Annotated in this window: 46 protein-coding genes, 3 tRNA genes and 1 other RNA gene (1 of these 50 running past the window's edge); 24 read left to right on the forward strand and 26 right to left on the reverse strand. The window is 63.8% G+C overall.

The window, feature by feature from the left end; all coding sequences use genetic code 11:
• Window positions 1–100: 100 nt before the first annotated feature.
• Together dnaA and dnaN are read left to right on the forward strand one after the other, a co-directional pair.
• Window positions 101–1,432, forward strand: a complete 1,332-nt coding sequence (gene dnaA / locus MIN45_RS00005) for a chromosomal replication initiator protein DnaA (RefSeq protein ID WP_286292577.1) — start codon at window positions 101–103, stop codon at window positions 1,430–1,432.
• Window positions 1,433–1,439: 7 nt separating this feature from the next.
• Window positions 1,440–2,537, forward strand: a complete 1,098-nt coding sequence (gene dnaN, locus MIN45_RS00010) for a DNA polymerase III subunit beta (protein ID WP_286292578.1) — start codon at window positions 1,440–1,442, stop codon at window positions 2,535–2,537.
• Window positions 2,538–2,622: 85 nt separating this feature from the next.
• On the opposite strand, the gene MIN45_RS00015 is transcribed toward dnaN, so the two are convergent.
• From MIN45_RS00015 to MIN45_RS00030, 4 genes are all read right to left on the reverse strand, one after another.
• Window positions 2,623–2,699 (reverse strand) — tRNA-Glu (locus MIN45_RS00015).
• A gap of 19 nt (window positions 2,700–2,718) precedes the next feature.
• Window positions 2,719–2,794, reverse strand: a tRNA-Ala gene (locus MIN45_RS00020).
• Between the two features lie 41 nt (window positions 2,795–2,835).
• Complete coding sequence (gltX, locus tag MIN45_RS00025; protein WP_286292579.1) at window positions 2,836–4,254, reverse strand: glutamate--tRNA ligase; 1,419 nt, start codon at window positions 4,252–4,254, stop codon at window positions 2,836–2,838.
• Window positions 4,255–4,680: 426 nt separating this feature from the next.
• Window positions 4,681–5,559 (reverse strand): hotdog family protein, encoded by an 879-nt coding sequence (locus tag MIN45_RS00030; protein ID WP_286292580.1) that lies wholly within the window; start codon window positions 5,557–5,559, stop codon window positions 4,681–4,683.
• Between the two features lie 73 nt (window positions 5,560–5,632).
• Between MIN45_RS00030 and MIN45_RS00035 the strand changes: the two genes are divergently transcribed.
• Window positions 5,633–6,655: a ribose-phosphate diphosphokinase gene (locus tag MIN45_RS00035; protein ID WP_286292581.1), complete on the forward strand. Its 1,023-nt coding sequence runs from the start codon at window positions 5,633–5,635 to the stop codon at window positions 6,653–6,655.
• Window positions 6,656–6,691: 36 nt separating this feature from the next.
• Here MIN45_RS00035 and MIN45_RS00040 read toward each other — a convergent pair whose 3' ends face one another.
• From MIN45_RS00040 to MIN45_RS00070, 7 genes are all read right to left on the reverse strand, one after another.
• Window positions 6,692–7,729: a hypothetical protein gene (locus tag MIN45_RS00040; protein WP_286292582.1), complete on the reverse strand. Its 1,038-nt coding sequence runs from the start codon at window positions 7,727–7,729 to the stop codon at window positions 6,692–6,694.
• Window positions 7,698–8,144 carry a bis(5'-nucleosyl)-tetraphosphatase gene (locus MIN45_RS00045; protein WP_286292583.1) on the reverse strand — a complete coding sequence of 149 codons (447 nt, stop codon included), beginning with the start codon at window positions 8,142–8,144 and terminating at the stop codon, window positions 7,698–7,700. The genes MIN45_RS00040 and MIN45_RS00045 overlap by 32 nt, the downstream gene beginning before the upstream one ends.
• Before the next feature lie 106 nt (window positions 8,145–8,250).
• The gene (locus tag MIN45_RS00050) at window positions 8,251–9,885 is read right to left on the reverse strand and encodes a DEAD/DEAH box helicase (RefSeq protein ID WP_286292584.1); all 1,635 of its coding nucleotides are present in this window, start codon (window positions 9,883–9,885) and stop codon (window positions 8,251–8,253) included.
• A 241-nt stretch (window positions 9,886–10,126) separates the two neighbouring features.
• Entirely contained in the window at window positions 10,127–10,255 is a 129-nt protein-coding gene (locus tag MIN45_RS00055; RefSeq protein WP_337250376.1) for a sigma factor-like helix-turn-helix DNA-binding protein, read from the reverse strand.
• Between the two features lie 38 nt (window positions 10,256–10,293).
• Window positions 10,294–11,628 carry an IS4 family transposase gene (locus tag MIN45_RS00060; RefSeq protein ID WP_337250361.1) on the reverse strand — a complete coding sequence of 445 codons (1,335 nt, stop codon included), beginning with the start codon at window positions 11,626–11,628 and terminating at the stop codon, window positions 10,294–10,296.
• Between the two features lie 52 nt (window positions 11,629–11,680).
• On the reverse strand, window positions 11,681–12,475 hold the full coding sequence (gene rpoS, locus MIN45_RS00065; protein WP_286294178.1) for an RNA polymerase sigma factor RpoS: 795 nt from the start codon (window positions 12,473–12,475) through the stop codon (window positions 11,681–11,683).
• Between the two features lie 60 nt (window positions 12,476–12,535).
• Complete coding sequence (locus MIN45_RS00070) at window positions 12,536–13,192, reverse strand: peptidoglycan DD-metalloendopeptidase family protein (RefSeq protein WP_286292585.1); 657 nt, start codon at window positions 13,190–13,192, stop codon at window positions 12,536–12,538.
• Between the two features lie 164 nt (window positions 13,193–13,356).
• Between MIN45_RS00070 and gltB the strand changes: the two genes are divergently transcribed.
• Complete coding sequence (gene gltB / locus MIN45_RS00075) at window positions 13,357–17,991, forward strand: glutamate synthase large subunit (protein WP_286292586.1); 4,635 nt, start codon at window positions 13,357–13,359, stop codon at window positions 17,989–17,991.
• A 69-nt stretch (window positions 17,992–18,060) separates the two neighbouring features.
• Window positions 18,061–19,500 (forward strand): glutamate synthase subunit beta, encoded by a 1,440-nt coding sequence (locus MIN45_RS00080; RefSeq protein WP_286292587.1) that lies wholly within the window; start codon window positions 18,061–18,063, stop codon window positions 19,498–19,500.
• Window positions 19,501–19,536: 36 nt separating this feature from the next.
• Here the strand turns inward: MIN45_RS00080 and MIN45_RS00085 are convergent, their stop codons facing one another.
• Window positions 19,537–20,145 (reverse strand): TetR/AcrR family transcriptional regulator, encoded by a 609-nt coding sequence (locus MIN45_RS00085; protein WP_286292588.1) that lies wholly within the window; start codon window positions 20,143–20,145, stop codon window positions 19,537–19,539.
• Between the two features lie 92 nt (window positions 20,146–20,237).
• Between MIN45_RS00085 and MIN45_RS00090 the strand changes: the two genes are divergently transcribed.
• The 3 genes from MIN45_RS00090 (at window position 20,238) to glgP (ending at window position 24,234) form a co-directional block, all read left to right on the forward strand.
• Entirely contained in the window at window positions 20,238–21,335 is a 1,098-nt protein-coding gene (locus tag MIN45_RS00090; RefSeq protein WP_286292589.1) for a YfiM family lipoprotein, read from the forward strand.
• Between the two features lie 154 nt (window positions 21,336–21,489).
• Window positions 21,490–21,663 (forward strand): hypothetical protein, encoded by a 174-nt coding sequence (locus MIN45_RS00095; RefSeq protein WP_286292590.1) that lies wholly within the window; start codon window positions 21,490–21,492, stop codon window positions 21,661–21,663.
• Window positions 21,664–21,708: 45 nt separating this feature from the next.
• The gene (gene glgP, locus MIN45_RS00100) at window positions 21,709–24,234 is read left to right on the forward strand and encodes an alpha-glucan family phosphorylase (RefSeq protein ID WP_286292591.1); all 2,526 of its coding nucleotides are present in this window, start codon (window positions 21,709–21,711) and stop codon (window positions 24,232–24,234) included.
• Window positions 24,235–24,240: 6 nt separating this feature from the next.
• On the opposite strand, the gene MIN45_RS00105 is transcribed toward glgP, so the two are convergent.
• From MIN45_RS00105 to MIN45_RS00130, 6 genes are all read right to left on the reverse strand, one after another.
• Window positions 24,241–25,191 (reverse strand): glycoside hydrolase family 130 protein, encoded by a 951-nt coding sequence (locus tag MIN45_RS00105; RefSeq protein WP_286292592.1) that lies wholly within the window; start codon window positions 25,189–25,191, stop codon window positions 24,241–24,243.
• A 10-nt stretch (window positions 25,192–25,201) separates the two neighbouring features.
• Window positions 25,202–26,335: a glycosyltransferase gene (locus tag MIN45_RS00110; RefSeq protein WP_286292593.1), complete on the reverse strand. Its 1,134-nt coding sequence runs from the start codon at window positions 26,333–26,335 to the stop codon at window positions 25,202–25,204.
• A 307-nt stretch (window positions 26,336–26,642) separates the two neighbouring features.
• A tRNA-Pro gene (locus MIN45_RS00115) sits at window positions 26,643–26,719 on the reverse strand.
• Window positions 26,720–26,814: 95 nt separating this feature from the next.
• Window positions 26,815–28,161, reverse strand: a complete 1,347-nt coding sequence (locus MIN45_RS00120; RefSeq protein ID WP_286292594.1) for an alanine/glycine:cation symporter family protein — start codon at window positions 28,159–28,161, stop codon at window positions 26,815–26,817.
• 96 nt (window positions 28,162–28,257) lie between these two features.
• Complete coding sequence (locus tag MIN45_RS00125; protein WP_286292595.1) at window positions 28,258–28,530, reverse strand: hypothetical protein; 273 nt, start codon at window positions 28,528–28,530, stop codon at window positions 28,258–28,260.
• A gap of 60 nt (window positions 28,531–28,590) precedes the next feature.
• Entirely contained in the window at window positions 28,591–28,875 is a 285-nt protein-coding gene (locus MIN45_RS00130; protein WP_286294179.1) for a cytochrome P460 family protein, read from the reverse strand.
• Between the two features lie 293 nt (window positions 28,876–29,168).
• Here MIN45_RS00130 and MIN45_RS00135 point away from each other — a divergent pair, with 293 nt between their 5' ends.
• From MIN45_RS00135 to MIN45_RS00150, 4 genes are read left to right on the forward strand one after another with little or no spacing between them, the layout of a single operon-like run.
• Window positions 29,169–30,299, forward strand: coding sequence for an HPP family protein (locus MIN45_RS00135; RefSeq protein WP_286292596.1), 1,131 nt, complete (start codon window positions 29,169–29,171; stop codon window positions 30,297–30,299).
• A gap of 60 nt (window positions 30,300–30,359) precedes the next feature.
• The gene (locus MIN45_RS00140; protein ID WP_286292597.1) at window positions 30,360–31,730 is read left to right on the forward strand and encodes a TolC family outer membrane protein; all 1,371 of its coding nucleotides are present in this window, start codon (window positions 30,360–30,362) and stop codon (window positions 31,728–31,730) included.
• Entirely contained in the window at window positions 31,714–32,778 is a 1,065-nt protein-coding gene (locus MIN45_RS00145; protein WP_286292598.1) for an HlyD family secretion protein, read from the forward strand. Before MIN45_RS00140 ends, MIN45_RS00145 begins: the two co-directional genes overlap by 17 nt.
• On the forward strand, window positions 32,759–34,477 hold the full coding sequence (locus MIN45_RS00150) for an ATP-binding cassette domain-containing protein (protein WP_286292599.1): 1,719 nt from the start codon (window positions 32,759–32,761) through the stop codon (window positions 34,475–34,477). The genes MIN45_RS00145 and MIN45_RS00150 overlap by 20 nt, the downstream gene beginning before the upstream one ends.
• On the opposite strand, the gene MIN45_RS00155 is transcribed toward MIN45_RS00150, so the two are convergent.
• Entirely contained in the window at window positions 34,454–34,639 is a 186-nt protein-coding gene (locus tag MIN45_RS00155; RefSeq protein WP_337250348.1) for a type II toxin-antitoxin system HicA family toxin, read from the reverse strand. The two genes, MIN45_RS00150 and MIN45_RS00155, sit on opposite strands and share 24 nt — an antisense overlap.
• Complete coding sequence (locus MIN45_RS00160; protein WP_286292601.1) at window positions 34,632–34,850, reverse strand: type II toxin-antitoxin system HicB family antitoxin; 219 nt, start codon at window positions 34,848–34,850, stop codon at window positions 34,632–34,634. The genes MIN45_RS00155 and MIN45_RS00160 overlap by 8 nt, the downstream gene beginning before the upstream one ends.
• An 86-nt stretch (window positions 34,851–34,936) precedes the next feature.
• Here MIN45_RS00160 and MIN45_RS00165 point away from each other — a divergent pair, with 86 nt between their 5' ends.
• The 3 genes from MIN45_RS00165 (at window position 34,937) to ssrA (ending at window position 37,782) form a co-directional block, all read left to right on the forward strand.
• Window positions 34,937–36,049, forward strand: coding sequence for an ABC transporter permease (locus MIN45_RS00165; protein ID WP_286292602.1), 1,113 nt, complete (start codon window positions 34,937–34,939; stop codon window positions 36,047–36,049).
• Window positions 36,050–36,052: 3 nt separating this feature from the next.
• On the forward strand, window positions 36,053–37,150 hold the full coding sequence (locus MIN45_RS00170; protein WP_286292603.1) for an ABC transporter permease: 1,098 nt from the start codon (window positions 36,053–36,055) through the stop codon (window positions 37,148–37,150).
• Between the two features lie 271 nt (window positions 37,151–37,421).
• Window positions 37,422–37,782, forward strand: a transfer-messenger RNA (tmRNA) gene (gene ssrA / locus MIN45_RS00175).
• A 148-nt stretch (window positions 37,783–37,930) separates the two neighbouring features.
• Here the strand turns inward: ssrA and MIN45_RS00180 are convergent.
• Both MIN45_RS00180 and cas1f read right to left on the reverse strand, forming a co-directional pair.
• Window positions 37,931–39,135 (reverse strand): IS3 family transposase gene (locus MIN45_RS00180; RefSeq protein WP_286292604.1). Its coding sequence is split into 2 segments (ribosomal slippage): window positions 37,931–38,886 and window positions 38,886–39,135, totalling 1,206 coding nucleotides; the frame shifts between segments, so codons are not numbered across the junction.
• 45 nt (window positions 39,136–39,180) lie between these two features.
• Window positions 39,181–39,675 (reverse strand): type I-F CRISPR-associated endonuclease Cas1f, encoded by a 495-nt coding sequence (gene cas1f / locus MIN45_RS00185; protein WP_286292605.1) that lies wholly within the window; start codon window positions 39,673–39,675, stop codon window positions 39,181–39,183.
• 39 nt (window positions 39,676–39,714) lie between these two features.
• On the opposite strand from cas1f, the gene MIN45_RS00190 reads away from it, so the two are divergent.
• Entirely contained in the window at window positions 39,715–39,873 is a 159-nt protein-coding gene (locus MIN45_RS00190) for a hypothetical protein (protein ID WP_286292606.1), read from the forward strand.
• 45 nt (window positions 39,874–39,918) lie between these two features.
• Here the strand turns inward: MIN45_RS00190 and ppsA are convergent, their stop codons facing one another.
• On the reverse strand, window positions 39,919–42,309 hold the full coding sequence (gene ppsA / locus MIN45_RS00195; protein WP_286292607.1) for a phosphoenolpyruvate synthase: 2,391 nt from the start codon (window positions 42,307–42,309) through the stop codon (window positions 39,919–39,921).
• Between the two features lie 169 nt (window positions 42,310–42,478).
• On the opposite strand from ppsA, the gene MIN45_RS00200 reads away from it, so the two are divergent.
• The 7 genes from MIN45_RS00200 (at window position 42,479) to MIN45_RS00230 (ending at window position 53,995) form a co-directional block, all read left to right on the forward strand.
• Window positions 42,479–43,828, forward strand: coding sequence for an MFS transporter (locus MIN45_RS00200; protein WP_286292608.1), 1,350 nt, complete (start codon window positions 42,479–42,481; stop codon window positions 43,826–43,828).
• Between the two features lie 24 nt (window positions 43,829–43,852).
• Complete coding sequence (locus tag MIN45_RS00205) at window positions 43,853–45,454, forward strand: MFS transporter (RefSeq protein ID WP_286292609.1); 1,602 nt, start codon at window positions 43,853–43,855, stop codon at window positions 45,452–45,454.
• A 15-nt stretch (window positions 45,455–45,469) separates the two neighbouring features.
• Entirely contained in the window at window positions 45,470–49,189 is a 3,720-nt protein-coding gene (locus MIN45_RS00210; protein ID WP_286292610.1) for a nitrate reductase subunit alpha, read from the forward strand.
• A gap of 4 nt (window positions 49,190–49,193) precedes the next feature.
• Window positions 49,194–50,675, forward strand: a complete 1,482-nt coding sequence (gene narH, locus MIN45_RS00215; RefSeq protein WP_286292611.1) for a nitrate reductase subunit beta — start codon at window positions 49,194–49,196, stop codon at window positions 50,673–50,675.
• Window positions 50,675–51,337: a nitrate reductase molybdenum cofactor assembly chaperone gene (gene narJ, locus MIN45_RS00220; RefSeq protein WP_286292612.1), complete on the forward strand. Its 663-nt coding sequence runs from the start codon at window positions 50,675–50,677 to the stop codon at window positions 51,335–51,337. The genes narH and narJ overlap by 1 nt, the downstream gene beginning before the upstream one ends.
• A 362-nt stretch (window positions 51,338–51,699) precedes the next feature.
• Window positions 51,700–52,401 (forward strand): respiratory nitrate reductase subunit gamma, encoded by a 702-nt coding sequence (narI, locus tag MIN45_RS00225; RefSeq protein WP_286292613.1) that lies wholly within the window; start codon window positions 51,700–51,702, stop codon window positions 52,399–52,401.
• Window positions 52,402–52,795: 394 nt separating this feature from the next.
• Window positions 52,796–53,995, forward strand: coding sequence for an alginate export family protein (locus tag MIN45_RS00230; RefSeq protein ID WP_286292614.1), 1,200 nt, complete (start codon window positions 52,796–52,798; stop codon window positions 53,993–53,995).
• A 19-nt stretch (window positions 53,996–54,014) separates the two neighbouring features.
• On the opposite strand, the gene MIN45_RS00235 is transcribed toward MIN45_RS00230, so the two are convergent.
• Window positions 54,015–54,578: a CDP-alcohol phosphatidyltransferase family protein gene (locus tag MIN45_RS00235; RefSeq protein WP_286292615.1), complete on the reverse strand. Its 564-nt coding sequence runs from the start codon at window positions 54,576–54,578 to the stop codon at window positions 54,015–54,017.
• A 74-nt stretch (window positions 54,579–54,652) separates the two neighbouring features.
• Between MIN45_RS00235 and purM the strand changes: the two genes are divergently transcribed.
• Window positions 54,653–55,699 carry a phosphoribosylformylglycinamidine cyclo-ligase gene (gene purM / locus MIN45_RS00240; RefSeq protein WP_422732677.1) on the forward strand — a complete coding sequence of 349 codons (1,047 nt, stop codon included), beginning with the start codon at window positions 54,653–54,655 and terminating at the stop codon, window positions 55,697–55,699.
• Here purM and MIN45_RS00245 read toward each other — a convergent pair.
• Window positions 55,696–55,977, reverse strand: coding sequence for an acylphosphatase (locus MIN45_RS00245; protein ID WP_286292617.1), 282 nt, complete (start codon window positions 55,975–55,977; stop codon window positions 55,696–55,698). The two genes, purM and MIN45_RS00245, sit on opposite strands and share 4 nt — an antisense overlap.
• An 83-nt stretch (window positions 55,978–56,060) precedes the next feature.
• A protein-coding gene (groL, locus tag MIN45_RS00250; RefSeq protein ID WP_286292618.1) for a chaperonin GroEL crosses the window boundary here: on the reverse strand, window positions 56,061–57,671 show its 3' portion. The gene runs 27 nt beyond the window's last position; 1,611 of the gene's 1,638 nt are visible here — the last part of the coding sequence; its start codon lies off the right edge, out of view; its stop codon occupies window positions 56,061–56,063.

A 57,671-nucleotide genomic window follows, 5' to 3' on the forward strand; every position in this document is an offset into this window, starting at 1 on the left:
GCGATTCCGGTATAGTATTTTGCCCGGCGCTGTGGCAAGCTCGATTTTTGCCCTCCGGGATCGGCATTTTCTCGACCCACCCGCATCAGGCCCGAACCTTATGAGCGATCTCTGGAATCAGTGCATTCAAAAACTCGAACACGAAATCCCGCCCCAGGATTTCAACACCTGGATCCGTCCCCTGCAGGCAGTGGAAAACGGCGGTGAACTGCATCTGCTCGCCCCCAACCAGTTCGTGCGCGACTGGGTACGCGATCACTTCATCGACCACATCGAGCAGGCTCTGCCCAGAAACGGCAACGGTGCCCCGCGTCTGATCCTGGAAGTCGGCACCCGCCAGGAAGCCGAGGCCGAGGCTGCCCCCGCCCGCCCCGACTTCGGCACCACCGGGGCCAAGCGCAAGAAACCGGCCACCAGCAATCTGAATCCTGCCTTCACCTTCGACACCTTCGTGGAAGGCAAATCCAACCAGTTCGCCAAGGCCGCCGCCATGCAGGTGGCCGAGAACGTGGGCCAGGCCTATAACCCCCTGTTCATTTACGGTGGCGTCGGCCTGGGCAAAACCCATCTGATGCACGCCATCGGCAATCTGATCGTGGCCCGCAACGCCAAGGCCAACGTGGTCTATCTGCACTCGGAACGCTTCGTTTCCGACATGGTCACCGCACTCCAGCACAACGCCATCAACGCCTTCAAGGAATACTACCGCAGCGTGGACGCCCTGCTGGTGGACGATATCCAGTTCTTCGCCGGCAAGGAACGCTCTCAGGAAGAATTCTTCCACACCTTCAACACCCTGCTGGAGAACAAGCACCAGGTGGTGCTGACCTGCGACCGCTACCCCAAGGAGATCGAGGGCTTGGAGGAGCGGCTCAAGTCCCGCTTCGGCTGGGGCCTGCCGGTGGCCATCGAGCCGCCGGACCTGGAAACCCGGGTGGCGATCCTGATGAAGAAAGCCCAGCAGTGGGGGGTCGAGCTGCCGGAGGAGGTCGCTTTCTTCATCGGCAAACGCATCCGTTCCAACGTCCGTGAGTTGGAAGGCGCCCTACGACGGGTCACCGCCCGCGCTCAGTTCACCGGCGAGCCGATCACCCTGGCCTTCGCCAAAGAGGCGTTGCGCGATCTGATTGCGGTCCAGGACAAACTCATCAACGTGGAAAACATTCAGAAGACGGTGGCGGAATACTACAAGATCCGGGTTTCGGATCTGCTCTCCAACAAGCGCACCCGCTCGATCACCCGCCCGCGACAGATTGCCATGGCCCTGGCCAAGGAACTGACCAACCACAGCCTGCCGGAGATCGGCGAATACTTCGGCGGCCGCGATCACACCACCGTGCTGCACGCCTGCCGTAAGGTGGAGGAATTGAAGGAAACCGACAGCAAGATCGCCGAGGACTACGCCACCCTGCTCCATCTGCTCACCAACTGAGGAAGCCATGCGTTTTTCCACCGTCCGCGAGCCCCTGCTCGAAGCCCTGCAGAAAGTCGCCGGCGTCATCGAGCGCCGCTCCACCCTGCCGATTCTGGCCAACGTCCTGCTGCGGGTCGAAGACGGCCGCCTGACCCTGGTGGGCACCGATCTGGAGGTCGAACTGATCACCGCCATCGCGGTGGAGGGCGAAGACGGCGAAACTACGGTCCCAGCCCGCAAGCTTCTCGACATCTGCCGCCTGCTGCCCACCGGCACCCCGGTCCAGTGCCGCCTCAGGGACGGCAGAAATCTGGAGGTGAAGGCCGGCCGCAGCCGTTTTGCGCTTGCCACCCTCGGCAGCGAGAACTTCCCCGAATTCCGCCTCCAGGGAGAGGAAACCCGTACCGAGATCAACAGCGAAACCCTGCAGCGGCTACTGGCCAAGACGACCTACGCCATGGCGCTGCAGGACGTGCGCTACTACCTCAACGGCCTACTGCTGGAGCTGGACGGGGATTCGGTGCGCGCCGTCGCTTCCGACGGCCACCGCTTGGCCTTCAGCGAAGCACGTCTGGAAACGCCCGTCGAAGGCGTGCGGCAGCCGATCCTGCCGCGCAAGGGGGTGCAGGAACTGGCACGACTGCTGGAGGGGGACGACACCATCGTCATTCGCCTGACGCCCAACGCCATCCGCCTCGAACTGCCGGAGGCGATCTTCTCCGCCAAGCTCATCGACGGCCGTTATCCCGACTACCGGCGGGTGTTCCCGAGCGAAGTCAGCCGTGTGCTCACCGCCGACCGACAAACCCTGAAGGAGGCCATCTCCCGGGTGTCGATCCTGTCCAACGAACAGTACCGCGGCATCCGCCTCGACGTCGAACCGGGTCGCCTGAGCCTGTCGGCCCACAACCCGGACCAGGAGGAGGCCGAGGAGGAACTGGAGGTGCACTACGAGGGCAAGCCTTTCAGCGTCGGTTTCAACGCCGCCTACCTGACCGATGCGGTGACCCATCTGGATGCCGATTCCATCCGCCTGTCCTTCGCCGAGCCCAACTTCAGCTGTCTGGCGGAAGACCCGGAAGACCCCAGCACCCGCTTCATCATCATGCCGATGCGGCTATAACGGATTCATAACGGAAGTTTCAGGATGGGCCGGCAGTGACGGTACCCCTGGACGCAAAAAAGCCCGCTTAGCGCGGGCTTTGAATTGGCGTCCCCAACGGGATTCGAACCCGTGTCGCAGCCTTGAAAGGGCTGTGTCCTAGGCCAGCTAGACGATGGGGACAAATTTTCAAGTCTTTTGTTGGTGGAGCCAGCCGGGATCGAACCGGCGACCTCTACAATGCCATTGTAGCGCTCTCCCAGCTGAGCTATGGCCCCTCACAAGAGATAATCATTATATGTCGGTTTTCTCCGCTTGTCTAGCCCTGTTGTGAACTTTTTTCCTCGATCCAGGCGATCGCCTGTTCGATCCGCGCCAGGGACTTCTCCCGCCCCAGAAGATGCAGGGTGACATCGATGGGCGGTGAAATCGCACAGCCTGCCAGGGCGACCCGCAGCGGCTGGGCGACCTTGCCCAGTTTCAGCCCCAGGGTCTCGGCGGTGTCCAGCACGACCTGATGTAACGGTTCGGGCGCCCATTCCGACAGGGCCTGGAAACGCTGGTACAGCGCTTTCAGCACCTCGATAGCTTCGGGCTTGAGGTGCTTCCTGGCCGCCTTTTCGTCATAGGTGTCGAAATCGCGGTAGAAGAAGGCGCTGGCCTCGGCCATTTCCTTGAGGGTCTTGCAGCGTTCGCGCTGGGCCAGCACCACGTCCACCGGATCGGGCCCGCCCTCGGCCGGGTCGATGCCCAGATGGCCCAGGTGCCAGCGCAGGTGATGGGCCACGTGCAGCGGGTCGGAATGCATGATGTAGTGGTGGTTGAGCCACAACAGCTTGGACGGGTTGAAGGTGGAGGCGGATTTGTTGACGTCCCGGATGTCGAACAGCTCGATCATCTCGTCGACGGAAAAGATCTCCTGGTCGCCGTGGGCCCATCCCAGCCGCACCAGATAGTTGAGCAGGGCTTCGGGCAGATAGCCCTGGTCACGGTATTCCAACACGCTCACCGCCCCGTGGCGCTTGGACAGGCGCGCGCCGTCCTCCCCCAGAATCATCGGCACGTGGGCGTAGCGGGGCGGCTCCGCCCCCAGGGCGCGCATGATGTTGATCTGGCGCGGGGTGTTGTTGAGATGGTCGTCGCCGCGGATCACGTGGGTGATGCCCATGTCGAGATCGTCCACCACCACGGTGAGATTGTAGGTGGGGGTACCGTCGGAACGGGCGATGATGAGATCGTCGAGCTCGGCGTTCCGGAACACCACCCGGCCGCGGACCAGGTCGTCGATGACCACTTCTCCCTCCCTGGGGGTCTTGAAGCGGATCACCGGCTGCACCCCCTCGCGCGGTTCGGTGCGTTCACGGCAGCGGCCGTCGTAGCGCGGCTTTTCCTTGCGCGCCATCTGCTCGGCCCGCATCGCCTCCAGCTCCTCCTTGGTGCAGTAGCAGTAGTAGGCGTGGCCCGATTCGAGCAACTGCCGGATCACCTCGCGATAACGGTCGAAACGCTCGGTCTGATAATAGGGGCCCTCGTCGTAGTCCAGCCCCAGCCAGGCCATCCCCTCGAGAATGACGTTGACCGATTCGCGCGTGGAACGCTCGCGGTCGGTGTCCTCGATGCGGAGAATGAAATCGCCGCCGTGCTTGCGCGCATACAGCCAGTTGAACAGCGCCGTCCGCGCCCCGCCGATGTGCAGGTAACCGGTAGGGCTGGGGGCAAAACGGGTGCGTACGCTCATCTGTTTCCCGCGCTTTCCTCCCCCGCCTGAAGGCAGGGGAGGAAAGCGCGGCCTCCGTACAAGTTGTTACACACGAAATAGGTGCCAGGCTTTCCACCCGGCCGGGCCTTGCGGCTCTGCCCTTACGGGCCTGGTAACGCACCCCTTTCAGGGTGTCTCCCTTCGGGAATGTCGCAGGCCAGCCCGCTGTCCCGGTCCGTTTCGCAGGTACCCGGCCCTTGTCTGCAACCGGGACTTCCAGAGCCTGGGACTGAGGAAGCATCCCAGGGTGGGTCTTTTGGCCTTACCTGCAACGTAGCCGGTTGGTTACGGCTTTCCCTGGTCAACCCCGGGCTTGCAGGTTCCCCCACAAGCCCCTCCCTTCAGGGAGGGGTGGTTGACCGGGTTCTCGTCCTTGGATTGAAAAGTCGGATATTTTACCAGACTTCACCTCCGCTGCAGGGCGGCGACGATCCGCGCCAGGGGCACCAGGACGATATCGGCCCGGAACAAAGGGGTATCGTCGATCAGGCCGCGGCACTGGAAATGCTGCCCGGCATCGTCCTCCCGTTCGGGCCGGACCAGGATGTGCAGGCGCGCGTTGCTGCGGAGGGTTTCGGCCACCTGCAGATCGATCTGGATCTCATGACGGGCATAGACCATCGGTTCGGCTTCGAAATCGTGGCCCCGGCACCGGGCCCGTTCCAGCAGGGCGCAAGAAACGTAGCTGACCGGAAACATGTAAGGAAAGCGGACCCGGTCTTCCAGTTCGTCGAAATAGCGCTGCGGCGGCACCTGACAACCGAGGAGGAAGTTCTTGGCGTTGGCCGTCATCATGAACTTGCGTTTGAGGAACCATCCGCCTTCGAGTTCGCTGCGGTCGGGGCGGGCGGCCAGCGCGGACGGCACATCCTCCCCGTCTTCGGCAAGCTGCCGGCAACGTCCGTGCTGGCCCAGCAGGAGCGGGTGCCTGCCATGCTTGAGCAGCACCCGGTTGCTCAGCACGCCTTTCGTCTCGTCGTAGCGGCCGGGACGGATGGTCAGCCGGCAGGACTGCCCGGGCTTGATGGCTGCGGCAAAGTTGAGTTGCCAGTGACAGACGGGCAATTGCGCCAACAGTCCGGGGTCGTCGTGTTCGCGGCGGTGGATCTCCACCTGCTCGGCCAGCCAGGTCGCGGTCTGGAACCCCAGAACGATGGGGCTGCCGAAGGGATTGTCCCGGAGCCGGTGCCATTTGCCGGGATCGTGGAAGGGATTGAAGTCGTCGGTGGCAAAACGCGCCACGTCGATGTGCAGCTGGGAAAACGGGGGCAGTTCGGCGGTCATGGCGGCCTCCTGATGAAATTCGGCGTCTTAACCTGAAAGTGTAGTGAATCCCGCCGTTGCCGATACCGGCCCGATGACCGACAATGCGCCAAACACCTTCGAGGAAACCGTCATGGACACCCTCTGCCTGTTCGCCCTTGCCGGCTCCCGCGACCTGGGCCGACGGATCGCCGCCCGCCTGGGAATCGAACCGGCCTGCCACGAGGAACGCCGCTTTGAGGACGGCGAGCACAAGCTGCGGCCGCTGCAGAGCGTCCGCGGCCGTCCGGTCGTCGTGCTGTCGTCCCTCCATTCCGACCCCGATCTCGGCGTCAACGACAAGATCATGCGGCTGGCCCTGTTCTGCGGCGCCCTGCGCGATGCCTCGGCCCGGGAAATCACCCTGCTGCTACCCTATCTGGCCTACGCCCGCAAGGACCGCCGCACCAAACCCCGGGACCCGGTGAGCCTACGCTATCTGGCCGCCATGCTGGAGGCGGTCGGTGCCGACCGGGTCGTCACCCTCGAGGTCCACAACCCGGCCGCTTTCCAGAATGCGTTCCGCATCGTCACCGAACACCTGCCGGCCGCGGCCCTGCTCGTCCCCCATGTGGCCGGACCGCTGCGGCAGGCGGCCCGTATCGTGGTGGTTTCCCCCGACACCGGCGGTTACAAGCGGGCCCAGGATTTCCGCCAACGGCTGGAACGGAGCCTGGGCCGGGAGATCGACAGCGCCTTCGTGGAGAAGCTGCGCAGCGGCGGCGAGCTGCAACACGGCCGGCTGGTGGGAGACGTGAAAGGCGCCACGGTGCTGATCGTGGACGACCTGATCGTCACCGGCCGCACCCTGATCCATGCCGCCCGCACCTGCAAACAGGCCGGCGCCGTCCAGGTGACCGCCGTGGCCGCCCACGGCCTGTTCGACGCCAGTGCCAACGCCGCCCTGGCCGATACCGCCCTCGACCGGATCGTCGTCAGCGACAGCGTCCCGCCCTGGCGGCTCGAAAATCCTGCCGTGGCCGTCAAACTGGAAACCGTCGATTCCAGTCCTTTCTTCGCCGAAGCGGTACGGCGCATCCATGCAGACGAATCGCTCAACGACTGGCTGGACGGGTGAAACCCGGCTGCTGGAGAAAGTCAAGGAACTGAACGCCTAATCCGGCAGGCGTCGGCTGTAATAGGCCGCCAGCGCCAGATAGCGCCAGGCCCGCGGCAGCCACCGCCCCTGCCCCTCCTCCCGCACCCGGGTCAGCAGCAGCCGGCCGCGCAAGGTGGCCCGATAGGCGAGATAAAACGCCAGCAGCGCAGGAGGCCAGTCGTCGCCGCTGTAGCGGCGGTAGTGCGCCAGAAACGTCAGACCGGCCTGGGCATGGCCCAGCCAGGCGCACTCCAGCGCCAGATAGGCCACCTCGTCGGCGCGGTCAAGCAGGCGGAAATCGCGGTTGAACTCCAGCCGGTCGAAAACCTGGGGCCCTCGGGTTTCGAAACAGACGTGCTCCGGGCGCAAATCCCCGTGGCCCTCGATGACACAACCGCTCCGGGCGCGCTGATCGAACAGGCTGCGGTGATTCTCCAGAAAGGCCCGCTGTCTTTCCAGCAGGCGCCGGCAATCCCAACCGCCCCACAAATTCCGCAGTCGCTGCAGCGCCCGCGCGTTGGCGTCGAGCCAGCACCGGTAATGGACCCGGCAGGCTTCCCCATCCGCCAGGACCGGGGCACACTGGCGGTGGAAAGCGGCGACCTTCGCCGCCAGCGCCGGCAGCATCCACGCCTCAAGCCGGTTCTCCTGCAACAGCCGGTCGAGCATGAGCGGCCCCGGCAAACGCCGCATCCACACCAACCAGTCCACGATTTCGCCGTCACCATCCAGGGCCAAGCGGGCGCCGGATGCGGTCAAGGGCAGGACGCCGAGATAGACCCCCGGCGCCAGCGGCCGGTTGAGACGCACTTCCTCCCGGCAGTAGTATCCGCGCGCGGCCACGGTGCTGAAATCGAGATAGGGGCGGCGCAGGGGTTTCTTGAGCTTGTAGGCGTGGCGGTCGGTCAGAAACACCCAGGCCATATGGGTTTCGACGACCTCGACCCGGGCGGGACGATCGGGATAGGCCGCGGGATCCCGCAGCAGCGCGAGCTTGGCGGCCAGGGCGGGTTCCACGGCGTCACCGGCCTGTCCGGCCGCTGACGATGGCATGGGCCCAGTCGAGCACCGCCTGTACCCGCGGCACCAGCAGTTTGCGCGCCCCTTCGTAGGGCAGCCACCGGAATTCCTGATGCTCGGGAAAGCCCAGCTCCGGACTGACCGGCAGGGTCACCTTCCCCTCCGGAGCTTCCGCCAGGTAATAACGGGCCACCTTGCCCTTGCCGTAGGGCGGGGTCTCATAATACACCTCCCCCCACCGGAAACGCAGGCCGGTCAACCCCGTTTCCTCGGCCACTTCGCGGATCGCCGCCTGCAGCGGTTCCTCCCCTGGCTCCACCATGCCCTTGGGAAAATCCCAGTAGCGGTAGGCCCGCAGCAGGAGGTAATGCGGGCAGCCGTCGATGAATCTCACCACCACCACCCCGGCCGACAGATGCCCGGCTTGCGGATGCCGATTCCGTTCCATGGAAATTATGATGGCGTTCCCGGCGGCGCTTGCCAAGCGCCCCGACGGAAAAAGGCCGGCGCTCCCTGGGAAACGCCGGCCTTTTGTCCAGGCGGGATGGCGCCGACTAGGCTTTGGAAATGTTCAGCGGACGGCCGGCGACCCACACTTTCTTCAGGGTGCGCAGCACTTCCTGCGGCATGCCGTCGGGAAGGTCCACGGTGCTGAAATCGTCGTGGATGTCGATGCGACCGATGAAGCGGCTGTCCAGGCCGACCTCGTTGGCGATCGCACCCATGATGTTGCCAGGACGGACGCCGTGGTTGCGACCTACCTCGATCCGGTAACTGGCCATTTCCACCGCATCCCTGCGACTGCGGCGCTTCAGAGTCATGCGCTCCCCGTTCGCCGGCCGGCGTTCCCGGTTCGGCCCGGCCCGCAGCGCCTTTTCGTCCAGCAGCAGCGGCTCGTCTCCCTGCAGCAGGGTCGCCAGCGCGGCGGCGATGTCGAGGGCGGGGACGTTGTGCTCCTGTTCGTATTGCTGCAGCAGTTCCCGGAAGAAACCGACATCCTGGTTGGCCAGGGTATCGCTGATGCGCTGCTGGAATTTGGCCATGCGCTGGCTGTTGATGGTTTCCGCAGTGGGAAGCTCCATGGGCTCGATCGCTTTCCGGGTCGCCCGTTCGATGGCCCGCAGCAGGCGCTTTTCCCGCGGGGTGACGAACAGGATCGCGTCCCCGCTGCGGCCGGCGCGGCCGGTGCGGCCGATGCGATGGACGTAGGACTCGGTATCGAGGGGGACATCGTAGTTGATCACGTGGGTGATGCGCTGCACGTCCAGCCCGCGAGCAGCCACGTCGGTGGCGACGATGACGTCGAGACGGCCGCTTTTGAGCTGCTCGACGGTGCGCTGGCGCTGGTTCTGGGGAATGTCCCCGTTGAGGGGGGCGACGGCGTAGCCGCGGGCGGCCAGTTTCTCTGCCAGCTCCACTGTGGCGGTCTTGGTGCGCACGAACAGGATCACGGCTTCGAAATCCTCGGCTTCGAGGATCCGGGTCAGGGCGTCGAGCTTGGCGTGGGGGCTGAGCAGGCAGTAGCGCTGGCGTACGGTGTCGGCGGTGGCGGCCTTGACCTGGATCTTGATTTCCTCCGGGTCGCGCAGGTGACGCTGGGCGATGCGCCGGATCGGCGCCGGCATGGTGGCGGAAAACAGGGCCACCTGACGCTCGGCCGGGGTCTGCTCTAGGATCCAGTCCACGTCGTCGACGAAGCCCATGCGCAGCATTTCGTCGGCCTCGTCCAGCACCAGGGTGTGGAGGGAGGACAGATCGAGGGTGCCGCGGCGCATGTGGTCCATGATCCGCCCCGGGGTGCCGACCACCACATGGACCCCGCGGCGCAGAGCACGCAGCTGGCGGCCGTATTCCTGACCGCCGTAGATCGGCAGCACGTGCAGCTCCGGCAGATTGGCGGCATAGGTCTGGAAGGCTTCGGCCACCTGCAGGGCCAGCTCACGGGTCGGCGTCAGCACCAGCACCTGCGGGCGGGGGTCGTCGATGTCGATGCGGGCCAGCAGCGGCAGGGCGAAGGCGGCGGTCTTGCCGGTGCCGGTCTGAGCCTGGGCGATGACGTCGCGGCCTTCGAGTACGTGGGGGATGGTGGCGGCCTGGATCGGCGTGGGGGATTCGTAACCGGCCTGGCGCACCGCGGAAAGGACGGCTTCAGGCAGATCGAAGGAGGCGAAAGTGGAAATCTCGGACATAACGATACCTTGAGTCTTGATGGATGGGCGGGCAGCTCGATGCACTGCGCCGCGCTGAATTCATCAAGAAGGCGCCAAGGCATCTGGAACTACGTGTGTGCTATCAACCGGCGGGGATGTCGAATAGGGACGGTCGCTGGCGGGTATTCGCTTAATATAACAGGAAGTAATAAAAAAACAAAGCCTGCCTGAGATCTCAGGCAGGCAAGGCTCACCGCAGCTGGTGAAGAAACAAGCCGGCTCAGTGAAAGATGGCGTCTGCCGAAAAGCCTTCGGTTTCCAGCATCTCGCGCAGCTTCTTCACTGCCTCCATCTGGATCTGACGCACCCGCTCGCGGGTCACCTGCAATTCCCGGGCGACCTGCTCCAGGGCACCCTATTACCCACATCTCCTGCAACTCATAGAAATCAATGTCTTATCCGTTTTTTCTGCGGGAACTTGATCTCGGCCGTCTGGATGGCAGTCACGGCCTCCACGTAGGCGCTCAGTTTGGTCATGCCCTGCCACAAGGCTTTGGGGCCGGGCGGGGGATCGTTCTTGCGTCCCAGCCAGCCGCCAAAGCCAGCTACGAGACGGACGATCGTGCCCAAATCCGGCGGCTTCGAGGGTGGTGGGGTGCGATGGTGGATGGCCCAGGCGGTCTGCCATTCTTCGACAGAAAACACCACTTCACAACACCACTCGGGATGTTCCCGCCCGAGCGTCATCAGCATCAGGATGCGCCAGGCGACGATCAGATACAGCACCAGGGCCCGTTCCAGGCGTTCCCGGGTGCGAAGTTGCAAGGCTTCGATGCGGCAGCCGCTTTTGAGAATACGGAAGTAGACTTCGATCCACCAGCGTTTGCGGTACCATTCGATGCGCGCTCTGGCCTGTTCCAGGGTGGTGATTGGCTCATTGGTGATCAGACACCATTCGACCGCTTCCCGTCCTTCGGGGGGCGCCTCTTCCCAGGCCAGGATGACGGTGACTTTTGGACCTGGGCCGTTTCGGGTTTTCAGTTCGAGCCGGGCGACTCGGAGCGTCTGTGTGACCTGCCGGGCCGGGCGGTTGCCGCTGGCCGGAAGGTCGAAGGCGATCGTCCCCAGCACCGGCTGGGCTTCGACCGCGGCCCGCAGTTTGCCATCCAGGGGGTCGTTGAGCTTGCGGTCGTGTCGTACCCGGATCAGGTAATCGGCGGCAAAGCCCAGTTGTTCGGCCCGGTCGATCAGGGCCCGAAGGTCGCCTTCCCGGTCGGCGACATACACCAGCCGGGTCTCAGGCGCCAGGGCGGCCAGCTCGGCCACCCGCTCATAGCCTTCCACCCAACGCAGGCTCTCGGCCAGGTCCGGCTCCCCCTTGGGAAGACGCGCCCAGTGCCAGCAGTCGGTCACCCCCAGGGCCACCCCCGCCTCACTGATCACCAACGTCGGATGCAGGTACAACCCCTGGCGTTTCTCATAGTTCAACCGTCCCAACCCAGCCATTGACGGCCGCCCGGAATAATCCAGCTCGGTGGTATCCTGCAGGCACAGCACCCGCGACTGCTGCCGGATCCGTTCCAGGGTGGGCACGCTGTGGGCCCGCAACACCTCCCGAAAATCCAGCCTGGGATTGTCCAGCAACCGGTAGGCTGCCTTGGTCTCCGCCCAACCGCCCCCGCAAACGCTGGGAATGCTCGCCATCGGGTCGCTTGCCATCGCTTCTATCACCTGACACAGCCGCCGGTTCAGGCGGGCATCGCCCAGCGCCAGGTAAAAAATTCTTGTTCAGCCCAGCTCATGTCAACGCTTATCCAGAAAAATCAACATCTTACTACAGGGGTGGGAGATGTGGGTAATAGGGTGGCTCCAGGGTGGAAATTTCGTAGCCCCCCAGACCGTAACGGCGCAGCAGCACCTCCCGATGCTTCTCCGGCAACTGACGCAGCCAACGATACATATGCTGACGCAGGCTGTTTTCCTGCACCTCGGTCTCGGGACCGTCGTCGGCTTCGTCAGTGAGGATGTCCAACAACGGTTTGTCGGACTCCTTTCCATAGGGAACGTCGACGGAACTGGTGCGTTCGTTGAGCTTGAGCATCCGTTCCACCTCCTCGACCGGCTTGTCCAAGTAGGCGGCGACATCTTCGGCCGTGGGATCGCGGTCGAGATCTTGGGACAGCTGCCGCATGGCCTTGAGATAGACGTTCATCTCCTTGACGATGTGGATCGGCAGGCGGATGGTACGGGTTTGATTCATCAGCGCCCGCTCGATGGTCTGGCGGATCCACCAGGTGGCATAGGTGGAGAAGCGGAAGCCACGCTCGGGATCGAATTTCTCCACCGCCCGGATCAGGCCAAGGTTGCCTTCCTCGATCAGGTCGAGCAGCGGTAGGCCGCGGTTGAGGTAACGGCGGGCGATCTTGACCACCAGGCGCAGATTGCTTTCGATCATCACCTGACGCGCTGCCTCGTCCCCCTGGCGGGCCAGACGGCCGTAGTGTCTTTCCTCGTCCGCACTCAGCAACTTAGATCGGCTCAATTCCTTGAGATAGATCTGGGTGGCGTCGAACTGACTGCCTCGGGAAGCCGCCCCTGCTTCTTCGCCCCAACCCGGCGCAGTGTCCATCATTTCCCCCACGTCGATGCCCGTCATCTGTGCCATCCCCGTCTCCTCCCGTAAAAGCGGTTAACGTCTCGGTAACATTCGCAACGGGTCGACCGGATTCCCGTTCCTGCGAATTTCAAAATGCAGCACGGCACGCCCGTCGCTTCCCCGGCCTACCTCGCCGATCACTTGGCCGGCCTTGACCCATTGTCCTTCCCTGACGCGGAGGCGGCGATTGTTTCCGTAGGCCGATAAGTAGGTTTCCCCGTGCTTGACGATCACCAGCTTGCCGTATCCGACCAAACCGCTGCCGCTGTAAACCACTTTCCCGGGTGCGGCCGCTCTGACCGGAGTTCCCGGTGGCGCAGCGATGTCGATTCCTTTCCTGCCGGTAGCGGCGAAGTTTCTGACGATCACTCCCTTTAACGGCCAGCGCCAGCGATGCTTTAGCGTTTTTTTGGATTTTTTCCGGGAAACCTTCGGATCCCGCCTGGCGCGGGCCTTGACGGCTTTTTTGCGGGGGACGAGACGCAGGATCTGGCCTGGATAAATGGTGTAAGGCGGCGAGATGCCGTTCCAACGGGCCAGATCGTGATAGTCACGGCCGCTGCGGCGGGCGATGGAATATAAAGTGTCACCGGGATGAACCCGGTAGAACTGACCGTGGATGGGCGGCGCCGGCGGGCGCACCGGCCGGGCGCCGCCACAGGCGCTCAATACCGTCAACGCCACACCCATGACCAAGGCGCCAGCCCAGTACCGCCCGCTCCCCCCGATCTTGCAAAACCTGGCCAACTTTCCTATTCTTTAGAGCTTTTCTGTGGATTGACGGGCCGAAACCGCTGTCCCGGCAGCCTTGAACGCAACCGCCCGATACCGCCTTAATCCAGACGAGGTCGAACATGAATCATAGCGGATTACCACGCCAACAGGGTTTGTACGATCCCCGCAACGAACACGACGCCTGCGGCGTCGGTTTCGTCGCTCACATCAAGGGACGCAAAAGCCACGAAATTGTCGAACAAGGTCTGGAAATCGTCACCAACCTGACCCACCGCGGTGCGGTCGGGGCCGATCCCAAAGGCGGTGACGGCGCCGGGATTCTGCTGCAGATTCCCGACCGCTTCCTGCGCGAGGAGTGCGCCGCCTTGAATATCGGGCTGCCGGCGGAAGGCGACTACGGCGCCGGCATGGTGTTTCTGCCGCGCAAGCCGGAAAACCGCCAGCGCTGCGAAAAGCTGCTGGAAGACGCTATCACCGCCGAAGGCCAGACCGTCCTCGGCTGGCGCGATGTGCCCACCGACAATCGCACCATCGGCGATTCGGTCAAGGCGGTCGAGCCGGTGGTGCGCCAGGTGTTCGTCGGCCGCGGCACCAACTGCCCGGACCAGGACGCCTTCGAACGCAAGCTGTTCGTCATCCGCAAGCAGGTGGAAAACCGCATCCGTGCAGAGAAGCTCGACGATCCGGCCGCCTTCTACGTTCCCTCGCTGTCGTCGCGCACCATCGTCTACAAAGGCATGTTGATGTCCACCCAGGTGGGCGAGTTCTATCCCGAGCTCCACGACGAACGCATGGTATCGGCCCTGGCGCTGGTGCACCAGCGCTTCTCCACCAACACCTTCCCCTCCTGGGATCTGGCCCAGCCGTTCCGCATGATCGCCCACAACGGCGAGATCAACACCCTCCGCGGCAACATCAACTGGATGGCCGCCCGCCGCCACGCCATGAAGTCCGACATCCTCGGCGAGGATCTGGACAAACTGTGGCCGCTCATCGCCGAAGGCCAGTCCGACTCGGCCTGCTTCGACAACGCCCTGGAACTGCTGGTGACCGGCGGCTACTCCCTGGCCCACGCCATGATGCTGTTGATCCCCGAAGCCTGGGCCGGCAATCCGCTGATGGACGAGAAACGCCGTGCCTTCTACGAATACCATGCCGCCCTCATGGAACCGTGGGACGGCCCTGCGGCCATCGCCTTCACCGACGGTCGCCAGATCGGTGCCACCCTGGATCGCAACGGCCTGCGCCCGGCCCGTTATCTCATCACCGAGGACGACCTGGTGGTAATGGCTTCGGAAATGGGGGTGCTGAAGGTACCGGAAGAGAAGATCATCAAGAAATGGCGCCTGCAACCGGGCAAGATGCTCCTCATCGACCTGGAGCAGGGCCGCATCATCGACGACGCCGAGCTCAAGGCCGAGCTGGCCGCCCGACACCCCTACCAGGAATGGCTCGACAAGACCCAGATCAAACTGGAAAAGCTGGCGCCGGAAGTGGCGCCGATGCCGCCGGCGGAAAAAACCCTGCTCGACCGCATGCAAGCCTTCGGCTATACCCAGGAGGACATCAAGTTCTTCCTCCAGCCGATGGCCGTCGGCGGCCAGGATCCGGTGGGCTCCATGGGAAACGACGCGGCGCTGGCGGTGCTCTCCAACCGTTCGCGCCTGCTCTACGACTATTTCAAGCAGGCCTTCGCCCAGGTCACCAATCCGGCCATCGACCCGATCCGTGAGGAACTGGTGATGTCGCTGGTGAGCATGATCGGCCCCCGTCCCAACCTGCTGGGGCTGGACGAAGGCGGCAAGCACATGCGTCTGGAAGCCGCCCAGCCGATCCTCACCAATGCCGATCTGGAAAAGATCCGTTACATCGAGCCGCGTACCCACGGCGCCTTCCGAACCGCCACGCTGAGCACCTGCTACCCGGTGGCGGAAGGGGTCTCCGGCATGGAGAAGGCCCTCGAACGCCTGTGCCAGGCAGCCGAACAGGCGGTGCTGGACGGCAACAACATCCTGATCCTGTCGGACCGCGACACCGACGCCGCCCACGTGGCGATTCCGGCGCTGCTGGCCACCTCCGCGGTCCACCATCACCTGATCGAAAAGGGGCTCAGGACCGAAACCGGCCTGGTGGTGGAAACCGCCGAGGCCCGCGAGGTGCATCATTTCTGCGTCCTGGCCGGTTACGGGGCCGAGGCCATCAACCCCTATCTGGCCCTCGACAGCGTCGCCTACCTGCGCCACCGCCTGCCCGAGCCCATCAGCGAGGAGGAGGCCATCAGCCGTTACATCAAGGCGGTGGACAAGGGCATCCTCAAGGTGATGTCGAAGATGGGCATCTCCACCTACCAGTCCTATTGCGGCGCCCAGATCTTCAACAGCGTCGGACTCAACCAGGACTTCCTCGACCGCTACTTCGCCGGCACCGTCAGCACCACCGAAGGGGCCGGCCTGGCGGAGATCGCCACCGAAGCTCTGCAGCGCCACAAGCGCGCCTTCGGCGATCCGCTGGAGCTGCGCGACTCCCTCGACGTCGGCGGCGAGCTGGCCTACCGCATTCGCGGCGAAGCCCACGCCTGGACCGCCGATTCCATCGCCAAGCTGCAGCACGCCACCCGTTCCGGCGATCCCAAGACCTATGCCGAATACGCCCGCCTCATCAACGAACAGAACGAAAAGCTGTTCACCCTGCGCGGGCTGATGCGGTTCAAGTTCGACCGCGACCCGGTGCCGCTGGAGGAGGTGGAGCCGGCCAGCGAGATCGTCAAACGCTTCGCCACCGGGGCGATGTCGTTCGGCTCGATCTCCTGGGAGGCCCACACCACCCTGGCTATCGCCATGAACCGCATCGGCGGTAAGTCCAACACCGGTGAGGGCGGTGAACTGCCGGAACGCTTCAAGCCCCTGCCCAACGGCGATTCCATGCGTTCGGCGATCAAGCAGGTGGCATCCGGCCGCTTCGGCGTCACCACCGAATACCTGGTCAACGCCGACGACATCCAGATCAAGATCGCCCAAGGCGCCAAGCCCGGCGAGGGCGGCCAGCTGCCGGGCCACAAGGTGGACAAGATCATCGCCCAAGTGCGCCATTCGACCCCGGGGGTGGGGCTGATCTCGCCGCCGCCGCACCACGACATCTACTCCATCGAGGACCTCAAGCAGCTGATCTACGACCTCAAATGCGTCAATCCCGAGGCCCGTATCAGCGTCAAGCTGGTGTCGGAGGTGGGCGTCGGCACCGTCGCCGCCGGGGTCGCCAAGGCCCACGCCGACCACGTCACCATTTCCGGCTACGACGGCGGCACCGGCGCCTCGCCCCTGACCTCGATCAAGCATGCCGGCCTGCCGTGGGAGATCGGCCTGGCCGAAACCCATCAGACCCTGGTGCTCAACAAGCTGCGCGGCCGCATCTGCGTCCAGGTGGACGGCGGATTGCGCACCGGCCGTGACGTGGTCATCGGCGCCCTGCTCGGAGCCGACGAGTTCGGCTTCGCCACTGCGCCGCTGATCGTGGAGGGCTGCATCATGATGCGCAAGTGCCATCTCAACACCTGTCCGGTGGGGGTGGCGACCCAAGATCCAGTGCTGCGCAAGAAATTTACGGGCAAACCGGAATACGTGGTCAACTACTTCTTCTTTGTCGCCGAGGAAGTGCGCCAATTGATGGCCCAGCTGGGCTATCGCACCCTGGATGAGATGATCGGCCAGTCCGACCGCCTCGACATGCAGGAAGCCATCGACCACTGGAAGGCCAAGGGGCTCGACTTCTCCAAGATCCTCGCCAAACCCCAGGCCGAGCCCGGGGTGGCCGTCTACAACTGCGAGGTCCAGCCCCACGAGATCGACAAGGCCCTCGACAACCGCCTCATCGAGCTGGCCAGACCGGCGCTGGAGGAAAAGAAGCCGGTGCAGATCGAGCTGCCGGTGCGCAACATCGACCGCTCCGTGGGAGCCATGCTCTCGGGTGAGGTGGCCAAACGCTACGGTCACGAGGGACTGGCGGACGACACCATTCACATCAAGCTCAAGGGCACCGCAGGACAAAGCTTCGGCGCCTGGCTCGCCAAGGGTGTGACCCTGGAACTGGACGGCGAGGGCAACGACTACGTCGGCAAGGGGCTGTCCGGGGGACGCATCATCATCTATCCGCCCAAGGAGACCCCGATCGTCGCCGAAGAGAACATCATCGTCGGCAACACCGTGCTGTACGGCGCCATCAGCGGTGAATGCTACTTCCGCGGCATCGCCGGCGAGCGCTTCTGTGTGCGCAATTCCGGCGCCATCGCCGTGGTGGAAGGCGTCGGCGATCACGGCTGCGAATACATGACCGGCGGCATCGTGGTGGTGCTCGGTGAAACCGGCCGCAACTTCGCCGCCGGGATGTCCGGCGGCATCGCCTACGTCCTCGACGAGCGCGGCGACTTCGAAAAGCGCTGCAACATGGCCATGGTCGAGCTGGAACCGGTGCTCGAGGAAGACCTGGCCATCGAAGAACTGGAACACCAGGGCGGTGATCTGGAGACCCACGGCTGGGTCAAGGTCGCCCACGACATGACCCGCTACGACGAACAGCGCCTTCACGCCCTGATCCGTACCCACCTGCACTACACCGACAGCCAGCGGGCGCGGCAGATCCTGGAGAACTGGAGCGATTACCGCCACAAGTTCGTCAAGGTGATGCCGATCGACTATCGCCGGGCGCTGGAGCAGCTGCAGAAGGAAAAGGAACAGGCCGAAATGCGTCTGACCGCCTGACAGATTTTCGGCCCCGCCCGCACGGGGCCGGCCCCCATTCATCCGCATTCGATTTGAAGAGGTAGTTTCATGGGCAAACCGACCGGTTTCCTGGAAATCCCGCGCCGCGACCGCACCTATCAGCCGGTCGCCGACCGTATCCAGCATTTCCGCGAGTTCGTCATTCCCCTACCGCCGCCGGAAGTGGCCGAGCAGGGCGCCCGCTGCATGGATTGCGGCATCCCTTACTGCCACAACGGCTGCCCGGTCAACAACCTGATCCCGGACTGGAACGATCTGGTCTACCGCGACAAGTGGCAGGAAGCGATCCGCGAACTCCACCGCACCAACAACTTCCCGGAATTCACCGGCCGAATCTGCCCCGCGCCCTGCGAGGCCGCCTGCACCCTGAACCTGGACGACAGCCCGGTCACCATCAAGACCATCGAATGCGCCATCGTCGACCGCGCCTGGGAGGAAGGCTGGATCAAGCCGGAAATTCCCGAGGCCCGCACCGGCAAACGGGTCGCCGTCATCGGTTCCGGCCCTGCCGGCCTGGCCTGCGCCCAGCAGCTGGCCCGTGCCGGTCATGCGGTGGTGGTGTTCGAGAAGAACGACCGTATCGGCGGCCTGCTGCGCTACGGGATTCCTGACTTCAAACTGAGCAAGCATCTCATCGACCGCCGCATGGCGCAGATGCGCGCCGAAGGGGTGACTTTCCGCCCCAACACCCACGTGGGCGTGGATATTTCCGGCAGGGAACTGCTCGATCAGTTCGACGCCGTGGTTCTCGCCGGCGGTTCGGAAAAACCCCGCGACCTGCCGGTACCTGGGCGGGAACTGCAGGGCATCCACTTCGCCATGGACTTCTTGCGCCAGCAGAACAAACGCAACGCCGGCGATTTCATTCCCCCGGAAGAAGAAATCCTCGCCACCGGCAAGAAGGTCGTGGTCATCGGCGGCGGTGACACCGGCTCCGACTGTATCGGCACCTCCATCCGCCAGGGAGCGATGTCGGTGGTGCAGCTGGAAATCCTGCCCCAACCGCCGGAAAAGGAAAACAAGCTGCTGACCTGGCCCTACTGGCCCAACAAACTGCGCACCTCCACTTCCCAGGAGGAAGGCTGCGAGCGTCTGTTCGCGGTCAGCACCCAGCGCTTCGAGGGAAAAGACGGCCGGGTCAGCAAGCTCCACCTGGTGAAGGTGGACTGGTCCCAGGACGAAAACGGCCGCTGGCAGATGAAGGAAATTCCCGGCAGCGAGTTCACCCTCGACGCCGATCTGGTGCTGCTGGCGATGGGTTTCGTCCATCCGGTTCACGAAGGGCTGCTCCAGGAGCTGGGGGTGGAACTGGACCCCCGCGGCAACGTCAAGGCCGACACCCGCCAGTACCGCACCTCCCTGGACAAAGTGTTCGCCGCAGGCGACATGCGCCGAGGCCAGTCGCTGGTGGTGTGGGCCATCCGCGAAGGCCGCCAGTGCGCCCGCGCGGTGGACGAGTACCTGATGGGTTACTCGGAGCTTCCCTGAAGCTGCAACGAAAGCAGCATGCGGATAGGGAGCCGATCAGGCTCCCTTTTCGTTTGCCGGCGCCAATGCCCGCCAGATGGCGGTCCAGGTGTCCAGCAGGTAGAATGCCAGCGGTTTCTCCAGCACGCCTTCCAGCCGCAGCAGTGCCATCCGCGCGACCGTGCCGTAAAACACCGCTGTGGCCACCTGGGGATTCATCCGTCGCAGCTCTCCCGCCCTAATTCCCTCTTCCATGATCCGATCCAGCAACCTGAACGGGGGCGACTGGCTCAGGGGCGGGCGCTGGGAAAGGATTTCCTGATGGCGGACCATGACGATGAAACGCACGATCTCGGGCTCGTTTTCGGTCAGCTCGAAGAACAGTTCGAGGATGGCGCGCAGACGTTCGAACGCGTTGTTCAGGCGCCGGATCTCCTTGAAGGATTCCTCCAGGCTGCGGACCACTTCCGTGTAGAGGGCATCTGCGATGGCCTCCTTGTTCTTGAAATAATGGTAGATGGTGCCGGTGCTGACGTCGGCCAGCTGGCGAATGTCGGCGATCGAGGTGTTGAAGTAGCCCTTTTCGGTGAACAACTTGAGGGCGGCCTTGAGGATTTCCTCCTTGGGGTCTTTTTTCTCCAAAGGATGCACAGGCGTGGTTACCATCTTGTTATTATGACTTCCAACAGAAATTGGCCATTTTACGCCCTTTGCCGCCATGAATCAGCATCCGATTGAATGTTCGATCTAATCGACCGGTGAACGCGTTGATCAAGTGGCTCGCCGCCTGCCTCACCCTGCCCCCACTCGTCGTCTTCGGGGGCGCCTGGTTTCTGCTCGAGGAAGAACCGCTGGTCCCGGTTTCGGCGCTCAGGAGCGATGCCCGCCGCGACCCCTATCGACACCGGCTCGATGTCGCTGTGGGCGAATGGTCCCAGCGCACCGGCCTTCCCGTGGCTGCAAGAATCGACGGCCTGCCACCCTTCTGGCATCTCGTCGCCACGCTCAAAACCCCCTTGCCCCGGCCCTATCTCAATCTTGACCTGCGCCTGGAGCGGCAGCGGTCCCGACTTCACGTCACAGAGGCCCGAGTGGGAGGACTGTCCTTACCGGCCGCGCTGGTGGAAGCCCTCCTGCCGCTGGGGGAAACCCCGGCATCCGCGCCTCCACCCGCAAGCAGCAATCCCCTCTCCCTGATGGCCGCCGATACCCACCTGCTGCAAAAATACTACGACCGGCTGTGGCACTGGGACCGGCATTGGCAAAAACACGGCGCATCGCTCCTGACACCCTTGCAACTGTTGTTCGCCCATGCACGCCGATACACCACGACGGCGACTGCCGCCGCCGAACACCGAGCCCTGTTGCAGATTCTCGCCGTCTATACCAACCAATACGATCCGGCCCGCCTGTTCGCCCTCAAACCCCGGGGGAAACTGCATTATCCCCGCCTGGCGTTGCAGGGACGTCACGATCTGGCACAGCATTTCGTCACCTCCGCCGCCGTCAGCGCCAGCGGCGGCGCCGGACTGGCCCGTTATCTGGGCCTCTACAAGGAACTGACCGATTTCGACACCGGCAGCGGCTTCAGCTTCAGCGACCTCGCCGCCGATATGGCGGGCACCCGTTTCGGCCGACTCGCCGTCACCAACCCCGGCTATCTCCAGCGCCAACTGCTCCGTCTCGATAGCGAACGGGGCCTGTTGCCCAGCCTGAAGGGACTTCCCGATCACCTCAGCCGGACCGACTTTCAACGCCGCTTCGGCCATACCGGAAGCCCCGCCTACCGCCACTTGCTGGCGACTATCGAACGCCGTATCGGCGCCCTGCCGCTTTACCGCCGCGCCCCGCCTTGAAACTTCGCAGGGGCTTTACAGTGCGTCTTTTTTGCTTCGGATCAAAAGATAAAGAATTTTTCCATATAAAGATCTTTCATTCGAAACTTTCCACCCCTATCCTGTCTAACGCTGAAATTCAGCATCCATTCAGCTGAAACAGGAGGGGCGGACAATGGGCACGGCAACCGTGGTTTCTCATCCTGCACGCAAGACATCGACCACCCGCAACGATACCGGGACAGCGCATCCCCCGGAATGCTTCCAAAGCGATCAGCGCTATTTCTGCAGAGCCAAATGCCCCTGGAGCCGACGCTGCAAGAAACTGATCGCCGAGTGGCTGCGCTGACGATCTGCTACCATTAAGGGCGTTCCCCTCATCTGGAGCGCCCTCATGTCCGACGCCGTCTATCCGCCTGCCTGTTTCCCCCATCTGCCCGAAGCCTTACGCGAACTCATCCCCCTGGCGCTGGATCTGCGCTGGTCCTGGAGTCACGTCAGCGATGTGCTGTGGGAAACCCTGGATCCGGAAGCCTGGCGCCTGACCGGCAATCCCTGGTTGATCCTGCAGAGCGTTTCCCCGGCCAAGCTGGAAGCCCTGGCCCAAGATCCCGATTTCTGCCGGCGACTGGAAGAAATCGCCGCCGAGCGCCGGCGTTATCTGGAACGGCCCACGTGGTTTCAGGAAGCCGGCGGGCAAACGCCTCTACAGCACATCGCTTATTTCTGCATGGAATACGGCCTCACCGAAGCGCTGCCGCTCTACTCCGGTGGGCTCGGCATCCTGGCCGGGGATTACTTGAAAAGCTGCAGCGACCTGGGGCTGCCGGTGATCGGCATCGGCCTGCTGTATCAGGAGGGCTACTTCCGCCAGATCCTCGACGAGGAGGGCAACCAAGTCGCCGTCTATCCCAACAACAACCCCTGGGAACTGCCGGTCACGCCGGTCCGCACCGATGACGGCCAAATCCTGCGGATGCACTATCAATTCAACGGCTTCAACCTGTGGGTGCGGGTGTGGCAGGCCCAGATCGGCCGCACCCGCCTCTATCTGCTCGATCTCAACGATCCCGCCAATCCTCCCTCGGACCGCTGCATCACCGACCGCCTCTACGGCGGCGGCACCGAACAGCGGCTGCAGCAGGAAATCCTCCTCGGCATCGTCGGCTGGCAGTTGCTGGAACGGCTGGGGCTGACGGCGACGCTCTGCCACCTCAACGAAGGCCATGCCGCCTTTGCGGTCCTGGAGCGGGCCCGCAGTTACATGCGCCGCCACCGGGTGGACTTCGAGCTGGCCCTGACCGTCACCCGCGCCGGCAATCTGTTCACCACCCACACGCCGGTGGCCGCCGGGTTCGACCGTTTCCCCCCGGCGCTGATCCGCCGTTATTTCAGTCATTACTGTGACACGCTGGGCATCCCGGTGGCGCAGCTGCTGGCCCTCGGCAGAAGCGATCCCGGCGACGACAGCGAACCGTTCAACATGGCCTGGCTCGCCATTCGCGGCAGCGGAGCGGTCAACGGCGTCAGCCGCCTGCACGGGGAGGTCAGCCGCCGTATCTTCTCTCCCCTGTTTCCCCGTTGGCCGGTGGTGGAAGTGCCGGTGGGCCATGTCACCAACGGGGTGCACACCCCGTCGTGGGATTCGCCTGAATCCGATCGCCTCTGGACCGACACCTGCGGCGAGGAACGCTGGATCTGCGATCCCTGTCACACCAGCGAACTGATCCGCAAAGTGGATGGGGGGCGCCTGTGGGAGTGCCGCACCCGCAACCGCCGCCGGTTAGTGCAGTTCATCCGTGATCTCAGAGCCCAGCGGCCGGCCTCCTTCAACTATCTTCCAGCCGACACCCCCCTGCTCGATCCCAACATCCTCACCCTGGGCTTCGCCCGCCGCTTCACCGGCTACAAACGCCCCAACCTCCTGCTCACCGATCCGGCCCGGCTGCTGCGCCTGTTCACCCATCCCCACCATCCCGTGCAGCTGGTGCTGGCGGGCAAGGCCCATCCGCAGGACTGGGAAGGCCAGGCGATGCTGCGGGACTGGATTCAGTTCATCCGCAGTCACCCGGAAATCGCCGGCCGGATCGTGTTCCTGCCCGATTACGACATGCAGCTGGCAGAACAGATCGTCGAAGGCGTGGACGCCTGGATCAACACCCCCAGGCGCCCGTGGGAGGCGTGCGGCACTTCCGGGATGAAGGTGCTGGTCAATGGCGGTCTCAACATTTCCGAACTGGACGGCTGGTGGGCGGAAGCCTACGACCCGGCGGTCGGCTGGGCCATCGGCGACGGCCGGGAACACGACAGCGATCCTGCTTGGGACCGCTTCGAAGCCGAGCAGCTGTATCAGATCCTCGAAACCGAAGTCGCCCCCGCCTTCTACCACCGCGATCCCCACGGTATTCCCACCCGCTGGCTGGCAAAGATGCGCGAAAGCATGGCGCGCCTGACACCGCACTTCTCCGCCAACCGCATGGTGCGCCAATACACCGAACAATACTATCTACCCCTGGCCCAGGATTATGTCCGGCGCCACCGCGACGACCAAGCCGTCGCCCGCGACCTGCTCGCCTGGCGGCACCGGCTGGAAAGCCAGTGGCACACCCTCCACTTCGGCGAGCTGGAAGTCAGCCGGGAGGGGGACGTCTACCGCTTCCAGGTCCAGGTCTATCTAGGCACCCTGGCGCCGGAAGCGGTACAGGTGGAAATCTATGCCGATCCCCAGGCGGCAGGCGAGCCCCCCTGGCGTTTTCCCATGACGCCGGCGCATCCGCTGCTGGGATCGGTGGGCGGCTTCCTGTACCGGGGAGAAGCACCGGCCCTGCGGCCCCAGGAACACTACACCGTGCGCATCGTCCCCCGCCACACCGAGGCGAAAATCCCCCTGGAGGTCATGCCGATCCTGTGGCAGCGCTGACCGGCGTCAGCGGCTTTTCACCTCGTGGCTCTTGGCCAGGCGGCACAGCTCGATGATGTCGTCGAGCCGGGCCTCGGCCAAGGCGATGGCGGTATCGGCGGCGCCATAGTACATCCTCAGCATGCCATCCTCGACGATCACCCCGCAGGGGAACACCACGTTGGGCACGTCACCGACGCGCTCGTACAGCTCCTCCGGGCCAAAGATGAAATTGGGAGTGTAACCGATCACTTTCTCGGGATTGCCGCGCTCCAGCAGCATCGCTCCGACCCGGTAGATACGTCCGCTGGGAGTTTCGCGCACACCGTGATAGAGCACCAGCCAGCCGACCTCGGTAGCGATCGGCGGGGTCGAAGTGCCCAGCTTGGAGTTGCCCCAGCCCGGCTGTGGTCCCAGCAGCGCCTTCGCATCCCCCCAATAGACCAGATCCTGGGAATACTGCACCCAGACGGCTCCGACCCCACCGGCAAAGCCGCCAGGGCGGTCCAGCATCACGTAACGGCCGGCGATTTTCTCCGGGAACAGCACCGCATCCTTGTTGGGCACCTCGGTGACCAGGGCGATGCGTTCGAAGGTCTCGAAGTCGAAGGTCCGCCCCAACCCCACCCGCGGCCCGTGGGGACCGTAGGCGGTATAGGTGATGTACCAGCAACGGTCCTCGCGCACGTAGGTGATGCGCGGGTCCTCGATCCCATAGCGTTCGTAGATCTCAAAACGAGGATCGGCGGAAGGGCTGATCCAGGGCCGCTCGTCCACCTGGAAGCGATAGCCGTCGGTGGAACGGGCCAGGGTCAGGTGACTGTGGCCGTTGAGGTCCTCGACCCGCAGCAGTAACAGATACTGATCGCCGAACTTGCAGGCGGCGGCGTTGAACACGGTGTTGCACCAGTAGGGAACGTCGTCGCGGGTCAGGATCGGGTTGCCTTCGTAACGCTTGAACGGATGCAGCTTTTCCATCTCGTCCTCCTCAATCCACCACGATGATCTGGGAACCGATGTCGGGATGGGTCATCAAGCCTTCGTACAGCTCCACATGACGCCGGGCGATCAGCGGCCAGGCCAGCTTCTCCCGCACGAAACGGCGCGCCGCCTCGCCCATCGCCCGGGCCTTGGCCTCGTCGCCGAGCAGTTCGGCGATGGCCTCGGCGTAACGGTCGTCGGACGCGACGATCAGGCCGGCCCCGGACTGGCGGATCAGTTCCCGCATCGCCGGGGTGTCGCTGGTCACCACCGGTCGGCCGAACGCTAGACAATGCGCCAGGATGCCGCTCTGGGAGGTGAGCTTGTACGGCAGCACCACCACGTCGGCGGCGGAAAGAATGGTGTCGAAGGTTTCCTGACGCAACTGCCCCAGGATCACCCGGATATGGTCCCGGGCCGGTGAGCGACGGATGTGCTCGAACAACTGGTTGCGGTATTCGGCGTATTCCTGGTTGCGGATCTTGCCCGCCAGCACCAGCAGGGCGTCCGGATAACGACGCAGGATCTCCGGCAGCAGGTCGATGACGAGCTCGAAGTTCTTGCTGGGCCGGAAATACCCGATCATGAGGATGACCTTGCGGTCGGCCGGCAGCCCCAGTTTCGCCTTGGCCCCGGCGACCGGCTCCACCAGCCGCGCCCCGTGGGGGATCACCGTCACCTTGCGGCTGTACTGGGGCGGGTAAAGCTTTTCCAGGGTCCGACGCTGATAGTCCTGGTGCACGATGACCCGCTCGGAATTGGCCAGGATGTTCTCGATCAGAACCCGATGCCCCGGCTGCGGATTCTCGTACACCGTATGCAGCGTGGTCACCACCGGCACGCCGATGAGGCGGAACTTGACGATCACCGGCAGAATGTTGACCCCGAAATGCGGCCCGTAAAGTCCGAATTCGTGCTGCACGTGGACGATGTCGGGCGTGAAACGCAACGCCACCTGATAGGCTTTGTCGTCCAGGTCGTTCTCGTTGAAGGCGGGAAACACCTGCGGCCCGCTCGCCCCCAGGTGGCTGACCACGTAGACATCGACCCCCTGCTCCCTCAGGGCGTCGCTCAAATAGGCGGAATAGGCGGCGATTCCGCATTCGATCGGAGGATAGCTGGAGATGTAGCCGATTCGCATACGAGCCTCCTCGCTTTCCACAAGTCTGAAGCGCCCAAGTGATGTCGTCTTATAGAACTTGTTCCTGCTTGAGGTCCTTGATCCTGGTCAGCGGCATGGCATCATCTCTCCCACCAGGGTAGTCTCCAGTTCGATTCCTGAAAAGTTGATGCCCCAGCCAGAGTGTCCTGGGATGCCTCCCTACTGTGCCCCCAAAAGTGGGGGCACGTCGTGAAATCTTATGGAACGTTGTGAGACAAGGCTACCACGAAAAAAGCCCGCAGGATGCGGGCTGTAAGACGTTATGAAATGTTGTGAAACGCGTGTTTGGTCGGGACGGCAGGATTTGAACCTGCGACCCCCACAACCCCATTGTGGTGCGCTACCAGACTGCGCTACGCCCCGAAACGAGGTAATTATAAAACATCTCCACCTTCATCCTCAATGGGAAGCTGGGCAATCACATGAACCCTGCTTCCCGAAATCTAAACGCGGGCGTATTAGCGTTTTGCGGCGTGACTCAGACTCAGGCGGAATACCACGGGGCTGAGCAGCAACAGGGCGATCAGGTTCGGCAGAGCCATCATGGCGTTCATGACGTCGGCCACCAGCCAGATGACAGTGAGTTTTCCCAGGGCCCCCAGGGGCACTGCGGCAATCCAGAGCAGGCGGTAAGGGAGAATCGCCCTCACGCCGAAGAGAAACTCGGCGCACCGCTCTCCGTAGTAACTCCAACCCAAAATGGTGGTGAAGGCGAACACGGCCAGCCCTAGGCTGACCACATAGGCGCCGTAGCCCGACAGCCCGGCCTCGAAGGCCGCGGTGGAAAGCGCGGCGCCGTTGGCACCGCCATCCCAAAGCCCACTGACCAGAATCACCAGGGCGGTGAGGGTGCAGATCACCAGGGTGTCGATGAAGGTGCCCAGCATGGCCACCAGCCCCTGGCGCACCGGATCGGTGGTGCGCGCCGCCGCGTGGGCGATGGGAGCGCTGCCCAGGCCTGCCTCGTTGGAAAAGACGCCCCGGGCCACACCGAAACGGACCGCGTTCCAGACGATTCCGCCCGTCACGCCGCCAGCGGCAGCCCGGGGATCGAAGGCAGAGAACACGATCGTACCCAAAGCGTCGCCAAGCTCGTGCCGGTGCAGGTAGAGGATGCTTCCGGCGGCCGCCAGATAGGAAATCGCCATCAGCGGCACCAGCGCGGAGGCCACCTCGGCGATGCGGCGGATGCCTCCCAGCACCACGGCCGCCGTCAGCAGCATCAGCACACCGCCGCTCCAGCCATGGGAAACCCGCCAGGTGGAATCCAGGGCGTCGGCCACGGAATTGGCCTGCACCATGTTGCCGATCCCGAAGGCGGCGACGGTGCCGAACAGGGCAAACAGCCAACCAAGCCAGCGCCACCGCTTTCCCAGGCCGTTTTTGATGTAATACATGGGGCCGCCCACCCACTGACCCAGCGCGTCCCGCTCCCGATAGCGGACGGCCAGCACCGCCTCCGCATATTTGGTCGCCATGCCGAACAGGGCGGTAAGCCACATCCACAGTACAGCGCCAGGCCCTCCAAGGGCGATGGCCGTGGCCACACCGGCGATGTTGCCGGTGCCGATGGTGGCCGAAAGCGCCGTCATCAGCGCCTGAAACGGCGTGATCTCCCCTCCCCCGCCTCCTTTGCGTCCCTGCCACAGCAGGATCAGGGCGTGCCCCAGGCGGCGCCAGGGCAGAAATCGCAGCCCCACGGTCAGGTAAATTCCGGTGCCCAGCAACAGCGCCAGGGTCACAGGCCCCCAGACCACCCCGCTGATTCGCTCCATCCAGGACTCGAACACCGCCACCGCTTCCATCTCGTTCTTTACCCACCCCTGCGTTTTCAGGGCTTTTCATTGTACCCGGCGGCTGCCGCTCTTGGCGGGAAAAAACGGGTTCCGGATTGTGAGCACCTACCAGGGTTCGGCCGAGCGCACCGACCCGTCTGCGTCCAGTTTCAGGCGCAGCTTGCCGAAGCAGGGTTCACGCCCGGCAACGCAGCCGGAACCCTCCATGAGGATCTCCTCGAAGCGCACCGCCACCAGTACCTCCCGTTCGTTTGCCTGCTGGATCTCGAAGCTGAGGGTGTCGTTGTCGATCCACCCGTCCTGAGTGCAAAAGACGCGAAGGCCGGGCCAGCGGCGCAGAAATTCGGCAACCTGTCGCTGCAACAGAGAATCGTCCATCGTCATCATGGCAGACGGCCGCACCCGGAACGGGTGCGGCCACCCCACCTTGCGGTCGTTTCAGTCGCGCAGCTCGCTGAACACGTATTTGCGGTCCTTGGCCGCTTGGTGGCACTCGAAGCAGCCCTTGCCGCCGTCGCTCACCAGGCGCTTGTCCGGCCTGCCCTCACCGAAGCCCTCGAAGCCCCAGCCGCCGGTGGCGGCGAACCGCTGGTCATCGTGCTCCATGACACCGATGAGCTTGCGCTGTTTCTCCACCAAAGCATGGTTGTCCTCGGCATAGTCCCACAGATCGAAGACGGACATGGCTCCCTTCGGGTACTTGCCGCTCTTGAGCCCCTGCAGTGCCTTTTGCCATCCCCCTCGCTTTTTGGTATCGAGTGCGAATTATATTAAAAATCCAAGGCAAAAATCTAAGGAATGCTCGCATCGCGGCAGAACAGGTTGCAGGCTGCCTGGTCGCCGGCTTTGGTACTGTGACAGACAACGCAAGGATCGCCTTTGGCGTGTTCGAAGACATCTTCCCCATCTGCCACCAATTCGGTGCCCCGGGCCTGTCACCCCGAAGCGACAGTTCATCCGAAAGGACCGTTCGGGATTAAAATGATCCTTTTTCACTGCAATCTGGAGGAATGCCGATGACACGGCTGTGGCCACCGCCGGACAACGTTTCCCTGCGGGAGAAGCTGATCTCGGGGCTGACCGCCCTGGTGGCGATGGCAGCCGTGGTGCTGGTCAGCGGCCACTTTCTGGATCCGGTGGGCATACCGCCGGTGGTGGCATCCATGGGGGCCACCGCAGTGCTGCTGTTCGCCGTGCCCTCCGGGCCGTTGTCGCAGCCCTGGGCGGTCTGGGGCGGGCATCTGATCTCCGCCGCCATCGGCGTCAGCTGCGCCCGCTGGATCGCCGATCCAGTGGCCGCAGCGGCGCTGGCGGTGGGCCTGGCCATCAGCGTCATGTACCTGTGCCGCTGTCTCCACCCCCCCGGCGGCGCCAGCGCCCTGACCGCGGTGCTGGGCGGTCCGGAGGTAAGCCGGCTGGGCTACGAGTTCCTCCTGACCCCGCTGGCGCTCAATCTGGTCATCATCTTCTCCGCCGCCCTGATCCTCAACAATCTGTTCCCCAAACGCCGCTATCCGGCCCGGCCGTCACCGAAACCGAAACACGGCAACGCCCAGCGGCGGCTATTGGAGGACGCCCTGCACCGGCTCGACACCTTCGTGGACGTGTCCGTGGAGGAACTGGAGCAGATCTGCCACCTCGCCCGCCAGGCTCAGGACCGCCTGTTCGGCGACACCACCTGCGCCGACGTCATGACGCGCGAGGTCATCACCGCCGACTACGACACGCCGACGGTGAAGCTCTGGGAATGGATGGTGACCCACCACATCCGTTCGGTGCCGGTGGTGGACCGGCGGGGCTTCGTTCTCGGCATCGTCACCACCCACGATCTGCTCCGGCAGGTCACTCATCAGAGCGGTGCTTCCTGGCGCCAGCGCCTGCATCGTTTCCTCACCCCCTCGGATACCCTGGAGACCGACAAACCGGAAGTGGCCGGCCACCTGATGACCAAACCGGTGGTGACCGCCCGCCAGGACCAGCCCCTGACCGAAGTGCTGCCCCTGTTTTCGGAGCACGGCTATCACCACCTGCCCATCGTCGACGACCACGGCCGCCTGGTCGGCATCCTCAGCGAACACGACCTGGTGCAACTGCTGGACATGGCCCTGATGCGCCTGAACGCGCGCCAGCCCCCGGAAGCTTGCTAAGCTTGCGGCGATTTGCCATGATGGATTTTAGCCACGGCTAATCTTCCAAGGAAAACCTCCATGCGTCACTGGCTCGCCCTGCTGTTCGTCCTCTCCCTCCCGGCCCACGCCGACAACCTGCTCGACGTCTACCGCCTGGCGCTGCAAAACGATCCCACCATTCGTGCCGCCCGCGCCAGTCTCAAGGCCGGGCTGGAGGCGGAAAAGCTGGGGCTGGCAGAACTTTTGCCGAAGGTGGAGGGCAGACTGGGCTTCAATTTCACCCACAAGGAGAACCTGGGGCGGTTTCCAGCGGGCGCTCTGCTCATTCCCAGCAACACTAAGACCAATTCCGTCACCCACAACTGGCGCCTGCAGCTGGTCCAGCCGATCTTCGACCTGACCGCCTGGTTCCATTTCCGCCGGGGCCAGGACCTGACGCGCCAGGCCAAGGTGCGCTTCACCGCCGAGCAGCAGGCGCTGATCCTGCGGGTGGTGGAAGCCTATGTCGCGGTGCTGCGGGCCCGCGCCAATCTGGCCGCCTCCAAGGCACGGGAGGCGGCGACCAAGCGCCAGCTGGATCTGGCCAGGGAACGTTTCGATGTCGGCCTGGCCGCCATCACCGACGTGCGCGAGGCCGAGGCCGGCTACAATCTGGCGGTCGCCGCCCGCCTGGCCGACGAAGGCACCGTCAGCGTGGCGATGGAGAAACTGACGGTGCTGACCGGCCACCATCACGGCCCGCTCTGGGATTTGAAAGCCGACTATCCGGTGGAACCTCCCGATCCGGCCGACCGTGACGCCTGGGTTCGCTTCGCCCTGCAGAACAACTACGACCTCAAGGCCGCCGCCCTGGAGAAGGAAGCCGCCCGCCAGGGCGCCCGCGCCGCCGCCGCCGAACATCTGCCCAAGATCGTCGCCAGCGCCGGTTACGGCCACAGCCACACCGATGCGGAACAGAACAACATGAAACAGGATCTCAATTCCGCCTTCGAAGTGGACGACCGCGTGGGCGACGTCAGCCTGGACCTGACCATGCCGCTGTTCGCCGGCGGCGGCATCAGCGCCGCCCGCCGCCAGGCCCAGGCCGAGTTCGAACGCAACCGGGAAACCTGGCTTGGCACCCAGCGCACCGTCCAGCAGGCCACCCGCGCCGAGTACATCAATCTCATGACCAGCATCGCCCGCATCGAGGCCGGCGAACTGGCGGTGGCCTCCGCCAGGGCTTCCCTGAAGGCGACCCGGGCCGGTTACGAAGTCGGCACTCGCAACATCGTCGACGTGCTCAACACCGTCCAGGGGCTCTATGCCGCCGAGCGCGACTACGCCAACGCCCGCCTCGACTACGTCCTGGCTAGGTTGCGCCTCAAGCGCCTCGCCGGCACCCTGACCCCGGCCGATATCCACGCCCTCAACCACTGGCTCGAGCCCTCCCATGAGCGGAAAAACTAAACCTCTGATTCTGATATCGCTTGTCATCCTGCTGGGCCTCGCCGCCTACGCCTGGTACCGGCACGACGGAAGCGAAAAGACCGACAGCGGGCTGACCCTGTACGGTAACATCGACCTGCGCCAGATCGACCTGGCGGTCAACGGCAGCGAGCGTCTGACCAAAGTGCTGCTGTGGGAGGGCGACCGGGTCCGTCCCGGCCAGCTCATGGCCCAGCTCGACCTCGAACCGTTCCAGGCCGAAGTGGCCCGGCTCGAAGCCGAGGTCGCCACCCAAAAGGCGGTGGTGGAAAAACTGGAAAACGGCAGCCGTCCCCAGGAGATCGAGCGCGCCCGGGCCCAGCTCGCCGAGGCCGAGGCGCTGGAAAAGGACGCCTGGATCACCTACCGGCGGCTGAAAAAACTGCTGCCGCGCAAGCTCATTTCCCCGGAGGAAGTGGATAACGCCAAGGCCCAGGCCGAGGCGGCCAGCGCCCGCCGCCGGGCGGCGGAACAGAACCTGAGTCTGGCCATCGAGGGACCGCGCCGCGAGGACAAGGCCGCCGCCAAAACCCGCCTCAAATCGCTCGAGGCCCAGCTGGCCCTGGCCCGCCACCGCCTGCGTGACGCCAGCCTCTACGCCCCCGCCGCCGGCGTCGTCCGCGACCGCATCCTCGAACCCGGCGACATGGCCAATCCCCAGCGCCCGGTCTACACCCTCGCCCTGACCGATCCCCTGTGGGCCCGGGTCTACGTGGACGAGCCCGATCTGGGCAAACTGAAACTGGGGATGCGGGCCGAGATCACCACCGACAGTTTCCCGGACAAGCATTATCCCGGCTGGGTGGGCTACATCTCCCCCAGCGCCGAGTTCACTCCCAAGACGGTCCAGACCGAGAAACTGCGCACCCATCTGGTCTATCAGGTGCGGGTGTTCGCCTGCAATCCGGAAGGGGAACTCCGCCTGGGGATGCCGGTGACCGTGCACATTCCCTTGCCCCAGACCCCCGACACCCGTAAGCCGGTCCCCTGCCGGCAGCCACAGCCCCAAGATGGCGACCCGCCCGCCTGAGCCGGCCCTCCGGATCGAGGCGGTCCGCAAGACTTTCCCACCGGAGGTCACCGCCCTCGACGGTTTCGGCGCCACCGTACGGGCCGGCGCCGTCACCGGTCTGATCGGTCCCGACGGCGCCGGCAAGACCACCCTGATGCGGCTGATCGCCGGCCTGCTGGCGCCCGACGGAGGCCGGATCGTGGTGTTCGGCACCGACGTGGCGACCGATCCCGCCCGGGTCCAGGCCCAGCTCGGCTACATGCCCCAGCGTTTCGGCCTCTACGAGGACCTGACGGTGCAGGAAAACCTGGATCTGTACGCCGATCTCCAGAGCGTTCCCCTGCCGGAACGCCCGCAGCGCTACGCCCGGTTGCTGCACATGACCGGGCTGGCCCCCTTCACCGCCCGGCTGGCGGGACGGCTTTCCGGCGGCATGAAGCAGAAGCTGGGGCTGGCCTGCGTGCTGGTGGGCCGTCCCCGGCTGCTGCTGCTGGACGAGCCCACCGTCGGCGTCGATCCGGTCTCCCGCCGTGAGCTGTGGCAGATTCTCTATACCCAGGTGCGCGAGCAGGGGCTGACGGTGCTCCTTTCGACCGCCTACCTGGACGAGGCGGAACGCTGCCAGGAGATCATCCTGCTCCACCGCGGCCGCAAGCTGGGACAAGCCCCACCGCGCCATTTCATCGAACCGATGCAGGGCCGGGTCTACCGGGCCCGAACCCCCAACCTGTCCAAACGCCGTCTGCAACGACAGCTACTGCAGCGGTCGGAGATCGCCGACGCCGTCATCCAGGGGGACTGGGTGCGTCTGGTGACCCGGGCGCCTCAGCCACCCCGGCTGGACGATCTCGGCACCACCGTCGAGGCCGTCGCCCCCAGACTAGAGGACGCCTTCATCGTCCGTCTGCTCGAAGCCGGGGAACGGATCACGGTCAGCGAGGTGACCCTGTCACGGAAACTGGAAACGGGGAAGCGCGAGGCGGTCATCAGCGTCCGCGATCTCAAACGTCGCTTCGGCGATTTCTATGCCGTCAAGGGTATTTCCTTCGAGGTCTGCCGCGGCGAGGTGTTCGGCCTTCTCGGGGCCAACGGTGCCGGCAAGACCACCACCTTCCGCATGCTGTGCGGCCTTCTGCCGGTGAGCGAGGGAGAGGCCAGGGTGGCGGGATTCGACATGCGCCGCGCCCCGGCCCAGGCCCGCGCCCGCCTCGGCTACATGGCACAGAAATTCTCCCTCTACGGCCAACTGAGCGTCGGGGAAAACCTCATCTTCATCGCCGGCGCCTACGGCCTGGACCGTCGCCGCAAACGCGAGCGCATCGACTGGGCCCTTGAAACTTTCGAACTGGCCCCGTGGCGCCGCCAGCGCGCCATCGACCTGCCCCTGGGCTACAAGCAGCGCCTGGCCATGGCCTGCGCCCTGCTGCACGAGCCGGACATCCTGTTTCTCGACGAGCCCACTTCCGGGGTCGATCCCCTGGCGCGGCGCGAGTTCTGGTTGCGCATCAACGCACTGGCCGAACAGGGGGTGACGGTGCTGGTAACCACCCATTTCATGGAAGAGGCCGAATACTGCGACCGTCTGGTCATCATGCAGGCGGGAGAGATCCTGGCCTCGGGCTCGCCGGAGGAAATCCGCCACCGGAGCGGGGCGACGACGTTGGAGGAGGCGTTTATAGGGTTGATTGAACAATCACAAGGAGATAGTGATGCCTGACTTATGTCCGTCAGTTTCCAGATGTGCCAACAAGCTCGAAAAGCGCCTTTCACCGCCCCGGCAATAGATGCGATGGCTTCCGCTGCTGCGAACAAGTTGGAAACCATGGTCAAACAGTATTTTCTCCGCCTCTGCCGCGGTCAATCGCGGCCACTTAGGCAACCTCGACCTCCAGGGTGGCAGTCACGATTTCCTCGCTCAGACACGCCCGAAGTTCCTCGGGTGTCAGGGTTTCCAGATACAGCGCAATGGCCTCTTTGATATTTTCCAACGCCTCGTCCAAAGTATCGCCCTGGGAGTGGCAACCTTTCAATTCCGGGCAATAGGCATAATAACCATGCGCATCCTTTTCAATTACGATACTGACCTTCACCGTTCCTTCCAATTACAGACTCAGCAACCTTGCCTGAATCCTACCATCTCCAGCTTCAGTGCACCATGGCCGCTTTCGGCTTCTTTATGAACCGCCGTCTCCCCGCCCTCATCCGCAAGGAATTCATCCAGGTGGTGCGCGATCCGTCCAGCATCGCCATCGCCTTCGTGCTGCCGGTGATCCTGCTGCTGCTGTTCGGCTACGGGGTTTCCCTTGACGCCAAACGGGTGCCGCTGGCGCTCATCGCCGAGCGCCCCAGCCCCGAAACCCAAAGCCTCTTCAGCGGCTTTTACCGCTCCGAGTATTTCGTGCCGGTGCCAATGGCGGACATGGCCGGCGCCGAGCGGCTGCTGGTCGAGGGGGAGATCAAGGGCATCGTCTATCTGCAGAGCGATTTTCTGCGCCGGCTGAAGACGGGCGGCGGCGCCCCGATCCAGCTCATCGTCAACGGCATCGATGCCAACACCGCCCGACTGGTGCAGGGATACGTCACCGGGGTGTGGCTACAGTGGCTCCAGCACCGGGCCCTGGAAGATCGCCTGCCCCCGGCGCAGGCGATCGACTTGCAGCAGCGCATCTGGTACAACCCCGAGGTGGAAAGCCGCAATTTCCTCGTTCCCGGCCTGATCGCGGTCATCATGACCCTCATCGGCGCCCTGCTCACTTCCATGGTCATCGCCCGGGAATGGGAACGGGGCACCATGGAGGCGCTGATGTCCACACCGGTCACCATGGGGGAGATCCTCCTGGGCAAGATCGTGACCTATTTCCTCCTCGGCACCGGCGGGCTGCTGCTGGCGGTGGCGATGGCGGTGTGGCTGTTCCAGGTGCCGCTGCGCGGCTCGTTCTGGCTTCTGTGGCTGGGGTCGTCACTGTTTCTGCTGGTGGCCCTGGGGATGGGGCTGCTGATTTCCACCGTGGCCAGAAACCAATTCGTCGCCGGCCAGATCGCCATCATCACCACGTTCCTGCCGGCGTTCATCCTCTCCGGCTTCATCTTCGAAATCGGCAGCATGCCGACGGCGATCCAGTGGCTGACCCATCTGATTCCGGCCCGCTACTATGTCGCCGTCCTGCAGACGGTGTTTTTGGCCGGGGACATCTGGCCGGTGGTCTGGCCCAACTTGCTGGCCCTGGTTTTGATGGCGGTCTTCTTTCTGGGCCGGACCCGGCAACTGTCGCGCAAACGCCTGGAGTGAACCATGCTGCAACGGATCTGGCACCTGATCGTCAAGGAATTTCTGACCCTGCTGAAGGACAAGCGCAGCCGCTTCGTGGTCATCGTCCCGCCCCTGGTGCAGCTGGTGGTGTTCGGTTATGCGGCCACCTTCGACCTGAACCACATTCCCTACGCGGTCTATAACGAAGACAAGGGAGAACGGTCGCAGCAGGTGCTGGCGCGGTTGCGGGGCTCGCCGGTGTTCGAGGAGGTCGCCCGGATCGACCATGACGCTCAGATCGCCCCATTGATCGATCGGCGCGAGGCGCTGTTCGTGATCCATTTCGGCCCCCGCTTCAGCGAGCGCTTCGCCCGCGGTCAGAGCCCGCCGCTGCAGGTGGTCATCGACGGGCGCAATTCCAACACCGCCCTCATCACCCTTGGCTATCTGCGCACCATTCTGGCGGATTTCACCCTCGAACGCCTGGACCTGAATCCGCCGGCGCGGCTGGTGACCCGCGCCTGGTTCAACGAGGATCTGCAGAGCCGCTGGTTCATCGTCCCCGGCATCGTCGCCCTGCTGACCCTGGTGGTGGCCATGGTGACCACCGCCCTGACCGTGGCCCGCGAACGGGAACAGGGCACCTTCGACCAGCTCCTGGTCACGCCTCTGACCCCCTTCGAGATTCTGATCGGCAAGACGGTGCCGCCCTTCGTCATCGGCCTCTTCGAAGGCAGCCTGATCCTGGCCGCGGCGGTGTACTGGTTCGAGGTTCCCTTCCGCGGCGCCCTTTGGCTGCTGTACGCCGGCCTGGCGGTCTATCTGCTGGCGGCCATCGGCGTCGGCCTGATGATCTCCTCCCTGGCGGTGACCCAGCAGCAGGGCCTGATGGGGGCGTTTCTGTTCATCGTTCCGGCGGTGATCCTCTCGGGCTTCGCCACCCCCATCGAGAACATGCCGGAAGTCGTCCAGCGCATCACCCTCCTCGATCCGATGCGTTACTTCCTCGTCATCGTCCGCACCACCTTTCTGGCCGACCCGGCCTTCGCCCTGCTCTGGCCCCAGTTCTGGCCCATGGCGGTCATCGGCGTGGTGACCCTGGCGCTGGCGGCGTGGCTGTTCCGTCACCGGTTGTATTGAGCACGCAGCGGCCACGTCATCGACCGCTGCAACCTCACCATCCTGTTCGAGCCCGGCCAGGCGGATCTGGCGAAATTCCTCGCCCTTTGCCGCCTTAACCGCCTGGGCACTGAAGAACCTGACAGCGGCCTGGTACTGAATGCGGCAATCTGCCTTTCGACAGCGGGAAAGATCGTCCCAGGAGGACTGCTGTCGAGGTGCCAACATGAATGCGCTGGCGAAAAATTTTGCAACTTTTTCCATTACACCCGGTCTATAATAATGAACCTAAGGGGGCGATCTGGCTTCGACGCGGATCGCGAAACCTTCAGGTGCATGCCGAGGTGCAGAACCTCGTAAATCCTCTGCAAATCTTATAGTTGCCAACGACGACAACTACGCACTCGCTGCTTAATACCCAGTAGGGTGCCATCCGACCGGAGCCGTGCCTGTGCGTCCGGGTTTCGGGTGTCATATCTCACAGGCTCGCGGGGAGGCGTGTCCGGCGCTGAACCGCTAAACACTCACCGGACTGGCTGGCTGTCTTCCCTGCCGTTCGGGTAGCAGCCAGTGAGATCAATAGAACGGCTAAGCATGTAGAGCCGAAGGCGGAGGATTCGCGGACGGGGGTTCGATTCCCCCCGCCTCCACCAAACACCCGTTTCACAACATCTCATAACGTCCCACAGCCCGCATCCTGCGGGCTTTTTTCGTGGTAGTCTTGTCTCACAACGTTCCATAAAATTTCACTACATGCCCCCACTTTTGGGGGCACAATTGGGGGCATCCCAGGGGCTGGAGTTACCCCGCTTCAGTGGACGGTTCAACATTTTGGGTCTGAATCCCGCCCTTGTGCTGGGTATGCTGACGCTCGAAGTTGATCGGCGACAGATAGCCCAGCGCTGAATGCCGACGATGCGGATTGTACCAACCCTCGATGAACTCGAAGATGGCACGCTCCGCCTCGGCACGTGTACGGAATGTGCTCCGGTCCAGCAACTCACATTCCAGCGTGGCGAAAAAGCTCTCCGCCATGGCATTGTCGAAGCAGTCTCCGACGCTGCCCATCGACGGCCGTACACCGGCTTCCTCACAGCGTCGGCTGAAGGCCAGCGACGTGTACTGGCACCCCTGGTCCGAGTGATGAACGACTTCCTCGGGCTGGCGTTGCCACAGCGCCATGTTGAGCGCCGAGAGCACCAGTTCGGTCCGCAGGTGCGCCGCCATGGCCCAGCCCACGATACGCCGGCTGAACACATCCAGCACCACCGCCAGGTACAGGAACCCCTCCCAGGTCGGCACGTAGGTAATATCCGCCACCCACAGCCGGTCCGGGGCCTCGGCGACAAATTCCCGCTCCACCAGGTCCGGCGCCGGCCGGGCTGCCTCGTCGTGCGACGTCGTGCGATACCCCTTGCGACGGGTAGCGCCCACCAAGCCTCTGGCCTTCATCATCCGCGCCACCCGCTTGCGGCTGACCTGCTCGCCCTCAACACGCAGTTCGGCATGAATGCGAGGGGCGCCGTAGGTCCCGCGAGAGCGCTTGTGAATCGCCTCGACCTTGTCAGCCAGCTCGGCATCCCGCCGCGCCCTGGCCGACTCAGGACGCTTCAGCCACGCATAAAACCCGCTCGTGGAGACACCGAGCAGCCGGCACATCGTGGCAACAGGGTAATCGGCCCGATTCACCTTCACGAACTCGAAGACTTCGGCGGCACCGAGTCGGTCTCCCGAGCGAACCAGGCCGCGGCTTTTGCCAGGATCTCCCGTTCAATCTTCAGCTGGCGGTTCTCACGCCGCAGGCGGCGCAACTCCTCTCTCTCCGGGCTTGTCAGGCCATCCTCACGACGTCCCTCGTCACGGTCGGCCTGCTTGACCCAGTTGCGGATGCTCTCCGCCGTCGGCTCGAACTCCCGAGCCTGCGACTCCGGCGTCCGTCCAGTCCGAACCAACTCGACCATCTGTCGCCGAAACTCCGGCGGATACGGTTTTCTCGTCTTTCCCATTTCCAGACACCTCCTCCCAAATCATCAGGTGTCCACAAAAACGGGTCAACTCCACTCCACGCTGAAGCCGGCTTCGTCCAAACGGGGATTTTCTGTCCATGCCTGCCGAATACGCTCGATGCGCGCCCTTTGGATATGCTTCGCTGCCTCCAGCCGCTTGGCATCGTCAAACCAGAAGCGCACCCAGCGCTGAAGATATTCGGTAGGGCGGTACTCGCTCTGGGGAGAGAGCCATTCAGCGGCAATCTCCGCTTCGGTGCCGGAGAACAGCGGCGTCCCTCCGCCGCCGCAGAATCCCACCATCACCCCGGCCTTGGCCAGCTCCCGCATCGCCGCCTGGGTGATGGACGTGCCGGTGCCCAATAGCAGAACGGTCGTGTTGGCGATGGGGATGTTCCAGTAGAGCTGCCTGAGTCCCGCTTCGGTGACGTACTCGACCCGTCCTCCGTTCACCAACACCCGGCAGTGCTCCAGGTAATAGAGATTGGCGCGCTTGGAATGAAGGATGGTCTTGAGATCGGAAGGCGAAATGTCGTCCATCAATGTCTGTAAGAGGCCCCCACCCGGCAGCAACGTCCCATGAATGCCATCATCGAGGAAAGCCTGCGCATGAGGGGCATCAAGACCCGCCGACAAGCACAGCGCCTGGTCGCCCAGGCCAGACAAAGCGCCAATCTTTCCGAAGAAGACGCCTTGGCGCTGGCCACTGAGGAAACCCGCAAGCTCCGCCACCGTTGAAACTGGCCGCCATAATCGACACCGATGTGCTTGTTACCGGCATTCTTACCGGTGACGCCGCCTCTCCACCTCCACCACCCGCCGCAAGGTGCGCAGCAGCGAATCGGGGTTGAGACTCATGGCGTCGATGCCGCATTCCACCAGGAATTCGGCCATCTCCGGGTAATCGGACGGCGCCTGGCCGCAGATGCCGGAATGGACGCCGTTGCGGCGGCAGCCTTCGACAGCCAACCGCATCATGGCCTTGACCCCCTCGTCGCGCTCGTCGTAGTCGAAGGCCACCAGCTCCGAGTCCCGGTCCACCCCCAGCGTCAGCTGGGTCAGGTCGTTGGAGCCGATGGAGAAGCCGTCGAAATGTTCGGCGAACCGGTCGATCAGAACCACGTTGTTGGGGATCTCGCACATGCAATAGATCTTCAGGCCGTCGTCGCCGCGCTTGAGGCCCAGTTCGGCCATCTTCGCCAGCACCCGCTCGGCCTCGTCCACCCGGCGCACGAAGGGCAGCATCAGGATGACGTTCTTCAGCCCCATCACCTCTCGCACCCGTTTCATGGCGGCGCACTCCAGGGCGAAGCCTTCCGCATAGGCGGGATGGGCGTAACGGGCGGCGCCGCGGAAACCGAGCATGGGGTTGGCCTCCACCGGCTCGAACCAGCGTCCGCCCAGCAGCGAGGCGTATTCGTTGGTCTTGAAGTCGGACATCCGCACCACCACCGGCTTGGGGTAGAAGGCGGCAGCGATGGTGCCGACCCCTTCGGCCAGGGTGCGCACGAAGAACGCTTTGGGATCGTCGAAGTCGCGGGTGAGCTTCTCGATGGCCTTGCGTTCGCCTTCGTCCTCCACTTTTTCCGGATGCACCAGGGCCATGGGATGGACCTTGATGTACTCGTTGATGATGAATTCCATTCGCGCCAGCCCCACCCCGTCGGCAGGCAGGAATGAAGTCTGGAAGGCGATCTCGGGATTGCCGAGGTTGACCATGAGTTCGGTCTTCGGCTTGGGCAGCTGGGACAGGTCGACCTTCTCCACCTCGAAGGGGATCTCCCCCTCATAGACCCGGCCCACCTCCCCTTCGGCACAGGAAACGGTGACGCTCTGGCCGTCTTCGAGCACTTCGGTGGCGTTGCCGGTGCCCACCACGGCCGGAATGCCCAGTTCGCGGGCGACGATGGCGGCATGGCATGTCCTCCCGCCGCGGTTGGTGACGATCGCCGCCGCCGTCTTCATCACCGGCTCCCAGTCGGGAGTGGTCATGTCGGCCACCAGCACCCCGCCGGGGCGGAATTGGGACAGATGTTCCACGTCGGGAATCACCCGCGCGACGCCGGTGGCGATCTTGGTGCCCACGGCGCGGCCCTCCACCAGCACCTTGCCGGTGCCGGTGAGGCGGTATTCCTCCAGGATGGCGTAGTTCTTCTGGGAGGCGACGGTTTCCGGGCGGGCCTGGACTAGGTAGAGCTGGCCGTCGAGGCCGTCCTTGGCCCACTCCATGTCCATGGGGCGGCCATAGTGGTCCTCCACCTTGATGGCGTAGTCGGCCAGCACCAACGCGTCGTCGTCGGAGATACAGAAGCGCTGCTGGTCGGCCTTGGGGGTGGGGACGATGCGGGTGGTCTGGCGGTCGCCGCCGACAGCCAGCACCATCTTGATCTTCTTGGCCCCCAGGCGCCGTCGCAGCACCGCCCGGTACCCTTCCCGGAAGGTGGGTTTGAAGACGTAGAACTCGTCCGGGTCCACCGCCCCCTGCACCACGGTCTCCCCCAGGCCGTAGGCGGCGGTGATGAACACTGCCTCCTTGAAACCGGTCTCGGTGTCGATGGAGAACATCACCCCGCTGGCGGCCAGATCGGAGCGCACCATCTTCTGCACCCCCACCGAGAGATACACCTTGAAATGGTCGAAACCCTGATCGATGCGGTAGTGGATGGCGCGGTCGGTGAACAGGCTGGCGAAGCAGCGCCGCACCGCCTCGATCAGGGCCTCGCCGCCGCGGATGTTAAGATAGGTTTCCTGCTGGCCGGCGAAGCTGGCGGTGGGCAGATCCTCGGCGGTGGCCGAGGAGCGCACCGCCACGCTCAGATCCGCATCGCCGTATTCCCGGGCCAGGCGATGATAGGCATCGAGGATCTCGGCGCGCAGATCCTCAGGGATGCCGGCCTCGTAAACGATGCGCCGGGCTTCGGCCCCCCGGTGGCGCAGGTCCTCGACGTCACTGGGATCGAGATCGTCGAGAACTTCATGGAGCCTCTCCCAGGCCCCGGCCCGGTCGAGCACATACTTGTACCCTTGGGCGGTGATGGCAAAGCCGTCGGGCACCCGGATGCCCTGAGGGGTGAGGGCGCGGTACATCTCCCCCAAGGAGGCGTTCTTGCCACCCACCAGGGGGACGTCGTCGATACCCAGTTCCTCGAAAAAACGGATGAAGCGGTAGGTCATGGCGGTCTCCTATCTGTGAGCAATGTTTCCACAGAGTAAACTGATTAGTTTCGCTTGCAAAGAAAGCGCTGGATTTGCCCTAGATCAAAAATAATCACCAATGGCAGCCTAGAATCTTGAGTGAAGATGTGTCGTTTCTCTTTTCTATCGCCATCATAAGGAAACCTCCATGCACAACATCACCCCCGAGGTCCGCCGCAAGCAGATCCGCATCCTTACCATGAACACGTTCGCGTTCGCGGTGTGTTTTGCGGTCTGGACCATTTTTTCCATCATCGGCCTGCCTATCAAACAGAAGCTGGGACTGAACGACAGCCAGTTCGGCCTGCTGATCGCCACCCCGGTACTGACTGGCTCGCTGAGCCGCATCTTCCTGGGGATCTGGGCCGACCAGTATGGCGGACGCATCGTCTACACCCTGCTGATGCTGACCACTGCGGTGGCGGTCTGGCTGCTGGCTTCGGTGGAAAGCTACGGCATGTTCCTTCTGGCGGCTCTGGGAACCGGCCTGGCGGGCGGATCCTTCGCCGTGGGGGTGGCTTACGTATCGCGGTGGTTCGAACGGGAACGCCAGGGCACTGCCCTGGGTATCTTCGGCATCGGCAACGTGGGGGCGGCCTGCACCAACTTCTTCGCTCCCTTCCTGGTGCTGGCGATGGGCTGGGAGAACACCGCCCGCGCTTATTCCCTGCTGCTGCTGGCCACCGCGGTGCTGTTCTGGCTGTTGACCGAGGACGACCCGGTCACCGCCGAACGCAAAAGAAGAGGCGAAAAGGCCGCTTCGGCCCTCCTGCAACTGGAGCCGCTGAAGAAGCTGCAAGTATGGCGCTTCTCCCTTTATTATTTCTTCGTCTTCGGTGGTTTTGTCGCCCTGTCGCTGTGGCTGCCACGCTACTACGTCGGGGTCTACGGTCTGGACCTGAAAATGGCCGGGATGCTGGCATCGGCCTACTCCTTCACCAGCCTGCTGCGCGCCGTGGGCGGCTGGCTGTCGGACCGATGGGGGGCGCGGCGGGTGATGTACATCTGCTTCATCGGCAGCATCGTCTGTACCTTCTTCCTCTCCTATCCGGCCACTGACTATATCGTCCACGGCGTGGAAGGACCGATCCGCTTCACCATCGCCATGCCTCTGTGGCTGTTCACCCTCATGACCATGGTTCTGGGGGTCTTCATGACTTTGGGGACCGCTGCGGTCTACAAGCACATTCCGGTGTATTATCCTGGCCACGTGGGCGCTGTCGGTGGCCTGGTTGGGATGATCGGCGGCCTGGGAGGTTTCATCCTGCCCATCTGCTTCGGGGTGATGAACGACCTGATCGGGGTCTGGACCAGTTGCTTCATGCTCATGTTCACCATCGTGTCGATCTCGCTGATCTGGATGCATCTGGCCATCCGCCGCATGGAAATGGCGGCAATGGAGGCAGAGCTGAAGAAGCTGCCGGAGCTGCCGGAAATGGCGGAACTGCACCATGCGAGGCTGGAACCGGAACCCAACCGGGATCTGCCCAATCCTTAACCTCGGCAACCAGGAAAACAAGACATGGCCCAAGACCTGAAAAACTGGAACCCGGAAGACCCCCAGCAATGGGAAAGCTTCGGCAAGCGCATCGCCTACCGCAACCTGTGGATCTCGATCCCCTGCCTGCTGTTGGCCTTCGCCGTGTGGCTGATGTGGGGCATGATCGCGGTACAGATGCTCAACGTCGGCTTCCCCTTCGAGCGCTCCGAGCTGTTCACCCTGACCGCCATCGCCGGCCTGTCCGGAGCTACCTTACGGATTCCGGAAACCTTCTTGATCCGTATCTCCGGTGGCCGCAACACCATCTTCCTGACCACGGCCCTGCTGATCCTGCCGGCTTTGGGGGCAGGCTACTACCTGCAGGATATTCATACGCCGCTGTGGAAGTTCCAGATCCTGGCGCTGCTGTCCGGCATCGGTGGTGGCAACTTCGCCTCTTCCATGTCCAACATCAGCTACTTCTTCCCCCGTAAGATCCAGGGATTCGCCCTGGGGATGAACGCTGGCCTGGGGAATTTCGGCGTCACCACTATGCAGATCGTCATTCCGCTGGTGATGACGGTGGCGATTTTCGGCGGCACGCCGATGATCCTGAAGCTGGATTCCGGTACCCTGCTGGGCAAGATCCCCGCCGGCACGCCCACCTATCTCCACAATGCCGGTTACATTTGGGTGGCACTGCTGATTCCGGCATCCATCGCCGCCTGGTTCGGTATGAACAACATCACCGACGAGCATGTGTCGCCGGGGTTATCCCATCCCGTCATCGCTTTCATCAAAATGCTGGCGATGCTCGCGGTCGGACTGGTCACCGCCACCATCGGCCTGTGGCTGTTCCTGCCCAAGACGGTGGGCGGCTCCGGTTTCGGAGTGCCCAAACTGATCGTGCTCGCCATCGTCATCTTCCTGACCGTCTTCGGCCTGCGCCTGATCCCAGGACTGAAGGACAACCTCAACCGCCAGTACCGGATCTTCGAAAACAAGCACACCTGGGCCATGACCGTCATCTACACCATGACCTTCGGCTCCTTCATCGGTTACGCCGCGGGGCTGGGTCTGGCCATCAAGGTGATATTTGGCTTCAAGCACGAGCTGGTGGACGGCGTCTGGCAGCATTTGCCCAACCCTGACGGCCCCAGCGCCCTGACCTATGCCTGGATGGGGCCCTTCATCGGTGCGCTGATCCGCCCGGTGGGGGGATGGATCGCCGACCGGGCCGGTGGCGCCAAGGTGACCCAGATCATCTCGGTGGTGATGGTGGCCGCCGCCTTCGCCCTCGCCTGGCTGATGAAACAGGCTTATCACTCGTCCACCCCCCAGGACCACTTCTGGCCGTTTTTGATTCTCTTCCTGGTGATGTTCACCGCCACCGGCATCGGCAATGGCTCCACCTTCCGGACCATCGCCATGGTGTTCGACAAGGAACAGCGCGGTCCGGTGCTGGGCTGGACCTCGGCGGTGGCGGCCTACGGAGCCTTTTACATCCCCCAGGTATTTGGGGAACAGATCAAGGCCGGCACCCCGGAAAACGCCCTGATCGGCTTCGCCATCTTCTACGCCACCTGTATCGCCATCAACTGGTGGTTCTATTTGCGAGAAGATGCGTACGTCAAGAATCCATAAATCGGGAGAACCATCATGAGCCGACTGCTCGACCGCCTCAACTTTTTCATCAAGGCCAAGAAGGGCCGATTCGAGTCCTTCGCCCACAGTCACGGCGTCACCACCGACGAAGCGCGCGACTGGGAAGAAGGCTACCGCAAACGCTGGGCCCACGACAAAATCGTCCGTTCCACCCACGGGGTCAACTGCACCGGCTCGTGCTCGTGGAAGATCTACGTCAAGGGCGGCATCGTCACCTGGGAGACCCAGCAGACCGACTACCCCAGAACCCGCCCAGAGCTTCCCAACCACGAACCCCGGGGGTGCCCGCGCGGGGCCAGTTACAGCTGGTATCTGTACTCGGCCCAGCGGGTCAAATATCCATTGATCCGTGCCCGCCTGCTGGAACTGTGGCGCGAGGCCCGCCGGGACAAGGGGCCGGTGGCCGCCTGGGCCAGCATCGTCGAGGATTCGGTCAAACGCACCGCCTACACGTCCAGACGCGGCCGCGGCGGTTTCGTGCGCGCCGACTGGGAAGAGGTCACTGAAATGATCGCCGCCGCCAACGCCTACACCATCAAGAAACACGGCCCCGACCGCATCGCCGGTTTCTCGCCGATCCCGGCCATGTCGATGGTGTCCTATGCGGCCGGCACCCGCTATCTGTCGCTGCTTGGCGGGGTGTGCCTGTCCTTTTACGACTGGTATTGCGATCTGCCGCCGGCCTCGCCGCAAACCTGGGGCGAACAGACCGACGTGCCCGAAAGCGCCGACTGGTACAACGCCTCGTTCCTGATGATGTGGGGCTCCAACGTCCCCCAGACCCGCACCCCCGACGCCCACTTCATGACCGAGGCCCGCTACCGTGGCACCCAGGTGGCGGTGGTCAGCCCCGATTACAACGAGGCAGCCAAGTTCGCCGATGTCTGGCTGGGTCCCAAGCAGGGCACCGATGCCGCCCTGGGGCTGGCCATGGCCCACGTCATCCTTAAAGAATTCTATCTCGACCGCCAGTCCGGGTATTTCCAGGATTACGCCCGCCGCTACACCGACCTGCCGATGCTGGTGAAACTGGTGGAACAGGACGGCCATCTGGTGCCGGAGCGGCAGCTTCGCAGCAGCGATTTCGACGGCGCGCTGGGGGAAACCAACCACCCCGAATGGAAGACCGTCGCCATCGACGCCGACAGCGGCGAGATCACCGTTCCCCGCGGCAGCATCGGCTTCCGCTGGGGCGAGCAGGGCAAGTGGAATCTGGAGGAGAAAGACAGCGCCGGGAACCCCATCCGCCTGCGCCTGAGCAACCTCGACGACGCCGACGAGATAGCCGAGGTCGCCCTGCCCTACTTCGGTGGCAAATCCCACGATTTCTTCGAGGGCACCGACCATCCGGAAGTGCTGCGCCACAAGGTGCCGGTGAAGAAAGTCACCCTCAAAAACGGCGAGGCGGCACTGGTGGCCACGGTGTTCGACCTGCTGGTGGCCAATCACGGCCTCGACCGCGGCCTGGGGGGCGAATACGTGGCCCAGAGCTATGACGACCTCCAGCCCTACACCCCGGCCTGGGCGGAAAAGATCACTGGGGTGCCTGCCGATCGCATCATCGCCGTAGCCCGCGCCTTCGCTGACAACGCCGAGAAGACCTGCGGCAAGTCCATGGTGATCCTGGGCGCCGGGATCAACCACTGGTATCACATGGACATGCACTACCGCGCCATCATCAATCTGCTGGTGCTGTGCGGTTGCATCGGCCAGGAAGGCGGCGGCTGGGCCCATTACGTGGGGCAGGAGAAATTGCGCCCCCAGCCGGGCTGGCTGCCCCTGGCCTTCGCCCTCGACTGGAACCGCCCGCCGCGGCAGCAGAACAGCACCAGTTTCTGGTATCTGCACACCGACCAGTGGCGCTACGAAACCCTGGCGGTGTCGGAGATCCTCTCCCCCACCGCCCCCAAGGGCGACTGGCAGGACCTGACCCTGGTGGACTACAACCTCAAGGCGGTACGCATGGGCTGGCTGCCGGCGGCGCCGCAGCTGCAGGCCAACCCGCTGGATGTGGGCAAGGCCGCCGCCGAAAGCGGCCGGACGGCAGGGGAATTCGTCGCCGACAAGCTCAAAAGCGGCGAGCTGAAACTAGCCTGGGAGGATCCGGACCACCCGGACAACTGGCCGCGCAATCTCTTCGTATGGCGTTCCAACCTGCTCGGTTCATCGAGCAAGGGCCACGAATACTTCCTCCGCCACCTGCTCGGCACCCACCACGGAGTCAAGGGCGAGGAACTGGGCGGCATGCGTGACGAGATGGTCACCGCCAACCGTCCCCGGGAAGTGCGCTGGCACGAAAAGGCCCCGGAGGGCAAGCTGGACCTCCTGGTGACCCTGGATTTCCGCATGTCCACCACCTGCCTTTATTCCGACATCGTCCTGCCCACCGCAAGCTGGTACGAGAAGCACGACCTCAACACCTCCGACATGCACCCTTTCATCCACCCGCTGACCGCAGCGGTGAACCCGGTGTTCGAGTCACGCAGCGACTGGGATATCTACAAAGGACTGGCCGGGAAATTCTCCGAGCTTGCGCCCGAGGCCGGCCTCGGAATGGAAAAGGACGCCGTCCTGGTGCCCCTGCTCCACGACAGCCCGGGAGAACTGGCCCAGAGCGAGGTCCGCGACTGGAAACGGGGCGAATGCGAACCGGTTCCCGGCAAGACCATGCCCGGCGTGGCGCTGGTGGAACGCGACTATCCGGGTATCTACCAGCGTTTCACTTCCATTGGCCCCCTGATGGAGAAAGCCGGCAACGCCTGCAAGGGCATCGCCTGGAAGACGGACGAGGAGATCGAATTCCTGCGCCACCTCAACGGCACCGACGCCGAAGGCCGGCCAAAGATCGAATCCGACATCCAGGCGGCGGAGATGATCCTCACCCTGGCGCCGGAAACCAACGGCCACGTGGCGGTGAAAGCCTGGTCGAAGCTGTCGCAGGTCACCGGCCGCGACCACACCCATCTGGCCAAGCCGCGTGCGGAGGAGAAGATCCGCTTCCGCGACATCGTCGCCCAGCCGCGCAAGATCATCACCTCTCCGGTGTGGTCGGGAATCGACTCGGAGGAGGTATGCTACAACGCCGGCTACACCAACGTCCACGAGCGGATTCCCTGGCGCACCCTGTCGGGCCGCCAGCAGCTCTATCAGGACCATCCGTGGATGCGCGCCTTCGGCGAGGCGCTGTGCGTCTACAAGCCGCCCATCGACACCAAGACCATCGCCCCCATGCTGGCCGAACACGGCAAGGAGAAGCACCTGGTGCTCAACTTCATCACCCCGCACCAGAAATGGGGCATCCACTCCACCTACACCGACAACCTCATCATGCTGACCCTGGCCCGCGGCGGCCCCCTTGTCTGGCTCAACGAGGAAGATGCCCGCCAGGGCGGCATCGCCGACAACGACTGGGTGGAGGTGTTCAACGCCAACGGGGCGCTGGTGGCGCGGGCGGTGGTGTCGCAACGGATCAGACCGGGCACCCTGTACATGTACCACGCCCAGGAGAAGATCATCAACACCCCCGGTTCGAAAGTGACCGGCCACCGTGGCGGCATCCACAATTCGGTCACCCGCACGGTGCTCAAACCCACCCACATGATCGGCGGCTACGCCCAGCTGTCCTGGGGATTCAACTATTACGGCACGGTCGGTTCCAACCGCGACGAATTCGTCATCGTCCGCAAGACCGAAGCCGACTGGATGGAGGAATAAAGCGATGAAAGTACGTGCCCAGATCGGCATGGTCCTGAACCTGGACAAGTGCATCGGCTGCCACACCTGCTCGGTGACCTGCAAGAACGTGTGGACCAGCCGCGACGGGGTGGAATACGCCTGGTTCAACAACGTCGAAACCAAACCCGGCATCGGCTATCCGAAGGAATGGGAGAACCAGAACCGCTGGAAGGGCGGCTGGACCCTCGAGGACGGCAAGCTCAAGCCCTTCCAGGGCGGAAAAGCCAGACTGCTGGCCAATATCTTCGCCAATCCCAACCTGCCGGAGATCGACGACTATTACGAACCCTTCGATTACGACTATCAGAACCTGCAGAATGCCGGCGATGTCAAAGCCCATCCCACCGCCCGGCCGATATCCAGGCTGACCGGCGAGAAAATGGACAAGATCGAATGGGGCCCCAACTGGGAGGACGACGCCGGCGGCGCTTTCGAGCAGCGCAGTCGCGACGCCAACTTCGAAGGGGTGGAAAAGGGTATCCTCGCCGCCTACGAGAATACCTTCATGATGTATCTGCCGCGCCTGTGCGAGCACTGCCTCAATCCCACCTGCGTGGCTTCGTGCCCGTCGGGCGCGATCTACAAGCGCGAGGAGGACGGTATCGTCCTCATCGACCAAGACCGCTGCCGCGGCTGGCGGATGTGCATCTCCGGCTGTCCCTACAAGAAGATCTACTTCAACTGGAAATCGGGGAAATCGGAGAAATGCGTGTTCTGTTTTCCCAGAATCGAGGCGGGCGAGCCGACCATCTGCTCGGAAACCTGCGTCGGCCGCATCCGCTATTTGGGGGTGCTGCTCTACGACGCCGACCGCATCGACGAGGCTGCGCATGTCGAAAATCCGCAGGATCTGTATCAGGCCCAGCTCGATGTCTTCCTCGACCCCGAAGACCCGGAAGTGATCGCCGCCGCCCGCGCCGAAGGCATCCCGGAAAGCTGGCTGGAGGCGGCGCGAAACTCGCCCGTGTACAAAATGGCGATGGACTGGAAGGTGGCCTTCCCCCTCCATCCCGAATACCGCACCCTGCCGATGGTGTGGTACGTGCCGCCGTTGTCGCCGGTGCAGGGCACCGCCAAAGGGCTGGGACTGATCGGCGCCGACGGGGAAATCCCCAAGATAGAAGACCTGCGCATCCCGGTGAAATACCTGGCCAATCTGCTCACCGCCGGTCGGGAAGAACCTATCGTCGCCGCCCTGCGGCGGATGCTGGCGCTGCGCGCCTTCATGCGCGCCCGGACCGTCGAGGGCCGGACCCGCGAGGAGATCGCCGCGGAGGTGGGGCTGAGCGTGGACCAGATCGAGGAAATGTACCGGGTCATGGCCATCGCCAACTACGAGGACCGCTTCGTCATCCCCACCAGCCACCGGGAACAGGTGGAAAACGCCTATGAACTGAAGAACGCCTGCGGTTTCTCTTTCGGCGGCTGCGGATTGTTCGAAAGCAAACCCACGGGGGCACCGTAATGATCCGCACCTTCAGGGCCCTGTCAGCGCTGCTCACCTACCCCGACGCCGAGCTGCAGGCAGCCATCCCTGACATCCGCCAGGTGCTGGAGGATGAGCAGCTGGTGGCGCGGGAGACGCTCGAACCCATGCTGACCCGGCTGGAAACCGGCAAACTGCTCGACCTCCAGGTGGATTACGTCGATCTGTTCGACCGCACCCCCAGGCTGTCCCTGTACTTGTTCGAACACATTCACGGCGACAGCCGCGAGCGGGGCCAGGCGATGGTGAACCTGCATGCGCTCTACCAGCGCCACGGCCTGGAAATCGGCGGGCGGGAACTGCCCGATTACCTGCCGCTGTTTCTGGAGTTTCTCGCCACCCGCCCCCTGGACGAAGCCCGGGCGCTGCTGGGGGAGACCGTCCACATCCTCGCCGCCCTGAGGCAACGCCTGGAAGAACGGGACAGCGGGTATGCACTGGTGCTGCAGGCGCTGTGCGGGCTGGCCGACCGCCCACCGGCGCCGCAAGCACTCACCAAACTGCGGGATTTGCCGGACGCCGATCCGGAAACGCTCGACCGCGCCTGGGCGGAAGCACCGGTGACTTTCGGGCCGGCATGCACCGCCACCGAACAACCCATCATTTTCGACAGGAGAAAGCCGTCAACCGCCCCTTCCTAAAGGGAGGGGCTTGCGGGGAAACCTGCAAGCCCGGGGTTGACCAGGGAAAGCCGTAACCAACCGGCTACGTTGCAGGTAAGGCCAAAAGACCCACCCTGGGATGCTTCCTCAGTCCCAGGCTCTGGAAGTCCCGGTTGCAGACAAGGGCCGGGTACCTGCGAAACGGACCGGGACAGCGGGCCGGCCTGCAACATTCCCGAAGGGAGACACCCTGAAATGGGTGCGTTACCAGGCCCGTAAGGGCAGAGCCGCAAGGCCTGGCCGGGTGGAAAGCCCGGCACCTATTTCGTGTTTAACAACTTGTACGGAGGCCGCGCTTTCCTCCTTCGCCTTCCGGCGGGGGAAACTTGCGCGGGAAACAGATGAACACCCTGAACTTCTGGCTGTTCGGCGTCTATCCCTACATCGCCCTGACCGTCCTGGCCGCAGGTTCCATCCTGCGTTACGAATGCGCCCCCTACAGCTGGCGCGCAGGCTCCAGCCAACTGCTGCGGCGCCGGCAACTGATCTGGGGTTCGATTCTATTCCACACCGGCGTTCTGATCGTGTTCTTCGGCCACCTGATCGGCATGCTGACCCCCATTCAGGTGTTCCACTGGATCGGCATCGAAGCCGGCACCAAACAGGTGATGGCCATCGTGGTCGGCGGCATCGCCGGCACCGTCTCCCTGACCGGGGCCCTGGTCCTGCTGCACCGACGTCTCACCGACCCGCGCATCCGCGCCAATACCGCGTTCGCCGATCTGGCCATCCTGGTGCTGCTGACGCTGCAACTGGCCCTGGGCCTGCTGACCATCCCCGCCTCGATGGGCCATCTGGACGGCAGCGAAATGGTCAAATTCATGGCCTGGGCCTTGGGAATCTTCACCTTCGATCCCGAGGCCTGGACCTACGTGGCCGACGTCGCCCCTGTCTTCAAACTGCACATCTTCCTGGGGCTGACGATCTTTCTGGTCTTCCCCTTCACCCGGCTGGTCCACATGCTGTCGGCACCGGTGTATTATCTGCTGCGGCCCGGCTGGCAGCTGGTGCGCAGTAAAAAACCGTTGAACCCCACCGCCTGACAAGGAGAACCGAGTCAACCACCCCTCCCTAAAGGGAGGGGCTTGTGGGGGAACCTGCAAGCCCGGGGTTGACCAGGGAAAGCCGTAACCAATCGGCTACGTTGCAGGTAAGGCCAAAAGACCCACCCTGGGATGCTTCCTCAGTCCCAGGCTCTGGAAATCCCGGTTGCAGACAAGGGCCGGGTACCCACGAAACGGATCGGGACAGCGGGCCGGCCTGCGACATTCCCGAAGGGAGACACCCTGAAATGGGTGCGTTACCAGGCCCGTAAGGGCAGAGCCGCAAGGCCCGGCCGGGTGGAAAGCCCGGCACCTATTTCGTGTTTAACAACTTGTACGGAGGCCGCGCTTTCTTCCTTCGCCTTCCGGCGGGGGAAACCTGCGCGGGAAACAGATGAAAAAACTGTCTGCCTTCCTGTTGTCACTGGGACTGGCGACCGCCCAGGCCGATGACCTGCTCCACCCGGTCGCCGATCAACTCCGGGGCGACTGGGGACAGATCAAGGCCGACATCCGCTACCGCTACGAATATGTGGACCCGGAAGGCGATACCGAAGAAGCCCACGCCTCCACCCTGCGCCTGCGTCTGGGGTATCTGACGCCGAAGTTTCACGGCTTGCAGGGGTATGCGGAAATGGAAGGCAATTGGGAAGTGGGGCTGGACCATTACGACAGCATCCGCAACCAACGCCCCTATGCGGTGGTAGCCGATCCCCAGGAAACCGAGCTCAACCAGGGGTGGGTCAGTTACACCCCGGTCGAGGGGGCCACGATCAAGGCCGGCCGCCAACGCCTCATCTACGACGATCACCGCTTCATCGGCAACGTGGGCTGGCGGCAGCTGGAACAGACTTTCGACGCGGTCACGGTGCGTAACGAACTGCTGCCCGATGCGGTCATCGAGGCGGCCTTCCTCTGGCGGGTGCAGAATATCCTGTCGCGCACCGTGGACATGACCTCACCCCTGCTGCACATCACCTACACCGGCCTGCCCTTCGGCCGAATCAGCGCTTACGGCTACTGGCTCGACTACGCTGACCGCAACGACAGCGCCAACTTTGCTCTGTCGACGCAGACCTACGGCATCCGTTTCCACGGCCGCCAACCCCTGACCGACTGGCTCGCCGGGATCTACCATCTGGAGTACGCCCGCCAGATGGATTTTCAGCGCAATCCCAACGATTTCGCCGCCGACTACTACCGCTTCATCGCGGGGCTGTCGGCCTTTGGGGTCACCGTCAAGGGAGCGGTGGAGAACCTGACCGCCGATCACCATGTCGGCTTCGCCACGCCGCTGGCGACCCTGCACGCTTTCCAGGGCTGGGCCGACAAATTCCTCAAAACCCCGCAAAACGGGGTGCGCGACGTTTATGCCAGCGTGGCGTTGAAACTGTGGCGCACCACGCTGATGGGGGTCTATCACGACTTCCGGGACGAAAACGGCGACGAACGGTACGGCGAGGAATACGATGCCTTATTGACACGCAGGTTCGGCCAGCATTTCAGCGTGTTGCTGAAATACGCTTATTACAACGCCAAAGGCTTTTCTGTCGATACCCAGAAGGTGTGGGGGCAGGTGGCGCTGCATTTTTAATTCCACGGGACCTTGCAACCTACACATGCCAAACTTGGTGCAACAGCAACCTCCCCCACGACCATAGGTAATGCAGGCCGCTGACCGTCGTCGTCGCCGCCACCGCGTAAATCAACGTGTCCGTCAGCGAAACCGGCAGCGGCCTCAGGCCGTGATGCCACAACAGCGCCAGCAGCAGCAGGATTTGCAGCAGGGTGTTCAGCTTGCTGATCCAGGAGGGCTGCCCTTCGAAGGGGTGCAGGAGGAAATAATAGGCCGTCGCCCCCGCCAGAATGAGGACGTCGCGGCCAATGACCAGCGCCGCCAACCAGAGCGGTAGCAACCCGGTCCAGGCGCAGGCGGCGTAGCTCGACACCATCAGCAGCTTGTCGGCGAGCGGGTCCAGCAGCGAGCCCAGCCGGGAAGTCCAGCCGAAGTGCTTGGCCAGGAAACCGTCGATGCCGTCGGAAACCCCGGCGGCGAAGAACAGCGCCAGGGCCAGATCGAAGCGCTGCCGCAGAATGGCCCACACCGTCGGGCCCACCAGCAGGATCCGGCAGATGGTGATGAAATTGGGAAGATTGCGCAGTGTCAGCCAGGTCATCGTCGGTTCCCTCTCGTCCCCGCTCGTCCCGTACAATAGCAGCATTGCGTCTTTCAATCGAACAAAGTGGAGGCATCCCCTTGGCAGATCAAGCCCCCCTCGACTACAAATCCGCCGGCGTCGACATCGAGGCCGGCAACACTTTGGTGGAACGCATCAAACCGCTGGTCAAAAGGACCTTCCGCCCTGAGGTCCTCGCCGGCCTCGGCGGCTTCGGCGCCCTGTTCGAGCTGCCCCTGGCGCGCTACCGCCGTCCCGTGCTAGTGGCCGGCACCGACGGGGTCGGCACCAAGCTCAAGCTGGCCCTGGAGCTGGACCGCCACGACACCATCGGCATCGACCTGGTGGCCATGTGCGTCAACGACATCGTGGTGCAGGGGGCCGAGCCGCTGTTCTTCCTCGACTACTACGCCACCGGTCGGCTGGAGGTGGACGTGGCCGCCCGGGTCATCGGCGGCATCGCCCGGGGCTGCGAGCTCGCCGGCTGCGCCCTGATCGGCGGCGAGACGGCAGAAATGCCCGGTTTCTACGGCGGCGGCGAGTACGACGTGGCCGGTTTCAGCGTCGGCATCGTCGACAAGGACCGCATCATCGACGGCAGCCGGGTGCAGGCGGGCGACGTCCTCATCGCCCTCGCCGCCTCCGGTCCCCATTCCAACGGCTACTCGCTGATCCGCAAGATTCTCGAAGTCAGCGGCGCCGACCTGTCCCAATCCCTGGAAGGACGGCCGCTGGCGGACTGGCTGCTGGAGCCGACCCGGATCTATGTCAAATCGCTGCTCCGGCTGCTCGAAGCCCAGCCGGTCCACGCCCTCGCCCACATCACCGGCGGCGGCATCACCGAAAACCTGCCGCGGGTGCTGCCGGAGGGCCTGGCGGCGGAGATCGACCTGTCGAGCTGGGAATGGCCGCCGATCTTCCGCTGGCTGCAGCGGCAGGGCCGCATCGACACGGCGGAAATGCTGCGAACCTTCAATTGCGGGGTGGGCATGATCGTATGCGTCCCGCCTGAAACCCAGACCACCGCTTTGGAGATGCTCCGGAAACTGGGCGAGAAAGCCTGGGTCATCGGCTGCATCGAGACGGCGGCGGCGAAACAGGTCCGCTATCGCAACGCCTAGCCGCGCACACCGAAAGCGTGAGATTCTCCCGTCGCCGGCCCTTCGTCCCGCCAGACCACCTCGGTCACCCGGGCCAGCGGCGGGCCCTGGCGGCACCAGTCCAGCAGCGCCTGTAACGCTTTCTCCTCGCCTTCGGCGACGATTTCCACCCGGCCGTCGGGCAAGTTCCTGACCCACCCGGTCAGGCCCAGTCGCCGCGCCGCCTCCACCGTGTGGGCGCGGTAAAACACCCCCTGAACCCGGCCGGACACCCAGATGTGCCAACGTTTCTGCGCCATGTTTCCTTTCCTCCAAAAAGACCGAAGCCCCGTCCGGTTTCCGGGCGGGGCTTCGATGTTTGGCATGGATCGCCGCAGGGCGGTTACATCATGCCGCCCATGTCGGGCATGCCACCGCCGGCGCCGGCGCCTGCGGACTCTTCCTTGGGCTCTTCGGCCACCATGGCTTCGGTGGTGATCATCAGCCCGGACACGGAAGCGGCGTTCTGCAGCGCGGTCCGGGTCACCTTGGCCGGATCGAGAATGCCCATCTCGATCATGTCGCCGTATTCACCGGTAGCGGCGTTGTAACCGAAGTTGCCGTCACCCTCGGCGACCTTGTTGTAGACCACCGAGCCTTCCTCGCCGGCGTTCTCGACGATCTGACGCAGCGGGGCTTCCATCGCCTTGAGGGCGATCTGGATGCCCACGTCCTGATCGTGGTTGGCGCCCTTGAGATCCTTGATCTTCTGCTGGATCCGCACCAGCGCCACGCCACCGCCGGGGACGATGCCTTCCTCGACTGCGGCGCGGGTGGCGTGCAGAGCGTCTTCCACGCGGGCCTTCTTCTCCTTCATCTCCACTTCGGTGGCAGCACCGACCTTGATCACCGCCACCCCGCCGGCCAGCTTGGCCAGACGTTCCTGCAGCTTCTCACGGTCGTAGTCGGAGGTGGCTTCGTCGATCTGGGCGCGGATCTGCTTGATCCGGGCTTCGATCTGCTCCTTGCTGCCGGCGCCATCGATGATGGTGGTGTCTTCCTTGGTGACCACGACCTTCTTGGCGGTGCCCATCTGATCCAGGGTGGCCTTTTCCAGGCTCATGCCCAGTTCCTCGGAGATCACGGTGCCACCGGTGAGGATGGCGATGTCCTCCAGCATGGCCTTGCGGCGATCACCAAATCCCGGCGCCTTGACCGCGCAAGCCTTGAGAATGCCGCGCATGTTGTTGACCACCAACGTCGCCAGCGCCTCGCCTTCCACGTCTTCGGCGATGATCAGCAGCGGACGGCCGGCCTTGGCCACCGCTTCGAGCACCGGCAACAGGTCACGGATGCTGGAGATCTTCTTGTCGTGGATCAGGATGAAGGGATTCTCCAGCTCCACCGACATGGTTTCCTGGTTGGTGATGAAGTACGGCGACAGATAGCCGCGGTCGAACTGCATCCCTTCCACCACGTCGAGTTCGTTCTCCAGACCGGAGCCTTCCTCGACGGTGATCACCCCTTCCTTGCCGACCTTCTCCATCGCCTCGGCGATCAGTCTGCCGATCTCCTCGTCGTTGTTGGCGGAGATAGCGCCCACCTGGGCGATGGCCTTGGTGTCGGTGCAGGGGACGGAAAGCTTCTGCAGCTCCTCGACCGCCGCGTGCACGGCCTTGTCGATGCCGCGCTTCAGATCCATCGGATTCATGCCGGCGGCCACGCCCTTCAGGCCTTCGTTGAGGATGGCCTGGGCCAGCACGGTGGCGGTGGTGGTGCCGTCACCGGCGACGTCGGAAGTCTGGGAGGCAACTTCCTTGACCATCTGGGCCCCCATGTTCTCGAACTTGTCCTTCAGCTCGATCTCCTTGGCCACGGAGACGCCGTCCTTGGTGACGGTCGGGGCGCCGAAGCTCTTTTCCAGCACCACGTTACGGCCCTTGGGGCCCAGGGTCACCTTCACCGCTTGCGCCAGGATGTTGACGCCTTCGGCCATCTTGTGACGGGCGTCGTC

Source organism: Methylomarinovum tepidoasis (assembly GCF_030294985.1).
Classification (GTDB): domain Bacteria; phylum Pseudomonadota; class Gammaproteobacteria; order Methylococcales; family Methylothermaceae; genus Methylohalobius; species Methylohalobius tepidoasis.

What these genes read in the sequence shown, in the direction of transcription:
- dnaA (WP_286292577.1), top strand. Translation starts at nt 101, where the DNA reads ATGAGCGATCTCTGGAATCAGTGCATTCAAAAACTCGAACACGAAATC.
- dnaN (WP_286292578.1), top strand. Translation starts at nt 1,440, where the DNA reads ATGCGTTTTTCCACCGTCCGCGAGCCCCTGCTCGAAGCCCTGCAGAAA.
- gltX (WP_286292579.1), bottom strand. Translation starts at nt 4,254, where the DNA reads ATGAGCGTACGCACCCGTTTTGCCCCCAGCCCTACCGGTTACCTGCAC.
- MIN45_RS00030 (WP_286292580.1), bottom strand. Translation starts at nt 5,559, where the DNA reads ATGACCGCCGAACTGCCCCCGTTTTCCCAGCTGCACATCGACGTGGCG.
- MIN45_RS00035 (WP_286292581.1), top strand. Translation starts at nt 5,633, where the DNA reads ATGACCGACAATGCGCCAAACACCTTCGAGGAAACCGTCATGGACACC.
- MIN45_RS00040 (WP_286292582.1), bottom strand. Translation starts at nt 7,729, where the DNA reads ATGCCATCGTCAGCGGCCGGACAGGCCGGTGACGCCGTGGAACCCGCC.
- MIN45_RS00045 (WP_286292583.1), bottom strand. Translation starts at nt 8,144, where the DNA reads ATGGAACGGAATCGGCATCCGCAAGCCGGGCATCTGTCGGCCGGGGTG.
- MIN45_RS00050 (WP_286292584.1), bottom strand. Translation starts at nt 9,885, where the DNA reads ATGTCCGAGATTTCCACTTTCGCCTCCTTCGATCTGCCTGAAGCCGTC.
- rpoS (WP_286294178.1), bottom strand. Translation starts at nt 12,475, where the DNA reads ATGGACACTGCGCCGGGTTGGGGCGAAGAAGCAGGGGCGGCTTCCCGA.
- MIN45_RS00070 (WP_286292585.1), bottom strand. Translation starts at nt 13,192, where the DNA reads ATGGGTGTGGCGTTGACGGTATTGAGCGCCTGTGGCGGCGCCCGGCCG.
- gltB (WP_286292586.1), top strand. Translation starts at nt 13,357, where the DNA reads ATGAATCATAGCGGATTACCACGCCAACAGGGTTTGTACGATCCCCGC.
- MIN45_RS00080 (WP_286292587.1), top strand. Translation starts at nt 18,061, where the DNA reads ATGGGCAAACCGACCGGTTTCCTGGAAATCCCGCGCCGCGACCGCACC.
- MIN45_RS00085 (WP_286292588.1), bottom strand. Translation starts at nt 20,145, where the DNA reads ATGGTAACCACGCCTGTGCATCCTTTGGAGAAAAAAGACCCCAAGGAG.
- MIN45_RS00095 (WP_286292590.1), top strand. Translation starts at nt 21,490, where the DNA reads ATGGGCACGGCAACCGTGGTTTCTCATCCTGCACGCAAGACATCGACC.
- glgP (WP_286292591.1), top strand. Translation starts at nt 21,709, where the DNA reads ATGTCCGACGCCGTCTATCCGCCTGCCTGTTTCCCCCATCTGCCCGAA.
- MIN45_RS00105 (WP_286292592.1), bottom strand. Translation starts at nt 25,191, where the DNA reads ATGGAAAAGCTGCATCCGTTCAAGCGTTACGAAGGCAACCCGATCCTG.
- MIN45_RS00110 (WP_286292593.1), bottom strand. Translation starts at nt 26,335, where the DNA reads ATGCGAATCGGCTACATCTCCAGCTATCCTCCGATCGAATGCGGAATC.
- MIN45_RS00120 (WP_286292594.1), bottom strand. Translation starts at nt 28,161, where the DNA reads ATGGAAGCGGTGGCGGTGTTCGAGTCCTGGATGGAGCGAATCAGCGGG.
- MIN45_RS00125 (WP_286292595.1), bottom strand. Translation starts at nt 28,530, where the DNA reads ATGGACGATTCTCTGTTGCAGCGACAGGTTGCCGAATTTCTGCGCCGC.
- MIN45_RS00135 (WP_286292596.1), top strand. Translation starts at nt 29,169, where the DNA reads ATGACACGGCTGTGGCCACCGCCGGACAACGTTTCCCTGCGGGAGAAG.
- MIN45_RS00140 (WP_286292597.1), top strand. Translation starts at nt 30,360, where the DNA reads ATGCGTCACTGGCTCGCCCTGCTGTTCGTCCTCTCCCTCCCGGCCCAC.
- MIN45_RS00145 (WP_286292598.1), top strand. Translation starts at nt 31,714, where the DNA reads ATGAGCGGAAAAACTAAACCTCTGATTCTGATATCGCTTGTCATCCTG.
- MIN45_RS00150 (WP_286292599.1), top strand. Translation starts at nt 32,759, where the DNA reads ATGGCGACCCGCCCGCCTGAGCCGGCCCTCCGGATCGAGGCGGTCCGC.
- MIN45_RS00165 (WP_286292602.1), top strand. Translation starts at nt 34,937, where the DNA reads ATGAACCGCCGTCTCCCCGCCCTCATCCGCAAGGAATTCATCCAGGTG.
- MIN45_RS00170 (WP_286292603.1), top strand. Translation starts at nt 36,053, where the DNA reads ATGCTGCAACGGATCTGGCACCTGATCGTCAAGGAATTTCTGACCCTG.
- cas1f (WP_286292605.1), bottom strand. Translation starts at nt 39,675, where the DNA reads ATGGACGACATTTCGCCTTCCGATCTCAAGACCATCCTTCATTCCAAG.
- MIN45_RS00190 (WP_286292606.1), top strand. Translation starts at nt 39,715, where the DNA reads ATGAATGCCATCATCGAGGAAAGCCTGCGCATGAGGGGCATCAAGACC.
- ppsA (WP_286292607.1), bottom strand. Translation starts at nt 42,309, where the DNA reads ATGACCTACCGCTTCATCCGTTTTTTCGAGGAACTGGGTATCGACGAC.
- MIN45_RS00200 (WP_286292608.1), top strand. Translation starts at nt 42,479, where the DNA reads ATGCACAACATCACCCCCGAGGTCCGCCGCAAGCAGATCCGCATCCTT.
- MIN45_RS00205 (WP_286292609.1), top strand. Translation starts at nt 43,853, where the DNA reads ATGGCCCAAGACCTGAAAAACTGGAACCCGGAAGACCCCCAGCAATGG.
- MIN45_RS00210 (WP_286292610.1), top strand. Translation starts at nt 45,470, where the DNA reads ATGAGCCGACTGCTCGACCGCCTCAACTTTTTCATCAAGGCCAAGAAG.
- narH (WP_286292611.1), top strand. Translation starts at nt 49,194, where the DNA reads ATGAAAGTACGTGCCCAGATCGGCATGGTCCTGAACCTGGACAAGTGC.
- narJ (WP_286292612.1), top strand. Translation starts at nt 50,675, where the DNA reads ATGATCCGCACCTTCAGGGCCCTGTCAGCGCTGCTCACCTACCCCGAC.
- narI (WP_286292613.1), top strand. Translation starts at nt 51,700, where the DNA reads ATGAACACCCTGAACTTCTGGCTGTTCGGCGTCTATCCCTACATCGCC.
- MIN45_RS00230 (WP_286292614.1), top strand. Translation starts at nt 52,796, where the DNA reads ATGAAAAAACTGTCTGCCTTCCTGTTGTCACTGGGACTGGCGACCGCC.
- MIN45_RS00235 (WP_286292615.1), bottom strand. Translation starts at nt 54,578, where the DNA reads ATGACCTGGCTGACACTGCGCAATCTTCCCAATTTCATCACCATCTGC.
- MIN45_RS00245 (WP_286292617.1), bottom strand. Translation starts at nt 55,977, where the DNA reads ATGGCGCAGAAACGTTGGCACATCTGGGTGTCCGGCCGGGTTCAGGGG.